The 56,741-nt window shown below is 70.6% G+C and carries 52 protein-coding genes (1 of these 52 cut by a window edge); 23 read left to right on the top strand and 29 right to left on the bottom strand.

Annotated features, from left to right (window positions below):
* Both FHR32_RS26840 and FHR32_RS26835 read left to right on the top strand, forming a co-directional pair.
* Positions 1-318: the 3' portion of a C40 family peptidase gene (locus FHR32_RS26840; RefSeq protein WP_246467441.1), read on the top strand. Its footprint begins 57 nt before the window's first position; the window shows 318 of its 375 coding nt (coding positions 58-375); the start codon falls outside the window, past its left edge; its stop codon occupies positions 316-318.
* A gap of 7 nt (positions 319-325) precedes the next feature.
* Positions 326-1,162: an LLM class flavin-dependent oxidoreductase gene (locus FHR32_RS26835; RefSeq protein WP_184757317.1), complete on the top strand. Its 837-nt coding sequence runs from the start codon at positions 326-328 to the stop codon at positions 1,160-1,162.
* Positions 1,163-1,192: 30 nt separating this feature from the next.
* Here FHR32_RS26835 and FHR32_RS26830 read toward each other — a convergent pair whose 3' ends face one another.
* The 3 genes from FHR32_RS26830 to FHR32_RS26820 form a co-directional block, all read right to left on the bottom strand.
* Positions 1,193-2,272: a hypothetical protein gene (locus FHR32_RS26830; RefSeq protein ID WP_184757316.1), complete on the bottom strand. Its 1,080-nt coding sequence runs from the start codon at positions 2,270-2,272 to the stop codon at positions 1,193-1,195.
* A 278-nt stretch (positions 2,273-2,550) separates the two neighbouring features.
* On the bottom strand, positions 2,551-5,571 hold the full coding sequence (locus FHR32_RS26825; RefSeq protein ID WP_184757846.1) for a bifunctional [glutamine synthetase] adenylyltransferase/[glutamine synthetase]-adenylyl-L-tyrosine phosphorylase: 3,021 nt from the start codon (positions 5,569-5,571) through the stop codon (positions 2,551-2,553).
* 228 nt (positions 5,572-5,799) lie between these two features.
* A complete protein-coding gene (locus FHR32_RS26820; protein ID WP_184757315.1) occupies positions 5,800-6,501 on the bottom strand; it encodes a type 1 glutamine amidotransferase in 702 nt (233 codons plus the stop codon).
* Between the two features lie 72 nt (positions 6,502-6,573).
* Between FHR32_RS26820 and FHR32_RS26815 the strand changes: the two genes are divergently transcribed.
* Positions 6,574-7,440 carry an alpha/beta hydrolase gene (locus tag FHR32_RS26815; RefSeq protein ID WP_184757314.1) on the top strand — a complete coding sequence of 289 codons (867 nt, stop codon included), beginning with the start codon at positions 6,574-6,576 and terminating at the stop codon, positions 7,438-7,440.
* A 1-nt stretch (position 7,441) separates the two neighbouring features.
* Here FHR32_RS26815 and FHR32_RS26810 read toward each other — a convergent pair whose 3' ends face one another.
* From FHR32_RS26810 to glnA2, 3 genes are all read right to left on the bottom strand, one after another.
* Positions 7,442-10,849, bottom strand: a complete 3,408-nt coding sequence (locus tag FHR32_RS26810) for a serine/threonine-protein kinase (protein WP_184757313.1) — start codon at positions 10,847-10,849, stop codon at positions 7,442-7,444.
* Between the two features lie 285 nt (positions 10,850-11,134).
* On the bottom strand, positions 11,135-11,860 hold the full coding sequence (locus tag FHR32_RS26805) for a hotdog fold domain-containing protein (RefSeq protein WP_184757312.1): 726 nt from the start codon (positions 11,858-11,860) through the stop codon (positions 11,135-11,137).
* A 183-nt stretch (positions 11,861-12,043) separates the two neighbouring features.
* Positions 12,044-13,405, bottom strand: coding sequence for a gamma-glutamylpolyamine synthetase GlnA2 (glnA2, locus tag FHR32_RS26800; RefSeq protein ID WP_184757311.1), 1,362 nt, complete (start codon positions 13,403-13,405; stop codon positions 12,044-12,046).
* A 227-nt stretch (positions 13,406-13,632) separates the two neighbouring features.
* Between glnA2 and FHR32_RS26795 the strand changes: the two genes are divergently transcribed.
* The 6 genes from FHR32_RS26795 to FHR32_RS26770 all read left to right on the top strand — a co-directional run bounded on the left by FHR32_RS26795 (position 13,633) and on the right by FHR32_RS26770 (position 19,577).
* Positions 13,633-14,520, top strand: coding sequence for a terpene synthase family protein (locus FHR32_RS26795; protein WP_184757310.1), 888 nt, complete (start codon positions 13,633-13,635; stop codon positions 14,518-14,520).
* A gap of 34 nt (positions 14,521-14,554) precedes the next feature.
* On the top strand, positions 14,555-15,094 hold the full coding sequence (locus FHR32_RS26790; RefSeq protein WP_184757309.1) for an EF-hand domain-containing protein: 540 nt from the start codon (positions 14,555-14,557) through the stop codon (positions 15,092-15,094).
* Positions 15,095-15,168: 74 nt separating this feature from the next.
* On the top strand, positions 15,169-16,149 hold the full coding sequence (locus FHR32_RS26785; RefSeq protein ID WP_312882713.1) for a terpene synthase family protein: 981 nt from the start codon (positions 15,169-15,171) through the stop codon (positions 16,147-16,149).
* A gap of 401 nt (positions 16,150-16,550) precedes the next feature.
* Positions 16,551-16,916, top strand: a complete 366-nt coding sequence (locus tag FHR32_RS26780) for an AfsR/SARP family transcriptional regulator (protein ID WP_246467923.1) — start codon at positions 16,551-16,553, stop codon at positions 16,914-16,916.
* Positions 16,917-17,103: 187 nt separating this feature from the next.
* The gene (locus tag FHR32_RS26775; RefSeq protein WP_184757307.1) at positions 17,104-17,706 is read left to right on the top strand and encodes a TetR/AcrR family transcriptional regulator; all 603 of its coding nucleotides are present in this window, start codon (positions 17,104-17,106) and stop codon (positions 17,704-17,706) included.
* Between the two features lie 86 nt (positions 17,707-17,792).
* Positions 17,793-19,577: an NAD+ synthase gene (locus tag FHR32_RS26770; protein WP_184757306.1), complete on the top strand. Its 1,785-nt coding sequence runs from the start codon at positions 17,793-17,795 to the stop codon at positions 19,575-19,577.
* Between the two features lie 55 nt (positions 19,578-19,632).
* Here FHR32_RS26770 and FHR32_RS26765 read toward each other — a convergent pair whose 3' ends face one another.
* Positions 19,633-20,865: a helix-turn-helix domain-containing protein gene (locus FHR32_RS26765; protein WP_184757305.1), complete on the bottom strand. Its 1,233-nt coding sequence runs from the start codon at positions 20,863-20,865 to the stop codon at positions 19,633-19,635.
* 239 nt (positions 20,866-21,104) lie between these two features.
* On the opposite strand from FHR32_RS26765, the gene FHR32_RS26760 reads away from it, so the two are divergent.
* Both FHR32_RS26760 and FHR32_RS26755 read left to right on the top strand, forming a co-directional pair.
* Entirely contained in the window at positions 21,105-21,509 is a 405-nt protein-coding gene (locus FHR32_RS26760) for a DUF4267 domain-containing protein (protein WP_184757304.1), read from the top strand.
* A 95-nt stretch (positions 21,510-21,604) separates the two neighbouring features.
* Positions 21,605-22,099: a cupin domain-containing protein gene (locus tag FHR32_RS26755; RefSeq protein WP_184757303.1), complete on the top strand. Its 495-nt coding sequence runs from the start codon at positions 21,605-21,607 to the stop codon at positions 22,097-22,099.
* 152 nt (positions 22,100-22,251) lie between these two features.
* On the opposite strand, the gene FHR32_RS26750 is transcribed toward FHR32_RS26755, so the two are convergent.
* The 3 genes from FHR32_RS26750 to FHR32_RS26740 all read right to left on the bottom strand — a co-directional run bounded on the left by FHR32_RS26750 (position 22,252) and on the right by FHR32_RS26740 (position 25,739).
* Entirely contained in the window at positions 22,252-22,869 is a 618-nt protein-coding gene (locus FHR32_RS26750) for a TetR/AcrR family transcriptional regulator (RefSeq protein ID WP_184757302.1), read from the bottom strand.
* A 7-nt stretch (positions 22,870-22,876) separates the two neighbouring features.
* Entirely contained in the window at positions 22,877-24,439 is a 1,563-nt protein-coding gene (locus tag FHR32_RS26745; RefSeq protein WP_184757301.1) for an MFS transporter, read from the bottom strand.
* Positions 24,440-24,545: 106 nt separating this feature from the next.
* On the bottom strand, positions 24,546-25,739 hold the full coding sequence (locus tag FHR32_RS26740) for an MFS transporter (RefSeq protein ID WP_184757300.1): 1,194 nt from the start codon (positions 25,737-25,739) through the stop codon (positions 24,546-24,548).
* 162 nt (positions 25,740-25,901) lie between these two features.
* Between FHR32_RS26740 and panB the strand changes: the two genes are divergently transcribed.
* The gene (panB, locus tag FHR32_RS26735; protein WP_184757299.1) at positions 25,902-26,747 is read left to right on the top strand and encodes a 3-methyl-2-oxobutanoate hydroxymethyltransferase; all 846 of its coding nucleotides are present in this window, start codon (positions 25,902-25,904) and stop codon (positions 26,745-26,747) included.
* Between the two features lie 93 nt (positions 26,748-26,840).
* Here the strand turns inward: panB and FHR32_RS26730 are convergent, their stop codons facing one another.
* The 7 genes from FHR32_RS26730 to FHR32_RS26700 all read right to left on the bottom strand — a co-directional run bounded on the left by FHR32_RS26730 (position 26,841) and on the right by FHR32_RS26700 (position 35,367).
* Positions 26,841-27,038 (bottom strand): hypothetical protein, encoded by a 198-nt coding sequence (locus FHR32_RS26730; RefSeq protein WP_184757298.1) that lies wholly within the window; start codon positions 27,036-27,038, stop codon positions 26,841-26,843.
* A gap of 236 nt (positions 27,039-27,274) precedes the next feature.
* Entirely contained in the window at positions 27,275-27,835 is a 561-nt protein-coding gene (locus FHR32_RS26725; RefSeq protein ID WP_184757297.1) for a hypothetical protein, read from the bottom strand.
* 2 nt (positions 27,836-27,837) lie between these two features.
* Positions 27,838-29,637, bottom strand: coding sequence for a DEAD/DEAH box helicase (locus FHR32_RS26720; RefSeq protein ID WP_246467439.1), 1,800 nt, complete (start codon positions 29,635-29,637; stop codon positions 27,838-27,840).
* Positions 29,638-29,641: 4 nt separating this feature from the next.
* A complete protein-coding gene (locus FHR32_RS26715) occupies positions 29,642-31,273 on the bottom strand; it encodes an MFS transporter (protein WP_184757296.1) in 1,632 nt (543 codons plus the stop codon).
* 907 nt (positions 31,274-32,180) lie between these two features.
* Positions 32,181-33,062, bottom strand: coding sequence for an ISKra4 family transposase (locus FHR32_RS26710; protein WP_446696839.1), 882 nt, complete (start codon positions 33,060-33,062; stop codon positions 32,181-32,183).
* Positions 33,063-33,226: 164 nt separating this feature from the next.
* Positions 33,227-33,820, bottom strand: a complete 594-nt coding sequence (locus FHR32_RS26705) for a hypothetical protein (protein ID WP_184757295.1) — start codon at positions 33,818-33,820, stop codon at positions 33,227-33,229.
* A gap of 104 nt (positions 33,821-33,924) precedes the next feature.
* Positions 33,925-35,367, bottom strand: a complete 1,443-nt coding sequence (locus tag FHR32_RS26700; protein WP_184757294.1) for a DHA2 family efflux MFS transporter permease subunit — start codon at positions 35,365-35,367, stop codon at positions 33,925-33,927.
* Between the two features lie 79 nt (positions 35,368-35,446).
* Here FHR32_RS26700 and FHR32_RS26695 point away from each other — a divergent pair, with 79 nt between their 5' ends.
* A complete protein-coding gene (locus FHR32_RS26695) occupies positions 35,447-36,112 on the top strand; it encodes a TetR/AcrR family transcriptional regulator (RefSeq protein WP_246467438.1) in 666 nt (221 codons plus the stop codon).
* 34 nt (positions 36,113-36,146) lie between these two features.
* Here the strand turns inward: FHR32_RS26695 and FHR32_RS26690 are convergent, their stop codons facing one another.
* The 3 genes from FHR32_RS26690 to FHR32_RS26680 all read right to left on the bottom strand — a co-directional run bounded on the left by FHR32_RS26690 (position 36,147) and on the right by FHR32_RS26680 (position 38,591).
* The gene (locus FHR32_RS26690) at positions 36,147-37,058 is read right to left on the bottom strand and encodes a threonine/serine dehydratase (protein ID WP_184757293.1); all 912 of its coding nucleotides are present in this window, start codon (positions 37,056-37,058) and stop codon (positions 36,147-36,149) included.
* Positions 37,059-37,071: 13 nt separating this feature from the next.
* Positions 37,072-37,233, bottom strand: a complete 162-nt coding sequence (locus FHR32_RS26685; protein ID WP_221466223.1) for a hypothetical protein — start codon at positions 37,231-37,233, stop codon at positions 37,072-37,074.
* A gap of 173 nt (positions 37,234-37,406) precedes the next feature.
* Entirely contained in the window at positions 37,407-38,591 is a 1,185-nt protein-coding gene (locus FHR32_RS26680) for a trans-sulfuration enzyme family protein (RefSeq protein WP_184757292.1), read from the bottom strand.
* A 229-nt stretch (positions 38,592-38,820) separates the two neighbouring features.
* On the opposite strand from FHR32_RS26680, the gene FHR32_RS26675 reads away from it, so the two are divergent.
* The 4 genes from FHR32_RS26675 to FHR32_RS26660 are packed head-to-tail and all read left to right on the top strand — an operon-like array spanning position 38,821 to position 42,227.
* Positions 38,821-39,732 carry an ABC transporter ATP-binding protein gene (locus FHR32_RS26675; protein WP_184757291.1) on the top strand — a complete coding sequence of 304 codons (912 nt, stop codon included), beginning with the start codon at positions 38,821-38,823 and terminating at the stop codon, positions 39,730-39,732.
* A 2-nt stretch (positions 39,733-39,734) separates the two neighbouring features.
* Positions 39,735-40,508, top strand: a complete 774-nt coding sequence (locus FHR32_RS26670; RefSeq protein WP_246467707.1) for an ABC transporter permease — start codon at positions 39,735-39,737, stop codon at positions 40,506-40,508.
* Between the two features lie 10 nt (positions 40,509-40,518).
* A complete protein-coding gene (locus tag FHR32_RS46145; RefSeq protein ID WP_184757289.1) occupies positions 40,519-41,625 on the top strand; it encodes a sensor histidine kinase in 1,107 nt (368 codons plus the stop codon).
* Complete coding sequence (locus FHR32_RS26660) at positions 41,622-42,227, top strand: response regulator transcription factor (RefSeq protein ID WP_184757288.1); 606 nt, start codon at positions 41,622-41,624, stop codon at positions 42,225-42,227. Before FHR32_RS46145 ends, FHR32_RS26660 begins: the two co-directional genes overlap by 4 nt.
* Positions 42,228-42,262: 35 nt before the next feature.
* Here the strand turns inward: FHR32_RS26660 and FHR32_RS26655 are convergent, their stop codons facing one another.
* Complete coding sequence (locus FHR32_RS26655; protein ID WP_184757287.1) at positions 42,263-43,009, bottom strand: NIPSNAP family protein; 747 nt, start codon at positions 43,007-43,009, stop codon at positions 42,263-42,265.
* 151 nt (positions 43,010-43,160) lie between these two features.
* Here FHR32_RS26655 and FHR32_RS26650 point away from each other — a divergent pair, with 151 nt between their 5' ends.
* Complete coding sequence (locus tag FHR32_RS26650) at positions 43,161-43,874, top strand: TetR/AcrR family transcriptional regulator (protein ID WP_184757286.1); 714 nt, start codon at positions 43,161-43,163, stop codon at positions 43,872-43,874.
* On the opposite strand, the gene npdG is transcribed toward FHR32_RS26650, so the two are convergent.
* Positions 43,871-44,536 (bottom strand): NADPH-dependent F420 reductase, encoded by a 666-nt coding sequence (gene npdG / locus FHR32_RS26645; protein ID WP_184757285.1) that lies wholly within the window; start codon positions 44,534-44,536, stop codon positions 43,871-43,873. The genes FHR32_RS26650 and npdG overlap by 4 nt on opposite strands.
* Positions 44,537-44,661: 125 nt before the next feature.
* Between npdG and FHR32_RS26640 the strand changes: the two genes are divergently transcribed.
* Positions 44,662-45,240: a hypothetical protein gene (locus FHR32_RS26640; protein ID WP_184757284.1), complete on the top strand. Its 579-nt coding sequence runs from the start codon at positions 44,662-44,664 to the stop codon at positions 45,238-45,240.
* Here the strand turns inward: FHR32_RS26640 and FHR32_RS26635 are convergent.
* On the bottom strand, positions 45,230-46,177 hold the full coding sequence (locus FHR32_RS26635; protein WP_184757283.1) for a LysR family transcriptional regulator: 948 nt from the start codon (positions 46,175-46,177) through the stop codon (positions 45,230-45,232). The genes FHR32_RS26640 and FHR32_RS26635 overlap by 11 nt on opposite strands.
* Positions 46,178-46,280: 103 nt before the next feature.
* On the opposite strand from FHR32_RS26635, the gene FHR32_RS44775 reads away from it, so the two are divergent.
* Positions 46,281-46,610: a CBU_0592 family membrane protein gene (locus FHR32_RS44775; RefSeq protein WP_312882712.1), complete on the top strand. Its 330-nt coding sequence runs from the start codon at positions 46,281-46,283 to the stop codon at positions 46,608-46,610.
* Positions 46,611-46,803: 193 nt separating this feature from the next.
* Here FHR32_RS44775 and FHR32_RS26625 read toward each other — a convergent pair whose 3' ends face one another.
* Positions 46,804-46,986 (bottom strand): hypothetical protein, encoded by a 183-nt coding sequence (locus FHR32_RS26625; RefSeq protein WP_184757282.1) that lies wholly within the window; start codon positions 46,984-46,986, stop codon positions 46,804-46,806.
* 45 nt (positions 46,987-47,031) lie between these two features.
* Here FHR32_RS26625 and map point away from each other — a divergent pair, with 45 nt between their 5' ends.
* The gene (gene map, locus FHR32_RS26620) at positions 47,032-47,880 is read left to right on the top strand and encodes a type I methionyl aminopeptidase (protein ID WP_221466222.1); all 849 of its coding nucleotides are present in this window, start codon (positions 47,032-47,034) and stop codon (positions 47,878-47,880) included.
* Between the two features lie 125 nt (positions 47,881-48,005).
* Here the strand turns inward: map and FHR32_RS26615 are convergent, their stop codons facing one another.
* The 4 genes from FHR32_RS26615 to FHR32_RS26600 form a co-directional block, all read right to left on the bottom strand.
* On the bottom strand, positions 48,006-48,410 hold the full coding sequence (locus FHR32_RS26615) for a sensor histidine kinase (RefSeq protein ID WP_184757280.1): 405 nt from the start codon (positions 48,408-48,410) through the stop codon (positions 48,006-48,008).
* Positions 48,411-48,621: 211 nt separating this feature from the next.
* A complete protein-coding gene (locus tag FHR32_RS26610; protein WP_376773408.1) occupies positions 48,622-50,649 on the bottom strand; it encodes a bifunctional copper resistance protein CopD/cytochrome c oxidase assembly protein in 2,028 nt (675 codons plus the stop codon).
* Between the two features lie 2 nt (positions 50,650-50,651).
* Positions 50,652-51,230 (bottom strand): copper resistance CopC family protein, encoded by a 579-nt coding sequence (locus tag FHR32_RS26605; RefSeq protein WP_184757279.1) that lies wholly within the window; start codon positions 51,228-51,230, stop codon positions 50,652-50,654.
* Positions 51,231-51,284: 54 nt separating this feature from the next.
* Positions 51,285-52,577: a helix-turn-helix domain-containing protein gene (locus tag FHR32_RS26600; RefSeq protein ID WP_184757842.1), complete on the bottom strand. Its 1,293-nt coding sequence runs from the start codon at positions 52,575-52,577 to the stop codon at positions 51,285-51,287.
* 1,106 nt (positions 52,578-53,683) lie between these two features.
* Between FHR32_RS26600 and FHR32_RS26595 the strand changes: the two genes are divergently transcribed.
* On the top strand, positions 53,684-54,499 hold the full coding sequence (locus FHR32_RS26595) for an HARBI1 family protein (protein WP_184757841.1): 816 nt from the start codon (positions 53,684-53,686) through the stop codon (positions 54,497-54,499).
* A 167-nt stretch (positions 54,500-54,666) separates the two neighbouring features.
* Positions 54,667-55,305, top strand: a complete 639-nt coding sequence (locus FHR32_RS26590) for an AfsR/SARP family transcriptional regulator (RefSeq protein WP_184757278.1) — start codon at positions 54,667-54,669, stop codon at positions 55,303-55,305.
* Here FHR32_RS26590 and FHR32_RS26585 read toward each other — a convergent pair.
* Entirely contained in the window at positions 55,212-56,717 is a 1,506-nt protein-coding gene (locus FHR32_RS26585) for a PucR family transcriptional regulator (RefSeq protein WP_184757277.1), read from the bottom strand. The genes FHR32_RS26590 and FHR32_RS26585 overlap by 94 nt on opposite strands.
* Between the last annotated feature and the right edge of the window lie 24 nt (positions 56,718-56,741).

The following is a 56,741-nucleotide window of genomic DNA, read 5'->3' as shown; positions in this document are numbered from 1 at the left end:
CCCGCCACCAGGACCCTCGGCCTCGACTGCTCCGGACTGGCCAGGTGGGTCTACCGCCTGGCCTACGGCCGCGACGTCCTGGGGCCGGGCAACACCGATCAGCACGTCAGGCGGCTCACTCGGATATCCGCCGCGGAGGCACGGCCGGGCGACCTGGTGTTCTACGGCAAGGTCGGCGGACGCAAGGTGAAGACCCACCATGTGGGCATCTACGTCGGCCAGGGCAGAATGATCAATGCACTGAGAACCGGCACCGAGATCCGGATCGACCGCCTGACGGCCGTCAAGGGTTTCGCCGGCTACTTCCGCTACCTGTAGGAGAGACATGCGCCTGGGCGTGATGTTCGACCGCGACCTCCCCCCGGAGTCGCTCATCCCCTTCTGCCGCGAGCTGGACGCGGCCGAGGTGGACGACGTCTGGGTGGTGGAGGACCTGGGCTGGACCGGCTCGATCTCGTCGGCGGCCACCGCGCTCGCCGTCACCGAACGGCTCCGCGTGGGGATCGGGATCACTCCGGCCCCGCTGCGCAACCCGGCCCTGCTGGCCATGGAGCTCGGCAATCTGGCCCGTGTGCATCCGCACCGCCTGGCGGCCGGCATCGGCCACGGCGTCCAGGACTGGATGCGCCAGGTGGGCGCGCTGGCCCCCTCGCCGCTGGCGTTGCTGGAGGAGACCATCGTGGCCGTGCGCGCGCTGCTGCGCGGCGAGACGGTCACCCTCCAGGGCCGGGCCGTACGGATCGACGGGGTGAGCCTGGTGCATCCGCCCGCGGCCGCGCCGCCGGTTCTGGCGGGGGTCGTACGGCCCCGCTCGCTGGAGCTGTCCGGTCGGGTGGCGCAGGGCACGATCCTGCCCGAGGGGGTCGGTCCCGCCCAGATCGAGGACGCGCGGAAGCTGACCGGCGGAGACGGGCACGAGCTGGTGGTCTTCACCAACTTCTACATCGGCGACGACGCCACGGTGGGCGCGCGCCTGGCGGCGGGTTCGGCGGAGTTCCTGCACATCGACCCGGACGAGGTCGTGATGGCGGTGGGCTCCCCCGAGGCCGCCGCCGACCAGGTCAGGGCGCTGTGGGAGGCGGGAGCCGACACGGTGGTGCTCCGCCCGTTCGGGCCGGCCCCCCTCCCCCAGGTCGAGCTGGTGCTGGCGGAGCTGCGTTAGCGCACAGGCGGGCGGGACCGGCCCGGGAGGTCAGGCGCGGTTGCTCCGGATGCCGGTCAGCCGGCGCAGGATGTCCCACCAGAAGGAGGCCCCGAACAGCAGGGCGACCACGCTGACCAGGTAGCCGGGCCAGTGGCCCGGGGAGGTCAGGCGCTCCCACCAGGCGGCGCCGTTCCAGTTGAAGGACGGGTCCGCCGAGCCGTCAGGGGGGATCGTCACGCTCACAATGGCATGGTCGAAGATCTTGACCAGGGCCGGGGAGCTGAAGGACTCGGTCACGCAGGCGTAGGGCTCGGCGGCGCCGTCCACCGCGCACTTGTCCCGCAGCGCGCTCAGACCGTCCTCGCTGCCGCCTGCGATGGCCGCGACCCCGGCACGGTAGGCGTTGTCACGCAGCAGGGTCTTGCCGTACTCCAGCGCGTCCATGCTGAACAGCAGCGTGAGCACCAGGCCGAGGGCGAAGATCACCCATTTGACGTAGCGGCGGTACAGCGTGGACAGCCGCTGCATCTCGCCGTCGAACCAGCCCTCCACTCCCTTCCGGAATTTCCCCAGGTCCCGCTGTGCGCCTTCCCAGACCCCGCGCAGATGCCCGGCCAGCGGGCTGCCGATGGCCTCCAGCTTGGCGAGCAGGCCGTCGACTCCGCCCTCCTCGGCGGAGACCAGCTCCAGCATCGCTCCGGAGAACCGTTCGGGCGGGATGTTCGCGATGCTGGTCCGGGTGCCCTTGGGATGGTCGATCTCCTGGAGCCGTCCGTACAGCCGCCCGGTCATGTCGACCGGCGGGGCGGGCGCCTCGGTGGCGAGCACGGCGGTGGGGTCGACCGGCACGGGTTCGACCACCGGCAGGGCGGGGTCCGGGTCGTGCCGGGGACGGGGGTCGTCTCTGGAGAAGGGCAGCTTGGCGAAGACGTCGGAGATCTTCGCCGGAATCCACGACTGCCCCTCCTGCGGACCGCCGTCCATGGTGTCGCGGATGTAGGCCCACAGAAACTTGCTGCGGATCCCGAACAGCCGGACGAAGGCCTCGTTGATCCCGCTCACCAGGAGCGACAGGAGCAGGAAGGCCAGAACCAGCCCGATGGCCAGATCAATGTAAACGGATATCAAAGCGGATCACCCGCAACGTTGATACACGCCTGCCCCGGCAAGCGCAATACCTTCCGATAGCCCGACCCGCACACACCGGCGGGGTCGACCGCGGCCGTCGCCGACATGGGCTGGACCGTCATGAGTCCGGCGGCCATCGCCCCGGCCGCGGCGAGAGCCTTCACAGACGTGCGCATAGAGATCCTTTCCTCGAACGTCACCCGTTTTCGACGGGCTAGAAAAGATCTTTAGGGGTGGAACCGAACGGGGGTGATCTTGACGTTAACCGCGGGGAAGCATCAGTCCTCGTAGAAGACGCGCTCCATGACCCGGCGGGCACGGCGGGTGATACGGCGGTAGTCCTCCACGAGGTCCTCGCTGCTGTCGGGCGGGTATCCCAGCGCGCGGGAGATGAGCGCGCGATCGCGCAGGTCCGCCGGGATCGAGTCGGCGGCGCGGCCCCGGACCAGGACGATGGCGTCGCGGATGCGCGAGGCGAACCGCCACGCCTGGGCCAGCTCGGCCTCGTCGTCGGCCGGCAGCAGGCCCTCGGCGACGGCCGCGCGGAGCGTCTCCAGGGTGCGGGTGGTCCGCAGCGACGGCAGGCGCCCGGCGTGGCGGAGCTGGATGAGCTGGGCCACCCACTCCACGTCGGACAGCCCCCCGGGGCCGAGCTTGGTGTGCAGGGCCGGGTCGGCCCCCCGGGGCAGCCGCTCGGCCTCCATGCGTGCCTTCAGCTTCCTGATCTGCAGCACGGCCGTGTCGGAGATGCCGCCGGGTGGATATCGCAGCGGGTCGGCCAGCGCGAGGAGGTCGGCGCCGAGCGAGGGGTCCCCGGCCGAGAACCGGGCGCGCAACAGCGCCTGGGACTCCCACGACGCCGACCAGCGCTCGTAGTAGGCGGCGTAGGAGGCCAGAGTGCGGACCAGCGGGCCCTGACGGCCCTCCGGACGCAGGTCGGGGTCGATGAGCAGCGGCGGGTCGGGGGCGGGCAGGGCCAGCAGGCGGCGCAGCTCGTTGGCCACCGCGAAGGCCGCGTCGGTCGACTTCCGCTCCGAGACCCCCTCCAGCGGCGCGTGCACGAACATGACGTCGGCGTCGCTGCCGTAGGAGGATTCGAGCCCGCCGAGGCGGCCCATCGCGATCACCGCGAACCGGGTGCCCAGTGGGGCGCTCCGCTCCATCTCGACCTTGCCGATCGCGGCGTCCAGCGCGGCCTGGATCGTGGTGTCGTTGAGCGCGGACAGCGCCAGGCCCACCTGCTCGATGTCGATGTGCCCGTTGAGGTCGGCGACCGCCGTACGGAGCAGTTCCCTGCGCCGCAGCCCGCGCACCGCGACCACCGCGTTCTCCGCGTGGGCCGGGTAGCGGCCCACCGTCGCCCGCGCCTCCGCCAGCAGCGCCTCGGGCGGCCGGGGGTCCAGCTCCGCGTCCGAGGCGAGCATCGCGACCGCGTCGGGGGCGTGCAGCAGCAGCCCCGTCACGTAACGGCTCGTGCCGAGCAGCCGGGCGAGCCGTGCGGCCACCGCGGTCTCATCGCGCAGCAGCCGCAGATACCACGGGGTGGCGCCGAGCCTGTCGGATATCTGGCGGAAGCCGAGCAGACCGGCGTCGGGGTCGGGGGCGTCGGCGAACCAGCCGAGCATGACGGGCAGCAGCGTCCGCTGGATCGCCGCACGGCGCGAGACGCCACTGGTCAGCGCGCTGATGTGGCGGAGCGCCCCGGCCGGGTCGGTGTAGCCGAGCGCCTCGAGGCGGGCCTGCGCGGCGGTGGCCGACAGCCGGGCCTCGGACTCCGGCAGGCGGGCCACCGCCTGCAGCAGCGGCCGGTAGAAAAGCTTCTCGTGCAGGCGCCTGACCTCCATCGCGTGCCGCCTCCATCGGGTGGTGAACTCGCCCACCGGGTCACTGGTCATGCCCAGACCCCGGCCGAGCCGTCGCAGGTCGGTCACATCCTCCGGCACCACGTGTGTACGGCGGAGCCGGTGCAGCTGGATCAGGTGCTCGACCTGGCGCAGGAACGTGTACGCCTCGGCGAGGGCCTTGGCGTCCTCCCTGGCGACGTAGCCGCCCCGTGACAGGGCGGCGAGTGCGGAGAGCGTGGCGCGGCGGCGCAGCAGGGGGTCCAGGCGGCCGTGGACGAGCTGGAGAAGCTGGACCGCGAACTCGATGTCGCGCAGGCCGCCCGGTCCGAGCTTGAGCTGGCGTTCGGCCTCGTCGGCGCGGACGTGCTCCTCGACCCGGCGGCGCATGGCCTGCACGTCCTCGACGAACCTGTCACGGGTGGCGGCCTGCCAGACCATCTCGTTCATCGCGGAGACGTACTGCTCGCCGAGCTCGGAGTCACCCGCCACCGGCCGGGCCTTCAGCAGCGCCTGGAACTCCCAGGTCTTGGCCCAGCGCCGGTAGTAGGCCTGGTGGCTGGCGAGGGTGCGGACCAGCGGGCCGGCCTTGCCCTCGGGACGCAGTGCCGCGTCGACCTCCCACAGCGAGCCCTCGGGGGTGCTGGCCGAGCAGGCGCGCATCATGCCCTGGGCCAGGCGGGTGGCGAGCTGGAGGGCCTTGGTCTCGTCGACGGTTCCCGCGGCGTCCTCGCGCGGCTCGGCCACGAAGACGACGTCGACGTCGCTGATGTAGTTGAGTTCGCGTGCCCCGCACTTGCCCATGCCGATGACGGCCAGCCGTACCGAGCCGGACTCGGGGTGCTCGGCCCGCGCGATGGCGAGCCCCGCCTCCAACGCGGCACCCGCCAGTTCCGACAGCTCCGCGGTGACCTCGGTGGGCGAGGCCGCACCGGTGATGTCGCGCGCGGCCAGTTGGAGCAGACGGCCCCGGTAGGCGACCCGGAGCGCGACCAGGGTGGCGGTGCTCGCGTCCGTGGCCCGCGGCTCGGGGTCCTCGGGATCGGCGCCGACCGCGAGCAGCAGGTCCGCGCGGAGCTGCTGCGAGGTCGGGCGCGTCGCGACCTGCGCGCCGCCGAGGAGACGCCAGTGCTCGGGATGCCTGACCACGTGCTCCCCGAGGGCGGCGCTGACACCGAAGACTCCGAGGAGGCGGCCCCGCAGGCCGGGATCGGCTCGGAGCGCTCCAAGAACACTCGGGTCCTGTTCGGTCAGCCGGTTCAGCGAGGTGAGCGCCAGGTCGGGATCCGCCGCGACGACCAGGGAGTCCAGCAGGTCGAAGTCGCCGACCGCCTCGGGACCCAGCTCGTCGAGCAGCCTCTCGGCCCTGGCCCCGTCAGCGAAACCGATCATGGCCAGTCGCCCGGCGGTCGTCTGCATCCGGGATGCGGCGTTCACCGACCCTCCCTCGTCCTCCATCGCAAGCACGGGTGGCCTTTCCCAATCCCTACCCCGACATCCCTACCCCGACGGACCGGAGGAGCGCGCCCGCCTCCGGGCCGACCGGCGACGCGGGCGTCGCGGCTCCTCCGTCTGCGCCCGCTCTCCTGGGGCCGGTCCGCACTCCAGGCGACCGAGGGCGCCGCCGCACACCCTAATCCTGAAAGTGTGCAGCGTCGCCAGTGGATTCGCAACGTAATCGCGTCGTCACGCGGATTGGACGGCCACGGCGAAACGCTCGGCGAGTGGCCGCCAGGTGTCGATGAGCCGCTGCTCGGCCTCCTTCACCTGTGTCCCGAGCTCCTCGACCGAGTAGCCCTGGGCGGTCAGGTGGTCGGCCGAGCCGCTGGTCCACTCCGTGAAGATCTCCGGGGTGGCCTCGGGGTGGAACTGCACGGCCCACGCCCTCTCGCCCAGCCTGTATGCCTGGTTGGGATAGAGGTCCCCGGTGGCCAGCCGGACCGCGCCCTCGGGAAGCCGGGTCATCGCGTCCCCGTGGTACTGGACGGCGGGGGCGGGACCGAGTCCGGTGAACAGCGGGTCGGCGTCGGCGTCCGGCAGCGGGACGATCGCCGTCGCGCCCACCTCCAGTCCGTGCTCGCCCCGTTCGACGGCGCCTCCGCAGGCGAGCGTCATGAGCTGGGCGCCCAGGCAGATCCCCAGGGTCGGCACACCGCCCTCGACCGAGCTCCGGATGAGGTCACGGGTGGCGGGCAGCCAGGGATACTGCGCGTCCTCCCACGCCGCCGCCTCGCCGCCGAGCACGATCAGCCCGTCCTCGGCGCGCTCCGGCACCGCCTCTCCCAGATAGGGACGGACGATCTCGCACTCGATCCCGGCGGCGTCCAGCCAGCCGGCGAAGAACCCGAGGCCGGCGGCGGCTTCATGCTCAACAACGGTAACTCTCATGCGGTAATTATGAGCTGTGGGAGTAGATGCTCCCCGTTCGTGCCAGCTCCTGCCGAGCCTGAGGAGAACCCCTTGAACCCTGTTTTCGGCGATGTCGACGTCCCCGGCGGCCGGCTGCGTGTCGCCCGGTTCGGCACCGGGCCGCGTCTGGTGGTGGCCGTACACGGCATCACCGCCTCGCTCATGGCCTGGAGCGGGGTCGCACGGCGACTGCCCGCCGAGTGGTCTCTGGTCGCGATGGACCTGCGGGGCCGCGGCCACAGCGCCGGGCTTCCCGGCCCGTACGGCCTGCGGCGGCACGCCGAGGACGTCGGCCTGGTCGCCCGGTCCCTGGGCGCGGAGTCCGACATCGTGCTGACCGGTCACTCGATGGGCGCCTACGTCGCCGCCCTGGCCGCGGCCGACCACGACTACGCCAGGGTCGTGCTGATCGACGGTGGCCTGCCGCTGCCGCTGCCGCCCGGCCTGGACCCCGATGTGGTCCTGTCGGCCACGCTCGGCCCGGCCATCGCCCGGCTCAGCCAGACCTTCCCGAGCACCGACGCCTATGTCGACTTCTTCAAGGCGCACCCCGCCTTCGCCGGCAACTGGAACGACCTGGTGGAGGAGTACGTCCGCTACGACGCGACCGGTCCGGAGGGCGCGGTGCGCTCGCGGGCGCACGAGGACGCGGTCCGCGAGGACGGCCGATGGCTGCTGACCGAGAGCGAGGCCATCGGGACCGCGCTGCACGCGGTGAAGTCGCCGCTGTCGCTGCTGCGGGCCCCGCGTGGGCTGCTCGACCAGCCGGTCGGCATGATCCCCGCAGAGCTGGCCGCCACCTGGACCGAGCGGTTGCCCGCGCTGGAGGACGAACTGGTCGACGACTGCAACCACTACACCATCCTGCTGGAGGACCGCTGCGCCTCGCTGGTCGCCGACCGCCTGTCCTCCACGTGAGTCAGCAGGTGGCCCGGTAGGGCACCTCCGGAGAGACATACCTGCGCCAGTCGTCCGGGGAGAGGCCGCCGTCCGCGCGCCGGCAGACCACCGCCGGCAGCGCGCCGGAGTCCAGCGGCCGTTCCAGGATCGCCCCGTCCCCGCCGACGACGCGCAGGGACCGGCCGTCGGAGGTGAAGGCCACGTCCATCACCTCGGAGACGCCGAGGTCGGCCATACCGAAGGCCTGCCCGGAACCGGTGTCCCACAGGCGCACGGACTCACCCGTGGTGGCAAGCAGCCTCCCGTCGGGGGAGAAGGTGACCTTTCCCACCTCGAACGTGTGGGCGTCGGTGGCCGGTCCCACCGGCACCCCGCGCGCCGCGTCCCACAGCCGGATCCGCCCGTTGCCGTCTCCCGTCGCCAGGAGGCCGCCCCTGGGGGCGAAGGCGAGCGCGACGGCCGACTCCATCCCGGGAACGTCCCGCGCCGCGCCGTCACCGAGGCTCAGCAGCCCGTTGCGCGTGCCCCCGTACGACAGGCGGTCGCCGCCCGGCCCGAACGCGACGACCTCGGCCTGGACGCCCAGCGGCCGGCCGGGGCGCCCGGAGGCGACGTCCCAGATGCGCACCACGCTCCGATCGCGCTCCACCCCGGCGACCGCGAGGCCACGGCCGTCCGGGGTGAAGGCGAGGTCGTAGATCCCTCCGGCGTCCCATCTCAGCTCCCCCGCCCGCCTCATCGTGGTGAGGTCCCACAGGACGACGGCCGGAACGTCGTAGGGGCCGATGGCGAGGGTCCGCCCGTCGGGGCTGAAGGCCAGGGCGTCCTCCTGGAGGCCTTCCACTCTCGGACCGGGCACCTCGATGCGCCGCAACCGCCGGCCCGCCACGTCCCACAGCTCGACGGCCCGGTCCCCCTCGACCCGGCGTTGCAGGGCGACGAGGGTGCCACCGGGACTGAAGGCGGCCCTGAGCAGCGGACCACCGCCCAGGGAGCGCGTCCCGGCGAAAGGTCCGACGTCCAGGGAGAGCGCCCGGCCCGTGGAATCGATGAACCGCAGCGTCCGTCCGTCGGCGGTGAACCTCAGACTCTCCGCGTCGGGTACGGCCGACCCACGCCGGAGCACGGAGCGGGCGCCGGCCACCCGCATGACCTCCAGCCCGTACGGGCCGAGCACGGCGGCGAGCCGGCCGTCCGGGCTGAGCACCACGTTCCCGTCGACCGTGTCCTCCGCGCTCGCCGCAATCCGCCGGCCGGTCCGCGGGTTCCAGAACGACGTCTTCCCACCGCCGCTGAACGCGAGCACCTTCCCGTCCCGGCTCATCGCCACGTCCGTGACGGGGTGGCCGGCCGCAGGGACCGGTATCCGCTCGCCGGTGCGGAGATCCCAGAGGCGGACCGTGCCGCCGCCCTGCACGGTCGTCGCGGCGTAACGATCGTCCCCTCCGATCTCGACCTGGTAGTCACCGGCGGCGGCGGGCACCCTGAGCATGACCCGGCCGGTCGTCACGTCGCGGACGACGTGTTCCGACCCCGACGAGGTGACCAGCACCTTCCCCTCCGGGCCGAGCTGGGCCGAGTCCCCCGGGGCCCCGAACGTGCCCGGCAGCCGTGCCCCTGTGGCCAGGTCCCACAGGAACACGCCCTTCGGTGTCCGCACGGCGGCGTGGCGCGACGCGGCAGAGACGGCCTGGGCGGCGAGACCGGGTGCCTTGATCGTCCGTAACCGTCTCCCCGTGGCGGCCTCCCACACCCAGATGGCGTCCGTGCCCGCACCGACCAGGGTCTCGCCGCCGGTGCCCAGGGCGTACTTCGCGCCCGGCTCGGGGGGATCCAGCGCGCCCACGTCCTGCTGCACCAGCGAGCTGAACAGTGCCGCGCGTGTCTCACGGACGTCGGAGAGTCGCTGCGCGGCCAGGCTGAGCCGCATGGCGGCGACCGGGTCGCTCTGCCGGATGTCGTCGGCGTAGGCCGCCAGGCGGCGTGCCTCCGTCTGGTCGAGCAGCCGGGCCAGTTCCACACGCCGGCTCTCCGCGACCACCGTCGCGATCATGGCCACGGCGAGGAGCACCGCGAGGCCGCCGGTCACCGCGCGGCGGATACGGGCCCGCCGCCGGGTCAGGGCGGAGGCGGCGGCGAGGAACCCTGCCTCCGTGTCGTTGAGCTTCAGATGATGGCGCCCGGTGGCGGCCCACTGCATGGCCTGTTCCAGGGGTGGCCCGTGAAACAGGTCGGTGTCTCTGCGGCCGCGCCGTTCCCAGCGCCGGGCGGCTTCGCGCAGCTCGGCGTGGACGAGCAGCCCCGGTTGCTCGGCCTCGACCCACTCCCGTAGCCGGGGCCATGCCAGCAACAGCCCCGGCCGAGTGATCCGCACGTCCTTCGGGAACACGCCGAGCAGGCCCGCCTGAGACAGCGCGGCGAGCACACTCTCGGCCCCGGAGCCGAACTCGGTACGGTCGGCGGTGCGGACGCCGTTCCCGTCCGTGCCGACCAGGCGCAGCAGGACCTCGGGAACCCGCTGCTGGTCCTGCGGGCTCAGCCGGGCGAACGCCTCCTCGGCGACCCGCCCCAGTCCCTGGGTGCCCGCACGCCCGGCCGGGCGCAGGGCGGCGGCGACCCGGACGCCCTCATCGAGGGTGTCCTGACCGAGCAACCCGAGCAGCAGAGACCTGGCCGCGGGCCTTTCGTCCGGCTCCTTGGCGAGCGCGGCGAACACCAGCCCGCGCAGCGGCTCGGGCAGCACGGAGACGTCGGGCTCGCTGGCGAGCACCCGGTACATGACGGCGCCGAGCGATCCCGCGTGGAAGGGGTCCCGCCCGGTGGCGGCGTAGAGCACGACCGCCCCCCAGGCGAAGACGTCCGCGGCCTGACCCGCCCGGCGTCCGTCGAGTGCCTCGGGTGCCATGTACGTCGGCGTGCCCACGATGCCGCCGGTCGCGCTCAGCGTCATCTCCTCGGTCCGGGCGATGCCGAAGTCGATCACTCTGGGGCCGTCCGGGCCGAGCAGCACGTTGTCCGGCTTGAGGTCGCGGTGCACCACTCCCGCGCCGTGCACTGCGGCCAGCGCGGTGGCCACGGCGACGGCGAGCCGGTGCACCGCGTCCTGGTCCAGCGGGCCGGAGTCCTGTACGGCCCGGCGCAGGCTCGGACCGTCGATGAACTCGCTGACGATGTGGGGACGGTCGGTCTCCAGATCGGCGCCGAGGATCCGGGCGGTGCAGAAGGACGCCACCCGGGTTGCCGCCGTCACCTCCTTCGCGAGCCGGGCCCTGGCCTCTCCGCTGCCCGCGGTGCCGGGATGCAGGACCTTGATCGCGACCCGCCGCCCCTGTCCGTCGTAGGCGTCGTACACCACCCCCTGGCCGCCCACCCCGAGACGTCCCGCGAGCAGACAGTCCCCGATCCGCTGTGGATCATCGGATGTCAACGGCTGTGATTCCATGTGGGATCAGACGCTCAGGAGATCACTTCGGTTCGGCCAGGGCGGGGAGAACATCCTGGCCGCCGCCGGCACCGCGGTCACGGTCAGGTGGGACGGCAGGCGAGTCCGGGAACGTTCCGGACCCAGTCCTGGGGGGACAGCCCTCCACCGGCACGGGAGCACACCGTGACGGCGGCACGGCCCGGACGACAGGGCTTACGCCCTCCGAGGACCAGGTCACCACGGCATCGTAGACGCCGAAATCGGGTCGGTGGCCGGACCGCTGCGGGTTCAGGCGGGAGCGATCCAGACGGCCTTGGCGGCGGCCACCAGGGTGCCGTCCACCTCGTAGACGGCGCTCTCGCCGAAGAGCTTGCGGCCCTCGCGGCCGGTGGCGCGGCCGACCACGGAGTAGGTGCCGCCGGGGTAGACCCGGCGGTGGACCTGCGCGGTCAGGCGGCCGAGCAGGGCGAACTCGCCGGGTGCGAAGTGGGCCCAGCCGGTGACGCAGTCGAGCGCGGCCCAGATGATCGATTCGGGGACGGCCCCGTCCTCGTCGGTGACGGTCATCGGCACCCGCCAGCCGGCGGCGACGAGGTCGGTGCCGGGCACCGGGCCGGGGAAGATCCGCAGGCCGTCGCCGGGGTCGCGCATGCCGCAGACGAAGCAGCCGGGGAAGGCGTGGCCGGTGAGCCCGGCGAAGCCGCCCTCGGCCAGGGCCGCCTTGTTGAAGGGCACGAAAGCCGGGGCGTCGAGCTCCTCGGCGACCGAGATGGCCTCGACGAGGAGGGTGCCGCCGTGGGTGAGGGTCGCGGTGTTGGCCAGGTGGCGCAGGGCCAGCTCGGTCTCCAGTGGCGTGGGGGCGTGCAGCGTGACCTCGACGGCCGAGTCGTGCCGGGCGCCGTGCAACGCCTCGGTGACCGTGCCCGCGATCCAACCGCCGTTCGCGGTGCCTTCGGGCCCGCGAAAACGCGCCGGAACGGACACCACGGTCTGCAGCTCGGCAGCCGTCGTCATGCCGCACCTCCTTATCGCCTTATATGGCTATTGATCGTCAAAAATCACTCTAAAGGGGCCGACCGATTTTACCGGAACCGTTGCGTACGCAGCGAACCAGGGGGTCGGTGATGCCGGGGTGGCACGTCAGCGCTCGGCATGCCGTACGGCCCGGCGGGCCCGCTCCGGGGGGAGCGGGACCTCCTACAGCACAGGAAGATACCGGCCTAGCTCGAATTCGGTGACCTGGCGGCGGTATTCGTTCCACTCGCTCCGCTTGTTGCGCAGGAAGTAGTCGAAGACGTGCTCCCCGAGGGTCTCGGCGACCAGCTCGCTGCGCTCCATGACCGCGATGGCCTCGTCCAGCGACTGGGGCAGCGGCTGGATGCCCAGCGCGCGGCGCTCGACGGAGGTCAGCGCCCAGACGTCGTCCTCGGCGCCGGGGGGCATCTCGTAGCCCTCCTCGATGCCCTTCAGGCCCGCGGCCAGGATCACCGCGAAGGCGAGGTAGGGGTTGCAGGCCGAGTCGAGCGAGCGGAACTCGATGCGGGTGGAGCCGCTCTTGTGCGGCTTGTACATCGGCACCCGGACCAGGGCCGAGCGGTTGTTGTGGCCCCAGGAGACGTAGCTGGGGGCCTCGCCGCCGGCCCCGGCGATCGCCTCGGCCCCGCCCCAGAGGCGCTTGTAGGAGTTCACCCACTGGTTACAGACCGCGGTGATCTCGGCGGCGTGCCTGAGCAGGCCGCCGATGAAGGAGCGGCCGACCTTGGAGAGCTGGTAGTCCGCGCCGGGCTCGTAGAAGGCGTTGCGGTCACCCTCGAACAGCGACATGTGGGTGTGCATGCCGGAGCCGGGGTGCTCGGTGAAGGGCTTGGGCATGAAGCTCGCCCAGATGCCCTGCTCCAGCGCGACCTCCTTCATGACCAGGCGGAAGGTCATGATGTTGTCGGCGGTGGTGAGCGCGTCGGCGTAGCGCAGGTCGATCTCCTGCTGACCGGGACCGCCCTCGTGGTGGCTGTATTCGACCGAGATCCCCATCGACTCCAGCATCATGATCGCGTTGCGCCGGAAGTCGTGACCCGAACTGTGCGGGGTGTGGTCGAAGTAGCCGCCGTCGTCGATCGGCTCGGGGCGCGCACCGCGCTCGGGCCGGTTCTTCAGCAGGAAGAACTCGACCTCGGGGTGGGTGTAGAAGCTGAACCCCATGTCGGAGGCCCTGGCCAGGGTGCGCTTGAGCACCCAGCGCGGGTCGGCGTGCGAGGGCGAGCCGTCCGGCATGAGGATGTCGCAGAACATCCTGGCCGCGCCCGGCGTCTCGCTGCGCCAGGGCAGGATCTGGAACGTCGACGGGTCCGGCTTGGCCAGCATGTCCGACTCGTAGACCCGGGCGAAGCCCTCGATCGCCGAACCGTCGAAGCCGATGCCCTCGGCGAAGGCCCCTTCGAGCTCGGCGGGGGCGATCGCCACCGACTTGAGGAACCCGAGCACGTCGGTGAACCAGAGCCGGATGAACCGGATGTCGCGCTCCTCAAGGGTGCGGAGAACGAACTCCTGCTGGCGGTCCAAGGCCTTCTCCTTCACTTCCGACACCGACGCGGTGCGACACGCCTGGTCTTCTCCCAGTCTGCCCGCTCCGTGTTTCGCACACGTTACGAGGAAGCGCGGTGAGATGCCGCATCGGCCCCCTCTAACCCGCCCATGACCTGCCCCCGTCGCGCCTCCGCATTCCTCGCGCCGTCCCCTCTTACAGTGTGCGCCGGAGTGGCTGACGTGCTGTCCGGGGGGAAGAGACGATGCGCACCGAACGTGACAGATCACCAAGCGGGACAGGTCCGCCGATCTCGCTCAGCGAGCGGCTGGCGGCGATGAGGGCCCCGTGCCCGGTTCACCCGTCGATGTACCAGATCGAGGCCGCGGTCATCGACTGGTCACGCGAGGTCGGCCTGGGCACCGCCCCCGGGGCGGGCGCCCATCTGCTGGCCGGGCGGGCGTTCGCCCGGTACGGCACAGCCACGGCCACGCTGTTCGCGCGCTGGCTGACCTGGACGTCCCACCTCCGCGAGGAGCCCTCGGCGTCCGCCGGGGTGATCGCCGTGGCCGCGGGCGGCGAGCCCGGGCCGCCGCTGGAACGGGCCTTCGCCGACCTGTGGCGGACCTGCGCGCCCGGGATGGGCGGCGGATGGCGTGAGCGCTTCCTGGCCGGGCTGGCCGCCCAGCACGCGGCGCTGCTCGACCCCCGGACACCGCCGGTCGAGGACTACCCGGCCCTGGGCAGGGCCGGGTTCGGCTCCTACCTGTTCGACCTGGTGGAGCCCTGTACGGGGGTCGAGGTGCCCGCACCGGTCCGGGAGAGCGCCCAGTGGCGGGCGGTCCTCGATGCGAGCGGCGACGTGGCCGCCTGGTGCCACGACCTGGTCACCGGGAGTGGCTACGTGACGTCGGCCTCGGCCTCGCCGAGCCTGCGCGGCGAGGCGGCCGAGCGGTGGGTGATCGACCGCCTGGTGGCCCGGATGGAGGAGTTGTGGGCCGCCGCCCGCGCGATCCCCCCGGTCCTGGAACGGCACGGCCTCGGCCTCGCCGCCTCCCGCGAGGTGATCCAGGTGGCCTGTGCTTTCTTGACCATTCCCAGGGCTTACTTGGAGTGGCTTCTGGAATCATCCCGCTATCGTCACTTGCGGTAACCGTCTGAGTCCGCGACGTAACACGGGGGTCACGATGAGCACAGAGCTTCTCCATCACAAACTGGACCGCGCTTTCGCGCATATGGACGTGAACGGCAACGGGAAGATCGAACGCGACGACCTGCTCGGGCTCGGAGCCCGGATCCTGATCGGCTTCGGCGAGTCACCGACCTCGCCCACCGGCAGCAGGCTCACCGGCGGGTTCGAGTCGCTCTGGCAGACCCTGTCTGCGGGGGTCGACGCCGAGGGCGCGATCTCCCCGAAGGAGTTCCGCTCCGCCATGATCTCGGCGTTCGTCGAGGGCGACCGGTTCGACGCGGTGTTGCGGCCGGTGGCGGAGGCGATCGCGGCGCTGTGCGACGACGACGGGGACGGTGCTGTCAGGCCCGCCGGGTTCCGGGTCATGCTGACCGCCTTCGGCACGGCGCACGACGACGTGGACGCCGCCTTCGACCGGCTCGACCGGGACTACGACGGGATCATCCCGGTCGGCGAGCTGGTCGAGGCCGTCCGGCAGTACTACACGAGCGCCGACCCGCACGCGGCCGGTAACTGGCTGTTCGGTCCGCTGTAGTGATGCTCGCCGATACGACCATCAGAACAGCGGACGAGACGAGAACCCGGCCACCGCGGAAGAGGACGGACGCGGTGGCCGCGGCGCTGCTGCTGCCTCTCGTCGACCGGATCCCCGCGATGGCCGCACCGTGCCGCATGCACCCCTCCGTCGACCGGATCGAGGTCTCCCTCGCCGGATGGGCCCGCGAGGTCGGCCTGGAGCTGCCCGAGGGGGCGAGGTTCGAGCGGATGGCCGGGCGCGCCCTCGCGGGATTCGGCATGGACGCGGCGCTGCTGTTCGCCAAGTGGCTGACCTGGCTGTTCCACTTCGACGACGAGTGGGACGAGAAGCCCGCCGGGTGCGCGGCCGAGATCGTGGAGGCCGCCTTCACCCGCCTCGGGCGGCTGGCGTGCGCCGTACCGTCCCGGAGGGAGGCCGTCCCGCCGGTCCGGGCGACGGCCGGCACGCCGGTCGAGGTGGCCTTCCAGGATCTCTGGCGTCTCACCGCCGAGCGGATGAGCACGCACTGGCGGGAGCGGTTCGCCCGGGGACTGCGCGAGCAGGGGGCGGCCTGCCGTAGCGAGGCGGACAACAGGCGCGCCGGCCGGGTGCCCTCGGCCGAGGAGTATCCGGCGCTCCGGCGGGGAACGGCCGGGCCCTACCTGTTCGACCTCGTGGAACCGTGCCTGGGGGTGGAGGTGCCGCCGGCGCTGCGGGAGAGCACGACCTGGCGGACGCTGGTGGACGCCTGCAACGACGTGACCGCGTGGTGCAACGACGTGGCGTCGTATCCGAAGGAGCGCGCGAACGGGGACGTGCACAACTACGTGACGGTCGCCGCGGCCGCGTTCGGGCTCTCGGACGCCGGCGCCGTCGCGTGGGTGAACGACCGGATCGCCGAACGCGCCGACGATCTGCGGACCGCCGCCATGCGGCTGCCGGAGATGTTCGACCGGTTCGGGCTTCCGGCGGCGCAGGCCAGAGACCTCAGCAAGGTGGCGTGCGCGTTTCTCGCGGCTCCCAGGGCGCAGCTGGAATGGCTCCTGGAGTCCAGCAGGTACGGCATGGCGTGACCGCGTCGCCACCGGCCTGTCAGGACGCACAGATCAGGGAGTCGCCCACCGGGGTGCGGCGGTAGACGACCTCGCGGCCGAAGCGGCGGCGGGCCTGCTCGCGCTCGGTCCGGCGCTGCGACGCCGTACGGCGTCGGTCCCGCGTTGAACGCTTGTTGATCGGTCTGCGGTCCGCGCCCGTTACGGTCCTTCTGAGCAGGGCGGAGAAGGCCGAGGGCCTGGGCAGGGTGTTTCCGATCCGTCGCTCGCTGTGGATGTGAAAATCTGACGGCTGTTGATCTCTTACAGCTTGCGAACGATGGCGGGAATTGCCGTATGACGTACGACCAGGTGGCTCTACGCTTGCCCCTGAAATACTGACATTTCGTGCCTTAGGACCGTTCCAGGCGTGTCACGGCGGCGTGGCGCTCGACCTCGGCGGTCAACGCCAGATGGCGGTGCCGGCCCGGCTTCTCGTAGCGGGTGGTCGCGCCGTCCCGGCAAGCATGCTCATCGACGAGCTCTGGCCGGGCGAACCTCCCGCCCAGGCGCTGTCGACCATCCAGGGATACGTGTCGCGGCTGCGGCGCGCCCCGGCGCGGGCCAGGACGGTGCTCCGCGACGAGCTCGGCCTCGACCTCGGTGCCACCCTGCAGCGGCCGGAGTCCGACATGCTGTCGCAGGCCGCCCACCTGGACCCGCCCACGGGCTGTCGGCGGGGTCGCGTTCCGGCGTGGGCCTGCTGTCCATGCGCGAGCGCGCCGCCGAACTCGGCGGGACGTGCGTGATCGGTGAGGCCCCCGGCGGCGGCACACTGGTGGAGGCCGTCCTGCCGATCCCGGCCGGCCGGGCCTGAGACCGGCCCCGGCCGATCGGTGCACCCTGTCCCTCGCCCGTGTCGGCTTGCGCCGTGAAACCTAGATGCTCTAGGTCTATGACCGGGAAAGCCAAGGTCCGTTCTGATGGAGGTGTCGCATGGCTCGTGCGGGTTTGACGGCTGACCGCGTGACGGAGGCGGCCGCGGACCTGGCGGACGCCGTCGGGTTCGAGAACGTCACGATCTCCGCGCTGGCGCGGAGCTTCGGAGTCGCGGACGCGAGCCTCTACTCCCACGTCAAGAACGTCCAGGATCTCCGGAACCGGGTCGCGTTGCGGGCGGCGGGCGAACTCGCCGACCGCGTCACCTCGGCGATAGCGGGCCGGTCCGGCAAGGACGCCCTGGCCGCATTCGCCGGCGCCTATCGGGAGTTCGCTCTGGCCCACCCCGGCCGATACGCGGCGACCCAGGTCCGGCTCGACCCCGCCGTCGTCGCCGAGTCCGCGGCGACCCTGCGGGGCAACGAGACCACCTCCTCGCTGCTGCGCGCGTACGGCCTGGCCGAACCGGACCTGACCGACGCGGTGCGCCTGCTGCGCAGCACCTTTCACGGGTTCACCAGCATCGAGGCCGCCGGGGGGTTCGCGCACCCGCGCGACCTCCAGGCGTCTTGGGACAAGATCATCGTCGCTCTCGACGGCACGCTGAGGCACTGGCCGGCGTCGAATGTCCGGGCAGACCGCGATCCGGCCGGATCCTGACCGCACGCGATATCGAGGTGCTGACCCGCCGGATCGGCGATCACCCGTGAGAGTGCCTGTTCATCGACGGGAATAGGGTGGAGCACGTGGCTCAACTCCGTATCGCTCTGGCCCAGACCGATCCCGTAGTCGGCGACCTGGCGGCAAACACCGACAAGCTCATCCAGTGGACCCGGCGCGCCGCCGACCGCGGCGCGCATCTGGTGGTGTTCACCGAGATGTTCCTGACCGGGTATCCGGTCGAGGATCTGGTGCTGCGCAGCTCATTCGTGGAAGCCTCCATCACCGCGGTCGGGGCCCTCGCCCGGCGGCTGGCCGACGAGGGACTCGGTGAGATCCCGGTGATCGTCGGCTACGTGGACCGGGCGGACCTGGCGCCGCGCGTGGGGCAGCCCAAGGGCTCCCCGCTCGACGCGGCCGCGCTGCTCCACCGGGGCCAGGTGGTCACCAAGACCGCCAAGCACCACCTGCAGAACTACGGCGTCTTCGACGAATACCGCTACTTCGTGCGCGGGGACCGGCTGCCCGTCTTCCGGCTGCACGGGGTCGACGTGGCGATCGCGGTCTGCGAGGACCTGTGGCAGGAGGGCGGGCCGGTCGCGGTGGTGGCCGAGGCGGGAGCCGGGCTGCTGGTGGTGCCGAACGCCTCGCCGTACGAGAAGGAGAAGGACGACGTGCGGCTCGCACTCGTCTCCCGCCGGGCACGGGAGGCGGGCTGCGCCCTCGCCTACGTCAACCAGGTGGGCGGCCAGGACGAGCTGGTATTCGACGGCGACTCGATCATCGTCTCGGCCTCCGGCGAGCTGGTCGCGCGGGCCGCGCAGTTCGCCGAGGAGCTGCTGATCACCGACCTGGAGCTGCCCGAGGCCAGGTTCGGCGGGCTGGGCACCTTCCAGGTGGACGCCGGGGACGGGACCGTCATCACGGTGGAGCGGATCGAGCTGTCGGCCTTCCCCGTCGAGCCGTACGCTCCGGAGCCCCCGTCGATCGCCCCGCACCTCGACGACAGCGCCGAGATCTACTCGGCACTGGTCCTCGCGGTCCGCGACTACGTGGCCAAGAACGGCTTCGATTCGGTCATCCTGGGCCTGTCCGGCGGGATCGACTCGGCCCTGACCGCGGCGATCGCCTCCGACGCGATCGGCCCCGACCGGGTGCACGTGGTCATGATGCCCTCGCCCTACTCCTCGGAGCACTCTCTGGAGGACGCCTGGGAGCTGGTCCGCCGGCAGGGGATCAACGCCCGGGTCGTGCCGATCGCCGACATCGTGGACGGCTTCGAGAAGGAGATCGAGCTGTCCGGCCTGGCCGCGGAGAACCTCCAGGCCCGGGTGCGCGGCATGATCCTGATGGGACTGTCCAACCAGCACGGCCACCTGGTGCTCACCACCGGCAACAAGAGCGAGCTGGCCACCGGCTACTCCACCCTCTACGGCGACTCCGCGGGCGGTTTCGCCCCCATCAAGGACGTGCTGAAGACCGAGGTGTGGAGGCTGTCGCGCTGGCGCAACGCCCAGGCGGGCATCTCGGGCGCGTTCCTGCACGGCTTCACGGTGCCGCCGATCCCGGAGAACTCCATCGAGAAGGAGCCCAGCGCCGAGCTCCGCCCCGACCAGCGCGACACCGACTCCCTGCCGGAGTATGACGTGCTGGACCGCCTGCTGGACGACTACGTCGAAAAGGACATGGGCTCCGCCGAGCTGATCGCCGCCGGCCACGACCCCGCCCTGGTCGCCCGCGTCATCCGCCTGGTCGACCTCGCCGAGTACAAGCGCCGCCAGTATCCCCCGGGCCCGAAGATCACCCTCAAGAACTTCGGCCGCGACCGCCGCCTGCCCATCACCAACCGCTGGCGCGAGACGCCCGCCTGAGGATGCAGACCAAGTAAGCCGGAAAGGGACAACGGATCACTCCCTATGGGGTGCGTCAGCTCTTGGTGCCCGAAGGCTTGTCGCGCGCCTGCACGAGCGACTCGGCGGCGAGTCGCCAGATCGTCGCGGCGAGGTCGATGTTGGAGCTCTCCTGGGCCTGCTGGGCGAGCCTCCGGAGTCCGGCCATGCCCTCCTCGTCCTTGCCCTCGAGGAGGAGGAGCCGGTTTCGGAGGATGTCCAGCTCGGCGCGCTCCCGGTAGTGCATGCGCAGGTCAGTCCCGCCGAGCTGGTCGAGCAGGGCGCGGGCGTCCGTGACTCGGCCCTCCTGGACGGCAATGTGCGCCTGTAGCGACATCAGTTGCTGTTTCAGAGCGGGCGTTCCGGCGAACGGAAGGCAGGCCTCGGCCGCCTTGACGCATCGCAGGGCAGGGTCCGGCTCGGGCGGGATCTTCTGGAGGTGAAGCCTGGCCGCGGCCACCCGCAGCCGCAGCCACAGGGTGAGGTTCTCCCGGCCGTCGAACCGCTCCAGGGCCTGGTCGAGCAGCTCCTGCGCGCTGGCGAGCTCGCCCTGACGGACCCGGACGGCGGCCGCTGTCCACATGGCCTCGGCCCACAGCGCGTCGGACTGACCCTCGACAAGGCCGGCCAGCTCGTCGGCGTGCCTTCGAGCGTCGGGCAGCCGGCCCGCCTCCGCCTCCGTGGACACCAGGGCCAGTAGGGCCGTCGCCATGTCGCGGGAGGACAGTTCGCTGTCCAGGGCCAGCTGGTGGGCGGCTGCGGCGGCCTCGACGGCCGACGCGATCTCTCCTGACGCCCGCATGCATCGCGCGAGCTGAGCCAACGCCCTGACGCGCAGCTCCGGCAGCCCGATCTCATCGCCGAGCTCCACCAGTTCGTCGAGGTAAACGCGCTCATCAGCGTGCTCGTTGTGACGTCGCTTCCACTCGGCGACCCGCCACACGGCCTGCCAGCGCGTAAAGGGGTCCTGACCACGAGCGGTCTTCAGCGCCTCCGCCAGCAACCCACCCGTCTCGTCCGAGTCGAGGCCCGTGGCGATGGTCAGACTCTGCGCCAGCGACGAGGCCGTGGGCTCCTCGAACTCCGCCGGACTGATCCCGAGCCGGTTGGCCAGGTGCGCCACCGCGCGCTCAGTGGGCTGCCGGGCTCCCGACTCCAGGCGCGAGAGGTACCCGGTCGACATGTCGTCGCCGGCGAGAGCACCCTGCGTGAGGCCTCGCTCGGTTCTCAGTTGCCTGAGCCGACGACCAAAGGACGGCTGCTCGAGCACGTTTTGCCTCCAAACATGTCGACGGGCGACAGGGATGGCCGATCCGTCTTGGCAAATGCGCCTACCCTTCCGCGCCGGATTCTATCCAGCATGTGCGCCATCTGGCAAACCGTTACCAGCTGATGCGCACCACGATCAGAGGAGCCCAGTTTTCTTGGCAAGGATTTTTGGCAAACTATTGCCAAGACGTCTTTGGTGATCGTAAGTTTCTGGCAACAATCCGCTCTCAGGGAGACGTCATGAAATTTCTTGCTACTGCCCTCGCCGTGATCGGCGGACTCTTCATCGCCTACATCGGCGTCAGCTATCTGGTGGACGCGCAGGGTGCCGCCAGCGGCTTCGGGGTACTCCACGTGCCGGCCGGTGACGCGGGCGGCTACTTCGCCGTCAAGGGCGTGCGTGACATCGGGCAGGCGCTCGTCATCCTCGTGCTCCTGCTGACCGGGCAGCACCGGACACTCGGCTGGGTGATGCTCGCGATGTCGTTCGTGCCGTTCGGCGACATGACCATCGTGCTGGCACAGGGTGGCAAGGTGGCCTCGGCCCTGGGCATCCATGGAGCCACCGCACTCGTGGTGGTACTCACCGGAGCGCTTCTCCTCCGCGCCAATCCTCGCGTTCGCAGCCTCCCCGAGGTCGTGTAGCAACCTCGGCGGCCCGAAACGAGTCCCCAGGCCGCCGTCGTCGTGCTCATCAACGCCGCCCTCCTGTTCGCCATCTGACGAAGGAAGTCACCAACATGTCGCTGACCGTGCCGGACTTCGACGAGTCCGTGATCGTCCGCTCCGCGGAAGCCGAAGTGATCGGCCAAGCCCCCACCACCGTCCGGCTGCTGGCCGACAGCAGCTCCACCGGCGGCGCGCTGTCCACTCAGCGAGTCAGCCTGACCAACGGCGCCAACGGCGCCGCCCCCCACCGCCACACCCACTCCGCCGAGCTGTTCTACCTGCTGGACGGCACCGCCCAGCTGCTGTCCGGCGACCAGATCGTCACCGCCGAGCGCGGCGACCTGGTCATCGTCCCGCCCGGCCTCGCCCACGCCTTCGCCGCCGCACCAGGCGAGAACGCCGACATCCTCATCGTCATCACCCCCGGGGTGGAGCGATTCGAGTACTTCCGCCACCTGGAACGCATCGCCTACGGCAAGGTGCCGCCGGAAAGCCTGCTGGACGTCCAAGAGCTCTACGACACCTACTTTCTCGCCAGCACGACCTGGCACGACGCCAGGTCCTGAGGCCGGTCGACGGTCCCCGCGCAGTCCCCCGATCGTCTCGGTGGCCTGCCGGAGGCCGTACTGAAGCGTCCCGTGCTCCGGCAGCCTCCCGGCAGGCGCCGGGCCGGCCTCAGCCGGGTGACGGGACCGGCCAGGAGGGCACCGGGCCGGCGTCAGCCGGGGGCGAGGCCGGACAGGAGCTCGTCGACGATCCGCTCGGCGATGTCGTCCGGAAGCTCGGTGTCCTCGCCGAACCCCAGACTCCGGGCGTACCACATCATGGTGCCGACCATCGTGGCCATCGCGATGGGCACGTCGAGGTCCGGACGGAGCTCGCCCGTGGCGATGCCCCGGCGTAGCAGGGCGGCCATCGCCGCCCTGCGCGGCTCGATCGAGGCCTGGCGGACCCGCTCCACGAGGCGCGGGTGTCGCTCGGCGTCGTTCATCACGATGCTCAGGACGCACCGGCTGCGCGCGTCGCACGCGTCATGGCGGACGACCTCGAGGTAGGCGATCAGATCCTCGCGGACCGACCTGCCCCCCATCTGCGGGAGAGGCGACTTGAGCGTGGCCATCGCGTCGACGAACAGGTCCTCCTTGTTGGACCAGCGCCGATAGATCGTGGTCTTGCCCACCCCGGCCCGGGACGCGATCGCCTCGATCGACAGCTCTCCGAGGCTCATGCCCTCGCCTATCAGGTCGAGGGTGGCGTCAATGATCGCCTTCTCCGCCCGGGCGCTGCGGGGGCGGCCCGCCGGGCGGGCCGCCTGCGTCTCATCCGTCGTCGTCATCGCGTGTCTACACTACTGCCGGTTCCTTGTCGTGATCCGCACGTTCGGCGGGAGCGGCCGGAACCTGCTTGCCGGGCAGCCACCTGAGCGCCACCAGGGCTCCGAGCAGAGCGATCACCGCCGAGACCAGGGCGGTGATGTGCATGCCGTCGACGAAGGCCTGCTTGGCGGGCGCGATCAGTGCCGCACCACGCTCACCGAGACCGCCGGCCACGTTGAGCGTGCCGGTCAGGGACTCACCCGCGATGTGCCTGAGCTGGTCGGGCAGGCCGGTCAGCGCGGGGGCGATCTCGTCACGGTAGGTCGCCGAGAGCAGCGAGCCCAGCAGGGCGACGCCGAGGGCGCCGGCGATCTGGCGGACGGTGTTGCTCATGGCCGAGCCGACGCCTGCCTTCTCCCGGGGCAGCGACTCCATGATCGCGGTGGTCGCCGGCGGCATGATGTTGGCCATCGCCGCGCCCTGGACGAAGAAGACGATCTCGATCACCAGGACGGAGGTGTTCTGGTCCATCAGCGCGTAGCTGCCCAGCGCGGCGGCGACGATGACCATGCTCACGGTGGCGGCCAGCTTGCCGCCGAAGCGCCTGGTCATCTGCTGGCTGAGCGGGGCGAAGATGATCTGGGCGGCGGCGAAGGGGATCATCAGCGCGCCCGCCTGCAACGGGCTGAAGCCCAGCACGATCTGCAGGTAGAAGACCAGGAAGAACATCGCCCCCATCATCGCGAAGAACACGATGCCGATCATGCCGACCGCGGTGGCGAAGCGGGCGTCGCGGAAGTAGGTGACGTCGAAGGCCGGATGGTCGATGCGGCGCTCGTACCAGACGAAGCCGATCAGCACGGCCACGCCCAGGAGGGCCGGAGTCAGCACCTCGGCGCTGGCGACGGTGGCCAGCTCCCCACCCCGGATGATGCCGTAGGTGATGGCGACGAGACCCACGATGGACAGGAGCACGCCGACCGGGTCGAGCCTGGACGGCTTGGGGTCACGCGACTCGGGCACGACCATCGTGATGAGCACCATGCTGATCAGCACGATCGGCAGGTTGATCAGGAAGACCGAGCCCCACCAGAAGTGCTCGATGAGCAGGCCGCCGGTGATCGGGCCGATCGCCACGGCGATGCCGACGCCCCCGGCCCAGACACCGATCGCCTTGCCGCGCTCCTGCGGCGGGAAGACGTTGGAGATGATCGCCAGCGTGGCCGGCATGATCGCGGCGCCGCCGACCCCCATGAACGCGCGGGCCACGATGAGCTGCCCGGGATCCTGGGAATAGGCGCTGGCCAGCGAGGCGAGGCCGAAGAGCACCATGCCGATGAGGAGCATGCGCTTGCGGCCGGTCCGGTCACCGATGACCCCGAAGGTGAACAGCAGCCCGGCGAAGACGAGCGTGTAGGAGTTGATCGCCCATTCCATCTGGCTCTGGGTGGCGCCCAGGCCCTCGACCGGATCGGCGATCGTCTTCAGCGCGACGTTGAGGATGGTGTTGTCGAGCACGACGGCAAGGAGGCTGAATACCAGCACTCCCAGGATCTGCCACCGCCTCGGATGGCCAAGCTGCTGTTCCATGGGTCCCCGTTTTCGATACGGCAAAGTTTCGCAAAGAAACCGTAGCGCTCCATTTTTCGATACGCAACTGTTTCGTTTCGTATTTACGTGCCGTTCACATGGGACGTCAGGCGACGGCCGCCGCCGGCTGCTCCGCCGGTGCGGGGATCCGCCGCCAGAACGGCAGTGCGACCAGCACCATCACCACGCTGACCAGCCCCGCGACGGCGAAGGCCCAGCGGGGACCGACACCGTCGATGACCGCTCCGGCGATCGGCGCGGAGGAGGCGCCGCCGATGAGCAGCGCCGTACCGTGCAGACCCATCGCCTCTCCCCGGGCCCCCGCCGGGACCCAGCGGCTGAGGGCCTCGACCGTGGAGGACAGCCCGGGGGCGCACAGCACCCCCGACGGGATGAGCGCCACGATCACCCACCGCCAGTCGCCGCCCACCAGTCCCACCGGGATGGTGAGCAGGCCCATCGCACCGATCAGGACCAGCGGCGAGAAGCCCCTCGGCAGTCCGCCGTACACGAAGCCGCCGATCAGCGAGTAGACGCACCAGACCCCGATGGCCAGACCGGTCCACTCGGTGTCACCGGCGTGCTCCATCGTCGCCACCAGTGAGAGTTCGGTCGCGGTCAGCACGAAGGTGGCCGCGGCGGCGGTGCCGAGCAGGGTGAGAAGTCCCGGGGTGAGCCACTGCCGCCTCAGGATCTTCTCCGCCGGCGCCTCCAGCTCCTCGGCCGAGCGGGTCGGCGGGTTCAGCAGGATCAGCGCCACCCCGGAACAGGTCAGACCGGCCGCGACGATGCACATCGTCCACGCGCTGCCCAGCAGGGTGATCCCGAGCACACCGAGGGCGGGCCCGGCCATGTAGGACAGCTCGACCATTATCGAGTCGAGGGAGAAACCGATCCTGCGCTGCTCCACCGGGACCAGGGCGGTCAGGCACTGCCTGATCACGCTGAACACCGGCAGGGCCAGCAGCCCGGCGACCACCGCGGCGACCAGCAGCACGGGGTACGGCAGCGCCCAGGCCGAAGACCAGAAGGCGAGCTGTGCGACGGTGGTCACCAGCAGCACCGGACGGAGACCGTGCCTGTCGACGAGCCGCCCGGCCAGCGGCGATCCGACCGCCATCCCCACCGTGGTGGCCGTGCCGACCGCCCCTGCCGCCAGCCAGCCCAGACCGAGGCTGCGGATGTGCAGCGTCAGCGTGATGCCCATCGCCGTGGACGGGATCCGGGCCAGCAGGCCCACCAGCAGCAACGTCCGCACACCCGGAAGGGTGAGCAGGCGACGGTAAGGTTCTATAGCCATTGTGATTGCTTACCTCCGCATGCATTGTGGCGTATGGCACCGACAGTTCCGCCACTGGATTACCGGTGGGGCCGGGGGTGTTTAACCCGTCGCACGCGTGCAATCATCGGAAACGTCCGGGGACGCCACTGGGGCGCCTCGAGACTCTTCTGGAGGGTTCTCATGTCCTCTTCCGTCACCAGCCGGCCGACTGCTCTCTACGGCGGCCAGGCAGGACGAAGGATCACCGTCCGCGACATCGCCGCCGCCAAGGAGCGGGGGGAGAAGTGGCCGATGGTCACCGCGTACGACGCGATGACCGCCAGGGTCTTCGACGAGGCAGGCATCCCCGTGCTGCTCGTCGGCGACTCGGCCGCCATGGTCGTGTACGGCTACGACTCGACGCTGCCGGTCTCGGTGGACGACCTCATGCCGCTGACGGCCGCCGTGGTCCGCGGCTCGTCGCGTGCGCTGGTGGTCGCCGACCTGCCGTTCGGCTCCTACCAGTCCTCACCGCAGCAGGCGCTGGAGACGGCCGCCCGCTTCATGAAGGAGGCCGGCGCCCACGCGGTCAAGCTGGAGGGCGGCCGGCGCGTGCTCCCCCAGGTCGAGGCGCTGGTCTCGGCCGGCATCCCCGTCATGGCCCACCTCGGCCTGACCCCCCAGTCGGTCAACGCCTTCGGCGGCTACCGGGTGCAGGGACGCGGCCAGTCCGGGGACGAGCTGATGTCGGACGCCAAGGACCTGGAGTACGCCGGGGCCTTCTCCGTGGTCCTGGAGTGCGTCCCCACCGACCTCGCGGAACGGGTCACCACGTCCCTGTCGATCCCCACCATCGGCATCGGCGCGGGCCCGGCCACCGACGCGCAGGTCCTGGTCTGGCAGGACCTGATGGGCCTGACCGCCCACCCCGCCAAGTTCGTCAAGAAGTACTCCGACCTGGCCGGGGAGATGGACCGAGCCGTCCGTGCCTTCGCCGACGAGGTGACCGCCGGAGCCTTCCCGGCCCCCGAGCACAGCTACCGCTGACCCACCCCTGAGTACGGCTGCCGCTGACGCGTCACCGACCGCCGCCCCGGCGCCTCTGGGAGTCCAGGCCGCGCCGGAGCGGTGGCGCAGGGGCTACAGGCCGGTGCGGACCCGGACCCGTCCGATCTGCTCGATGACCCGCCTGTTCTCGCTCACGAGGCTCAGATCCGCCCGGATGAAGCGGGCGCCGGGGACGGTCTCGGCCTTCTCGGTGTCGCGGCCGACGATGACGACGGTGTCGCCTCGTCCGAGGCAGGTGCGGGCATGACACGCTTCCTTCCCCGTTGACACACGGCCAGCTCAGGTCACGTGTACATGGAGACCATTTCTGCCACCTGCAACAGGCCGGTCTACGGCGAGATCATGTCCCTTTCTCGAAGGACTTCCGATCGACGCCACGGCGCGGGCGGAGCGGGCGAGCGGGGCCGTCACGGCCGGAGGATGCGGGGGCATCCGCGGGCTCAGCGGGTGGTGAGGGTGCGTGCCCTCCGGGTGGGCACGCACCGCTCCTTCTCAGGCCGGCCGGGTCACTCGGCCACCGTGAAGTAGACGGCCGGATCAAGGGAGTTGAGTGCGATCCAGCGCTGCGCCGTCGCTTCGGCGGGCGCTTGGCCGCCGCCCGCCGAAGCGAGGAAGAAGCCCTGCACGTCGAGAGCGATGCGGGGATCGTCGTCGATGCGCCGCGCCATGTCGTAGTAGACGGCCAGCTCATGGACGCACCGCGGGGTGGCGGCCGGGCAGGAGCAGTCGACGCTGTCGAGGACCGGCGCGGGCGGATGGCCCGCGTCAGCGATCGCGCGGTACAGATCGTCGGTGAGCAGGGGCTGGATGCCGCTCAGCTGACGGGAGATCTCGGCCGTCGCCCCCGCGGACATCGGCGCGACCTCGATCGTGACCACCGAGGTGCCGCGACCTCGGTGCACGACGGCGCGCACGGTCCGGCCGTCGAACGTGATCTGCACCTTCCCGTCGCGTGCCATGCGCCGCGCGCTCGGCAGCTGGGGATCGGGACGGGTCTGGCGCAACGACTCGGCGAACCGGACCCAGTCCTTGCCCCACTTCGTGTAACCGTAGTCGTGGTCGGCCATGGTCAGTTGACTCGCTTCCGGCGCAGGATCTCGATGAGAGGGTCGTCGTCCAGGCGGGTCAGCTCGGCGACGCTGGAAATGTCGGCGGTGTCCGACAGCGCGGACTTGCGGTTGTGCATGGCCGCGATGTGCTCCTCGACGGTGGTCCCGGTGGTCAGGGTGGTGACGGTGACCGTGCGGGTCTGACCGATCCGGTGGACCCGGTCGGATGCCTGGGCCTCCACGGCCGGGTTCCACCATCGGTCGAAGTGGATGACGTCGGCGGCGCGCGTGAGCGTGAGCCCGGTGCCCCCGGCCTTCAGGCTGAGGACGAGCACCTTCGGACCGTCGTCGGACTGGAACCGGCGGACGATGTCGGCCCGTTGCTCCTGGTTCAGGCCGCCGTGGAAGAAAGGCGTACTCACCCCGAACTGTTCGGCGAAGTGCCGGACCAGCAGCTCACCGGTCTGCCGGTACTGGGTGAAGACGAGGGTCGGAGAGTCGTTCTCCAGGTTGTTGGCTACGATGTCGGTGCACAGGTCGAGCTTTCCCGACCTGCCCGACAGCTCACCGAGGTCGTCCGTGATCAGGCCCGGATGGTTGCAGACCTGCTTGAGCGAGGTCAGGACCGCGAGCACCTTGGTCTGCCGTTGGGCGCCACTGCCGAAGCCGTCGTCGATGACCTGCTCCAGCAGCCGGTCGTACAGCCTCTCCTGCTCCTCGGTGAGGTCGCAGATGAGATCGGCGTGGATCTTCGGCGGGAGCGACCCCGCGACTTGGGACTTCTTCCGCATCAGCACGACCGGCTCGATGGCCCCGCGCAGCCGGGCGGAAGCGGCCGGGGAGCCGTCCGCGATCGGCCGCACGAAACGATGGCGGAACTGCGCCCGGTTCCCGAACAGGTGCGGTGCGACCAGATTGAGCAGGGCCCACAGCTCGTCGAGGTGATTCTCGACGGGCGTCCCGGTCAGGGCGATCCGCGCGTCGGCCGCGATGGTGCGCGCGGCCTTCGACACCTGCGTACGGGGGTTCTTCAGGACCTGCGCCTCGTCGAAGACCGCGGTGCTCCACTGGATCCCCGCCAGGGCCGGGCTGTGCGTGCGCAGCGTGGGGTAGCCGGTGAGCACCACCGTGCCGTTGTCCACCGCGGGCAGCGGCCCGCCGCGCCAGATCGTGGCCCGCAGGTCAGGTGCGAACCGCGCGATCTCGTGCGCCCAGTTCCCCACCAACGACGTGGGACAGACCACCAGTTGCGGCCCCTTCTCGGCCCGTCCGGCGACACAGCCGATGGTCTGCAGGGTCTTGCCGAGTCCCATCTCGTCGGCCAGCACCGCGCCGCCGTGCGTCTCGATGGTCTCGCGCAGCCAGCTCACCCCGCGCACCTGATACGGGCGCAGCTTGGCGGTGAGCGCCGTGCGCATCTCGGCCCCCACCGAGGTGGTGCGGCGGAAGACGCCGCTCGCGTGTTCCGCCGTCGTGACGGCGACACCCGTGGCGTCGGGGACCGCGTGCGCGGCGATCGGCAGAGCCGACTCGCCGCCCGCGATCCACGACCGCCAGACGTCCACCGACCGGCCCGGCGAGTCGAGGGGCACGGCCACGAGCCGGTCCGGCTCGATCAGCACGCAGTCGACGTCGGACACCTTGAGCCTGCCGAGGTCCGGCGTCGGGACGACCAGGGGGACGGTCTCGACGTCACCGACCGGCGGGGCTGCCCCCACGGCGCCGTCGGCCCAGGTCCACAGGGCGAACATGTGCCGGTCGGGCAGGTACGTGGCCTGACTGTCCGACCGCGCCTCGGGGAGTTTCTGCCTGGTTCCCATGGCGTCAGCGGGTGCCCACGTCGTCGCCCTCGCGGGCGGTCAGGTCCTCGGCCCCAGCCCGGGGGGCCGTCTCGTCCGCGGTCGGGCTGCCGTCCCGCGCGGTCTCCGGCTCGCCCCCGGCAGCCGCGGGCTTGCGGACCGAGCGCAGGGCGACCAGCAGCACGGCCGCGCCGACGAACGCGATGAACATGATCCAGACCGCGCCGACATGCATGGCGTGGACGTACGCGTCGTCGGCGGCGTGCCCGAGCGCGGGCAGGTGGGACGTGGTGGCGACGTGCCGCGCCTGTTCGGCGGAGACCCGCGCCTGCTCCCGTACCGGTCCGGGGACACCGTCCAGCGACGGCTCGATCGCGCGTCGGTACACGATCGACATGATCGTGCCGCCGACGGCGATACCGATCACACTGCCGGTCTGGCGCACGGTGTTGGTGACGGCCGACCCGGCACCGGCCCGCTCCAGCGGCAGCGTGCTGATCAGCGCCGCGGTCACCGGGCCGAGCACCATGCCGATGGACAGGCCCTGGACCAGCAGCACGACCTCGATCCAGACGAGGGGCGTGTCCAGTCCGAAGAGCCCGTACGCGCCCATGGTCAGCGCCGCGACGATCAGCGCCGGCACGGCGACGAGCCGCAGCGACCAGCGGTGCACCAGGCGGGCGCCGACGGGCGCGCCGAAGATCGCGCCGAGCGCGGTCGGGAGGCTGGCCAGGCCCGCCTCGATCGGCGAGTAGCCGCGCGCGCCCTGCAGGTAGAACGCGTTGTAGAAGGTGACCGCGGACACGGCGAACAGGAGCAGGCCGAGCGCCACGTTGCCGCCGCCGAACGCGCGCTGGGCGAGGAGCCGGGGATCAAAGCTCGGCATCTTGCTGCGCAGTTCGACGCGGACGAACACGGCCAGCAGGATCAGCCCGCCGACGATCGGCGCCCAGACGTCCGTACGGCCCCAGGCCGCCGCCTGACCCGCGCGGATCAGTCCGTAGGCGAGCGCCGCGAGGCCGGTGATGGACAGCAGCATCCCGGCCGGGTCCAGCGGTCGCACTACGGGGCTGCGGAAGTTCGGGACCAGCAGGGCGATGCCGATCAGTGCGAGGACCACGACCGGGACGTTGACCAGGAAGACCGAGCCCCACCAGAAGTGGTCGAGCAGCACACCGGCGAGCACCGGGCCCACGGCCATGCCGACACCGGCGGAGGTCGAGGAGATGGCGATCGCGGTCGACCGCGCCGGGCCGGTGAACGTCCATATGAGGATGGCCAGGTTGGACGGCATGATCAGCGCGCTGCCGACGCCCATCGCCGCCCGCGCGGCGATGAGCTGCCCCGCGTCCCCCGCGTACGCTGCCCACCCCGAGGACGCGGCGAAGACCACCAGGCCCGTCGCGAGCACGGCCCGGTGGCCGAAGCGGTCGCCCAGCGCACCTGCGGTGAACATCAAGGTGGCGAAGGCCAGCGTGTACGAGCCGGTGGCCCACTGCAGCTCGGCCGGGCTGGCGTTCAGCCCACGGACCGGGTCCGCGAGGGTCTCCAGGGTGGTACTCAGGACGGTGTTGTCCAGCCAGATCAGCAGTGAACACACCATGAGAACGGCAAGAATCAACTGCTGCCTGGACTTCGGCAACGTGGATGTAGTCATGAATACCTTCGGATGCGGTCTGGAAAAGCTGACGAGCGGACCGTAGGCAATCATCGGGCGTGTGTCAATTCCCGGGCGGCCGGTAACGGTCGGCGATTTTCCGGCGCCCCCGAGGGCATGCCGCCAAGTGTTCTGTCAATTCTTGAAGATGTGAGCGGGCCGGCGATTTAGTGCGCTCCCGTGGGCATGCCGCCAAGCGCTCTGTCAATTTCTGATCCTGTTGTTTGACTTCGCGTGAATTCCGTGCCCCACCCCGTGTTCTGCCTCTGCTCCGCGCCCTGTCCCGCCCCGTGTACCGCGTCGTGCGCTGCACCGGAAGCAGGAAGGGGGTGGGCGCCAGCGCCGGTGCGGCCGCTCCCGGGGCCCGTCCTGGGGCCGCCGGGAGCGGCCGAGTACCCAGACGGCTACCCCGTGCGGGCGGTCCTTTCGGCCTGCCGGTTCAGCAGGCCGAACGTTCTTCCCCGCGTATTTTTGGAATAGGAGGATTGGAATTCACCCGGGTCATTGGAACGGAAGTCGCCGGGGTATGCATGGAGAGGCAGGGGACAGAGCTGACCGCATTCTCGCTAGGGTGTTGCTCGTCCGCAGGGAGAGGAGAGGCGCGCCCTGGATCAGGTTTGCTCTGGCGGTTCTTCTATTCGCGCCCACCAATTGATGTTCTGACCGGTGGTCCCGAAGGCTTCGTTCAGTCGGTTGCTGAGATCGCGAAAGGTGCCGCGCTCGGGTTGCTGTTCAGGCGTCCAGGTGGCGTCGCATTCCTCGCAGAGGAGGAAGCTGATCTCGCCGCCCCGTACTCGGTAGGGCTTGACCCATCCCTGACCGCATCGAGGACACCACCGTCGCCTGTGCATGCGGCCATGCTTTCCAACTGGAAAGCGTTCATCACAACGGCACGCCCAGTGAGAGGTCAGGCTGTGAGGTCGTATTCGGCCTGGTAGGTGCGTTTGTGTTCTTGGTGGCTGTGGTAGCGCAGGTAGGGTTCTAGGTCCCCGTTCGTCTGGACGGCGCGGAGGGTGAGGACGGCTTCGGCGCCGGGCAGGCCCCATCGGGACCCGGCTATGTCGAGCCTGTCGGCGACGAGATGACGGCATGCACCCTCGATCACGCCGGTGGCGATGGGCCAGCCCGCCTCGAGTGCCTGGTCGTAGTGCAGGTAGGCGGCTTTGGCGGTGAGGTATTCGAGGCAGGTGTCGATTCCGTGGCGTCTTGTGCCAGTCAGGTCGGCGGCTTGGCTGGTGATCGTGGTGATAGTGCGGGCGACCTGTCCGCCAAGGAGGGCCAGGGCATGGACGGCGACCCAGGACTCGGCGGCGGGGTCGTCTTTGCGGTGCAGGCACCACGCAGCTCCCCACAAATACTCAAGGACATGGACGAGGTCCACGATGATGTTGATGGCGATACTCCGGCGGGCGGCTTCGGCTTGGATCAGGTCGAGCTGGTGGCGGGCGCCGTCGACCAGTACCACCCAGGTTCTTCGGTGTCCGGGATCGCGGGCTTCGGCCTGATCGAACGCCGCGGCGATGACATGCTGGGCGCCCTCGGCGACTGAGCCGGTCAACCATTTCCCCATCGCCCGAGGCCCGGGCCTGGGTGTGCGGTCGGCGCTGCGGCTGCCGCCGGGCGGGGCGATGATGTCGTGCGGTCGGCGCGGAGCGGGCTCGGTGTCGTAGACACAGGCCAGAGTCGCCATGCGCTTGCGTCCGTTCTTCTCGCCCGAGGCGAGCCGGGTGCGGAACCGGCCCGTCCGGACCGACCACCGCCACCGGCCGCCGGCAGGCCCGCTCCTCACGGACCGCACGCAGGTCGAGATGGTCCTGCAGCATCTGCCGCAGCAGTACCCTGCCGCGCTCGTCGATCAGTTCCTCGAGCTGCGCGTGAGTCAATCCCGCCGCTTCGTCCGCCGCCAGATCAGCGACGAGGGCGTTGAAGAAACTCGTGGAGCCTGCAAAGGAGTCAGCACTCGCAGCCGTGTCGTAACCTGCCATGCGCGGGCTCTCCTTCCGGAGGATTCGTAGGACTTCGCACTCCCGAATCTAAAGAAGAAGAGCCCGCCCCGCCTACCGGTTCACGCCGTTCGACCAGCGCGAATATCCCCGGAGAGTCCTGCGTCAGCCACCCACGAGCCACCAGCCGCCGCAGCTTCCCCCGCAGCCCCTCCACCTTCGCGGCACTGTCCCCGAGCCCCAACGCCAGCGCGATCTGCTTGGCCCGCACCCCATGGCCCGCGTCCGTGATCACCTCCATCACGTCCCGATACGCTCGCGGCAACATCGAGACCTCCATCCCCGGTTCCCACTCGCGCACCGTGGTCACCCCGATCGGTGAGCCGTCCGGCCTCACCCGTGCGGGCTCGAGCTCCGCTCCCACCAGCCGAGCCGTCTCGCCCAGGATCTCCTCCGCCACCTCCCGAGCGATCACCACCCGAGACAGCTGCTCCTCCTCGGCCTCCAGCCGATGCTCCAGCCCAGCGATCTCTTCCCGGGTCTGCTCCACAGCACGGCGAGCCGCGGCCTCCCGCCGCGCCAGCTCCTCCAGAAACGAGCCCATCACGGCCACCTCTCGCACTCCCTACCGAAACGGTAGAAGACACGAGACAACCCCGCCAGCCCCCAACCCGTAAACCACCAGCTCAGAGGCTCCCTGCAGGCGAGCTACACCCAACGGGTTTTCCTCCCGGACATGGCGGGCTCTTCCGGTACGGCCGGCGGCTGAGGCCGGCCGGGCAGGAGCGGGATGGCGGCCAGGATGACCACGGTCATGGCGACGGCGAACCAGTAGATGCCGTGGAAGCCGGCCATGGCGTCGGCGGCGGTCTGCAGGATGAGGGTGACGACGGCGATGCCGATCGCGGCGCCGAGTTGGTTGAGCATGTAGAGCACAGAGCTGCCCTGCGCCACCAGCGGGGCGGGAAGCGTCCGGTACAGCGACCCCATCGTGGGCGCGCCGACGAAGCCCAGTCCCAGTCCCATGGTGAGGGAGGCCAGCACGGGCCACAGCTCAGGGGTCTCCGCGCCGATGCGGGTGAAGGCCAGCCCGCTGAGGAGGGCCACGGTCGCGCCACCGCTGGTCAGGCCGCGGGAGCCGAGCCGGTCCGACAGCCGTCCGGCCAGTGGCATGGCGATGGCGCCACCGAGGCCCACCGGTACCATCAGCAGTCCGGCGGCGAGCACGTCGTGCCCATGCATCTGCTGGTAGTACAGCGGCAGCGCGAACAGGGCGGAGAAGGTCGCCAGGCCGACGAGGGCCATGATGGTGACGCTCGCCGTGAACCCCCGGTTGGCGAACAGCCGCAGGTCGATCAGGGGCGGTGTGCGCCGGATGTGGGACGCGTGGACCGTGTAGCCGATCAGCAGCGCGGCGCCGGCGGCAAGCGGGATGAGTACCTGCCAGGTGGTGAACGCGGCATGCTCGGCCGCCTGTGACAGGGCCAGGACGAGAGCGGCGAAGCCCGGGCCGATCAGGGCCAGGCCGATGACGTCGAGCCGGACGTGATGCTGCTGCTCCGGTGGCGGGTCGGCGGGCACCACCCGCAGGGCGAGCAGGAGTGCGACGACGCCGACGAGCATGCTGAGCAGGAACATCCACCGCCATGGCAGGGCATGGAGGACGGCGCCGCCCACGATGGGCCCGAGGACCGGGCCGAGGGAGAGGACCAGGCCCATCAGGCCCATCACGCGTCCGGCGCGACGAGGGCCGGCGGCGCGGGCCAGCAGGATCAGGACGAGCGGGTCGAGGATGCCGGCGCCGACGCCCTGGACGACGCGGAAGACGATCAGGCTGCCGACGTCCCAGGCCAGTCCACAGGCGAACGAGCCGGCCAGGAACAGGGCGAGGCCGGACAGCCAGAGCCGTTTGCCGCCGAACCGGTCGACGGCCCAGGTGGTGAAGGGGATGGCGGCGGTGACGGCCAGCAGGAAGCCGGTGGAGGTCCAGCCGATCGTGCTCAACGAGGTGCTGAAGGCTCTGGCCAGGGTGTCGGTGGCGACAGCCACCATCGTGCTGTTGAGGATGCCCAGCAGTCCTCCGAGCAGGATCACGGCGATCAACCGCAACAGGGGCGAATCCAGGCGATCATCTGGAGCTGTTGAACTCATGAGTTCAATTTAGTTATCCATTTGGTTCTCGTGCAACCTCATCGTCCATCGATTTGAACCAAACAGTACAATCGAGCGTATGACCGGAGCTCGGACCATGACCGCCTCGCGCGGGCGCATCGACAAGCGGCAGGCGATCCTGGGTGCCGCGTTCACCGTGTTCGCCCGCGAGGGGTACTCCCAGGCGTGCGTGCAGGAGATCGCCGACGAGGCGGGCGTGGCCAAACCCACGGTGTACAACCACCTGACCGACAAGGCCACCATGTTCCGGCACGCGATGGCGGCCGCGGCACAGACCGCGCTGGACGAGAGACTGGCCGCGCTCGAGCCCCTTGTCGAGCCCGGCGAGGACCTGCGCGCGACATTGGAGGACGTGGGCCACCGCCTGCTCCGCTGCCACTGCGACGACCGCTCGTGCGCGCTGCGGCGACTGCTCTACGCGGAGATCACGAGATTCCCCGATGTGCTCGACCTCGTCAAGGAGTACGGAGCCCATCGCCTCAACGAGGCCCTGGCCGACCGGCTGGCCCGGCTCACGCTCGCCGGTCACCTGCGGGCCACCGACCCGGCCCGGGCGGCCGAACAGTTCGTGGCCCTGCTCACCGGCCCGATGGAGGCACGCTCCCAGATGGGCACCCGCCAGGTCGACGACGCCGAACTGCGGGCCGTGGCCCGTGCCGCCGTCCACACGTTCCTGCAGGCCTTCGGCGTGCGGCGCGCCGAAGGCGGTGAGAAGGCTCCATGACGGGTCTCTGTGACCCCTCAGAGCGCGGAACCGGTCAGACCAGTGTCGCCGGGTCGGTGTTGGCGCCGCAGACGACCACGGCCACCCGCTCCCCCGGTGCCGGGGTGTAGACGCCCGAGCGCAGGGCGGCGAAGGCCGCGGCTCCCGCGTGCTCGGCGGCGATCCGGTAGGACCGCCACATCTCCTGCCGGGCCTCGACGATGGCGTCGTCGGAGACCAGGACGCTCTGGACCCCCGCGGCCGCGGTGATGTCGTAGGCGATCGCGCCGATCTGGCTGGCGCCCAGGGCGTCGGCTCCCACCCCGCTGACCTCGACCCGCACCGGGCCTCCGGCCTCCAGTGCCCGGTTCAGGGTCGGGATCCGCTCGGGCTCGACGGCGACCACGTGTGCCCGGCCGTCGACGGCGGCGGTGATCCCGGCGACGAGCCCGCCGCCGCCGACCGCCACCAGGATCGTGTCCACTCCCCCGGTCTGCTCCAGCACCTCCAGCCCGACGGTGCCCTGCCCGGCGATCACCTCGGCCTGGTCGTAGGCGTGGATCACCAGGGCGCCGGTCTTGGCCGCCCGCTTGGCCGACGCCTCGTACGCCTCGGCGTAGATGGAACCGGTCTGGGTCACGTGCGCGCCCAGGGCTCGCAGTCCCGCGACCTTGACGGGGCTGGAGACCTCCGGCACGAAGATCTCCGCCCTGACCCCGAGGGTGCGCGCCACGTACGCCACCGCCAGGCCGTGGTTGCCGCCACTCGCCGCGATCACCCCCGCCTCGACGAGCTCCCCCGCGGCCAGCGCGCGGTTGAAGCCGCCCCGGGCCTTGAACGACCCGGAGTGCTGCAGCCCCTCCAGCTTCAGCACCAGCCCGGACGACACCTCCAGCACCGGAGTACGGCGGGCGTACCCGGTGATCCGTCCGGCGGCCTCGCGCACGTCCCCGACCGACACGCTCACGTCCGCTCCCCTTTCAGAAGGTGACCGTCCGGCCTTCCCGGCGGCCCTGCGCCGTAGTGTAGGAGACTCCGTGGACCTTGAGCCCGGCGGCGTCGAGCACGGTGATCGCTCCCCCGCCGTTGCCGAGCGCGAACGGAGCCGCGACGGCGAGCGTGAGCGTGGCGCCGGCGGCCATAGGCGGTGCCCGCCTGGTCGGTGAGGTGGATCTGGTAGTGCGGGGTGCCGGCGCCGCCCTCGCGCCGGCTGCCCACGGCCCGTCCGGCGAGAACCCCGTAGCTCTTCAGCGGCATTGCTCCGCCTTCCGAAAAGAACGACTTTCCGGACTACACAGTCGCATTCCGCGAAAAATCAGGAAAGCGCCTGGGCGAAATCTGCCCATAGATCCTCAATATGCTCGATGCCGACCGCGACCCGTACCGTCCCCTCACCGATCCCGTGCCGGGCGAGCTCCTCGGCTGTCAGCGAGCGGTGGGAGGTGGTCGCCGGATGCAGGATGAGCGTCTCCACACCGCCGAGCGACGGGGCCAGCAGCGCCAGCCGTACCGAGCTCATGAACCGCTCCCCCGCCTCACGCCCGCCGACCAGGTCGAAGGAGAAGACCCCGCCGAAGTCCGGCAGCAGCTTGGTGGCCAGCTCGTGCGAGGGGTGCGAGGGCAGGCCCGGCCAGTGCACGGCCGACACCGCCGGGTGATTGTCCAGGCGGATCGCCAGCTCGCGGGTGTTGAAGCAGTGACGCTCCATCCGCAGCGGCAGGGTCTGGATGCCCCGCAGGGTGAGCCAGGCGGCGAACGGGTCGGCCGTGGCCCCCAGCTCGACCGCGAAGTGCCACACCTTCCGGTAGAGCTCATCGGAGGCGAAGACCGCGATGCCGCCGAGCACGTCGGTGTGCCCGCTCAGATACTTGGTCGTGGAGTGGACGACGACGTCGGCGCCGTGCTCCAGCGGGCGGCACAGGATCGGCGAGGCGAACGTGTTGTCCACCACCGAGACCAGCCCCGCCTCGCGGGCCGCCGCGCACATCCCCGGCAGGTCGGCGACCTGGGTGACCGGGTTGGCGATGGTCTCCAGGTAGACCAGCCTGGTCTGGGGCCGTACGGCCGCGCGCAGCGCCGCCGGGTCGTCCTCGGGCACGTAGGAGACCGCGATCTGGAACCGCCCGGCCAGATCGTTGATCATCGTTGCGGTGCCGCCGTAGAGCGGCTTCTGCGCGATCAGGTGGTCGCCGGGCTTGAGCAGGCCGAGCAGCACCGAGTTGATGGCTCCCATGCCCGAGCCGGTGGCGACGGCGCCCACGCCGCCCTCCAATCCGGCGACGGCCTCTTCCAGCGAGCGGACGGTGGGGTTCGACAGCCGCCCGTAGACGAAGGCACCGTCGGGACGGCCCATCCCGTCGGCGAAGACGGCCGGGTCGTCGAAGACGAAGCCCGAGGTCTGGTACAGCGGCACCGCGATGGGACGGCTGCCGTCGAGCTGCGGCTGGGGAAGGTGGACGGTGCGGGTCTCCGGACGGAGTTCACTGGGCTCGCTGGGCATGAGAACCGAGTCTAGCCACCGCCTCCGCGCGGGCGGAGGGCGGAGGGCGGAGCGGTCATCGCCGGGTCACGGAAAAGTCCAGGTGAGGCGGTATCCCTCCGGCCGGTTTCACGGCGACCGCACGGAAGGTCCGCGTCGCGTGACCCCCGGGGGCCCGCGGCGGGCCGTCCGGTCGCACTCGTGAATTTCTCACTGTCGCCGGACGCGGCCGCTCTCCAGGATCGAGGACATGACAGCGATTCAGGTGGCGGGGCTCGCGAAGAGCTACGGAGACTTCGCGGCCGTCAAGGGAGTATCGTTCGGCGTCCCCCAGGGTGAGATCTTCGCCCTGCTCGGGCGGAACGGCGCCGGGAAGACCACGACGGTGGAGGTGCTGGCGGGCTTCCAGGCCCCGGATGAGGGAACGGTGCGCGTGCTCGGCCTCGATCCGGTCAGGGACCGGGCCGAGGTGCGGGCCCGCACCGGGATCATGCTCCAGGAGGCGGGGTTCTTCCCCGACCTGACCGTGGCGCAGACCGTGGACGCCTGGCGGGACTTCGTCGCCGCCCCCCGGCCCCGCGCCGAGGCCCTGGAGCTGGTCGGGCTGGAAGCCAGGGCGGCCACGAAGGTGCGCCAGCTGTCCGGCGGGGAGAGGCGCCGCCTGGATCTGGCCCTGGCGACCCTGAGCCGGCCCGACGTGCTCTTCCTGGACGAGCCCACCACCGGGATGGACCCCGAAGCGCGCCAGAACACCTGGGAGGTCATCCGGGGCCTCGCCGGGCAGGGCACCACGGTCCTGCTCACCACGCACTACCTGGAGGAGGCCCAGCGGCTGGCCTCCAGCATGGCGATCATGGACCGTGGGCTGATCATCGCAAGCGGCGGCATGGCCGAGACCCTGGCCGCCCAGACCGGCCGGGTCGCCTTCGAGCTGCCCGCCTCCGTCACCCCGGAGGAGCTGCCGGTGCCCGTCGCGACGGTGGAGGGCCGCACCGCCGTCTGCCGCGTCGCCGATCCCGACCTCGCCGCGCAGACCCTGCTGAGCTGGGCGGGCGAGCGCGGCCTGCGCCTGCGCGGCCTGGAGGTCCGTACGGCGACGCTCGAAGACCTGTTCCTGGACCTCGCCGCCGGCGAGAAGAGCGAGAAGAAGGAGGTGGCGTGAGCATGTCGGCACGCGATCTGGCGGTGGTGACCCGCTTCAACGGCCGCCTGTTCTGGCGGGACCGCACCGCGCTGACCACGTCCGTGGCGCTGTTTTTGGGCCTGGGCATCGGGCTGCCGCTCATGATGGACAGGCTCGGCGCCGGCGGCAACCCGCGGATGGTGCTGGACCAGCACCTGGGGATCCTCGCGACGGTGCTGGTCATCGCGACCTTCACCCAGATCGCGACCACCCTCACCGCTCGCCGCGACCAGCTCGTCCTGAAGCGGCTGCGCACGACCGGGCTGAGCGACCGCGCCATCCTCGGCGGGGAGATGGGCAATCTCGTCCTGCAGAGCACGCTGCTGGCCCTGGTGACCTCGGTGGCGCTGTACGTGCTGACGAGCCTGGCCGTCCCCCGGAACCCGGCGCTGTTCCTGGTGGCCGTGGTCGCGGGAGCCGCCGTCCTGTGCCTGCTCGGCGCGGCGTTCACCGCGATCGTCCCGCGCACCGAGCTGGCGGCCGTCATGGCCATGCCGTTCTTCCTGCTGGCCGGTTTCGGCGGGGGAGCCATGGGCCCGATCTTGGAGATACTCCCCGGCTGGGTCGGCACGGTGCTCGGCCTCCTGCCCACCGGCCCCGTCGTCGAGATGGCCCGGACGGCCTACGCGGCGGACGGCACCCTCGCCGGTGACCTGCGGGCGGCGGCCGTACCGGCGCTGCAACTGGCCGTCTGGGCGGCGATCGGGCTCTTCGCGCTCACGCGCTGGTTTCGCTGGGAGACCAGGAAGTCATAAGTTCACTGACATGCGGACAAACCCCCAGCGTCTGACCGTGGGCATCGTCTACACCATCTCGATCGGTTTCACCGCCAGCATGCTCACCGTCGCCAGGACCCCGATGGAGACCGCGATACTGGCCGCCGCCTCGATCGCCTTCCTGGTCCCGCACCACCTGCAGATACGGGCGGCGCTGCGCGGCGGGGAGCAGCGCGGCGTCCCGGTCGCCCTGATCGTCCAGGCGGTGGCCACCTACGCGCCGATCCCCTACCTGGCGTCGCTGTGGATCGTCCTCGGTTACAACTGGGCGACGACCATGCCGACGATCCTGTCGGGGGCGGTGCTCGTCAGGCTGCGACCGAGGTTCGCGGTCCCCATCGCGGCCGCGATCGGCGCGTTCTCCTTCTGGCTGGGTATCAGCCTGCCCCCTCCGTACGGGAGCCTGACGGTGGCCGCCTACAACCTGATCACGGTCGTGGTGACGGGCGGGGTGACCTACGCGGCGGTCCGGCTGGTCGTCGTCAGCAGGGAGCTGGAGCAGGCCAGGACGGAGCTCGCGGAGGCCGCGGTGCTGCGGGAGCGGCTGCGGATCTCCCGCGACCTGCACGACGGGCTGGGCAGCAGCCTGACCGCCGTCGCCCTCAAGGGCGACCTCGCCCGCAGGCTGGTCGAGCGCGACCCCGAGGCGGCGCGGGCGGAGCTGGCCGAGCTGGTCCACGTGGCCAGGGACGCCGCCCAGGATGTGCGGCAGGTCGCGCGTGGCTACCGGGAGATGTCGCTGGCCGAAGAGGTGCACCGGGCGGTCGCGCTGCTGGAGGCCTCGGGGGTGAGCTGCCAGACCAATCTCGCCGACCTCCGGGTCTCCCGGCCGGTCGACGAGGCACTGGCCTGGGCGGTGCGCGAGGGGACCACCAACGTGGTACGGCACAGCCACGCGACGACCTGCTCGATCAGCACCTCCGTCGGGGTGGGCACCGTACGGCTGGAGCTGGTCAACGACCGGGCCCGTAAGGGCTCGGCGGACGGCAACGGCCTGACCGGCCTGCGGGAGCGCGTCGGCGGGCTGGGCGGCTCGGTCAGTGCGGAGCGGACCGGGAGCGGCGGGTTCCGGCTCGTCACGGAGGTGCCGGCGTGATCCGCGTGCTGCTCGCCGAGGACATGCACATGATCAGGGCGGCGCTCGGCGCGCTGCTGCGGCTGGAGTCCGACATCGAGCTGGTCGCCGAGGTCGTCCGCGGCGACGAGATCGTCCCCGCGGCCCTGCGGACCCGGCCGGACGTGGCGGTGCTGGACATCGACCTGCCCGGTGTCGACGGCATCACCGCCTCGGTGGAGCTGCGGGAGCGGCTGCCGGACTGCCGGGTGCTGATCCTCACCGCGATGGGCCAGCCGGGCCAGGTGCGCCGGGCTCTGGCGGAGGGCATCCAGGCGTTCCTGGTCAAGGACGCTCCCGGCGACCACCTGGCGGACGCGATCCGGCGCACCGCCCGGGGACTGCGGGTGCTGGATCCCGAGCTGGTCGCCACGGCCATCGAGTACGGGGCGAGCCCGCTGACGCCCCGCGAGGCCACCGTGCTGCGGGAGGCCGCGAAGGGCGCCCCGGCGGAGGAGATCGCCGGACGGCTGCACCTGTCCACCGGGACGGTGCGCAACTATCTCACCAGCGCCATCACCAAGACCGGCGCCCGCAACAAGATCGACGCCGTCCGGATCGCCGAGGACGTGGGCTGGATCTAGGCGTACCGGGTCGTCCGGGCCATGATGGATCGAGCTCAGCGCAGGCGCGATGTCGCGGTGGGGACCAGCCGGAGCCGCTGCGGCTCGGCGTTCAGACGTTTGATCAGCTCGGGCGCCACCTGGCCCGTCCACTCGCCGGACCCGGCCAGCAGGTCGGTGTGCTCGCGATGCGCCTCGGGGCCGGCGAAGGAGGAGAACCAGACGAAGGCGTTCTCACCGGTCCGCACCGGCAGCTTGGGGTAGGCGTTCTCGGCCGGCTCGGTCACGAGGCATCCGAGGGGCTCGGCCCCCGTGCTCGCCATGAGTGGCGTCATCCGGGACGCGAAGAACGTCGTGAAGTCCTCGTCCACGGGCCCGTCGAGGTAGTAGATCGTCACCACCACCAGTGAGCGAGCGGGGCCGTGCGCCGTCGCGCGGAAGCCGGACCGGGCGTTGACCGGGCGCAGGAGCAGGACGTCGTCGGAGTCGACCATCGTGGCGTTGGCCTCGTCCCGGTGGGCCTTCCATACGAGGCTCTCCTCGTAGAAGGCCCTGAGGGCGGCGGCCCGGGACTCCATTCCGCTGAAGCCCCGCATCCAGACGAAGCGATCGGGGTCGTCCAGATCGCGGAACTCCCCGAGGACGTGCATCCCCACGGCCTCCAGACCTTCGCGGAAGTGCCGGTCGAACAGGTCGATCAGCACCTCCCGTCCACCGGGCTGAAGGGTGTACTGCCGCAGCTCGACCACGGAACAGCAGTCCACGGCGGGCGATCCGGTTCCGGCCACCGGGGGGTGATCCATGACGCCTCCTACGAAGGGATGACCTGATATGAGAGGTGACTGTACGGACCGGTTGGTACATTTTCAACCTCACGGATCACTTGCCATCGGCCGATCTCCGGCCGTGAGGCATCAGTCGATCGCAAAACGTACGGATCGGTACACTCTTCGAATGACCCTCACCAAGCCACCCACCGAGCGGGGCCGCAGGACCTGGGAGAAGATCGTCGTGGCGGCGGCCGAGCTGTTTCGGAGTGGCGGTGTCCGGGCCACGAGCATCGAGGACGTCCTGGTCAGGTCAGGCTGCGGCAAGAGCCAGCTTTATCACCACTTCTCCGGGAAGGCTGACCTCGTCACCGCCGTCCTGGAGTATCAGCTGGACCGCTTCCTCGCGGGTCAGAAGCCTTTCCTGGACGAGCTGGACAGCTGGCCCGGGATCCGCCGCTGGCTGGACGAGCTCCCCTCGGAGTTCAGCGATGCCCCCGACGTGATCGCGGCCTGTCCCATCGGCGCGCTCGCCGCCGAGCTGGCCGGGACCGACGAGCAGGTACGGCAGGCACTCGCGGAGGCCTTCGACCGGTGGACCGGCCACCTGGCCGCCGGCCTCACGGCGATGCGGGATCGCGGCGAGCTCACCGCGGAAGCCGATCCGGTACGGCTGGCCAGAATGACGATCGCCACCCTGCAGGGCGGTCTGCTCCTGGCCAGGACCTACCGCGACGCCGACCTCGTCCACAGCACCCTGGAGGCCGCCTACGCGGGACTACGCTCCCACGCCCGCGGCCAGGGGCCGTCTTCAGCGGAGGAGCCGTCATCGACCGCGGCTCTTCGGGGTGACGGCCTCGGCGATCGTGCGGACGTGGGTGAACCGGGAGCGGAACGCTAGACGTCGGTGACGCGGAACCCGGCGTGGGCCTTGTAACGGCGGTTGATCGAGATGAGGTTCGCGGTCAGCGCCTCGACCTGGTGGGCGTTGCGCAGGCGGCCGCCGTATATGCCGCGGGCACCCGGGATCCGGCCCGCGAGCGCCTGAACCGTTTCGGTGGCCTCGCGATCGTCGCCCAGGACCAGCACGTCCAAGGCGATCTCGGCGACCTCGGGGTCCAGCAGCAGGACGGCCGAGACGTGGTGGAAGGCGGCGACCACCCGGCTGTCCGGAAGGACCGCGGCGGCCTGCTGGGCGGCGCTGCCCTCCTCGACGGCCAGCGCGTAGGCGCCCTGCTTGTCGAAGCCCAGCGGGTTGACGCAGTCAACGACGATCTTGCCGGCCAGCTCGGCCCGCAGGGACTCCAGGGTGGACCTGTGCCCCTCCCAGGGGATGGCGACGATCACCACGTCGGCCTCGGCGGCCACGGCCGCGTTCTCGGCGCCACGCGCGGACGGCCCGATGCTCTCCGCCGCCTCCCGGGCGCGCCCGGCGTTGCGTGAACCGATCAGGACGGTGTGTCCTGCCAGGGCGAACCGCCTGGCCAGGCCCTTGCCCTGATCTCCGGTGCCGCCCAGGATCCCGATCGAGATCCCGCTCACATCCAGGCTGTCAGTGCTCACTCGTCGCTCCTTGTCGTTCCCGGCCTGTCAGCGCCAGGCTCATCCGGCCGCAGGCCATGGATCAGATCATGCCAGGACGCGTGTTCCCAGGACCATTCAGGGGCGGCTGGGGCACCATGGAGCGCATGGACGCTCGGTCGGTGGCACTCCTGCGCGAGGTTCTCGACTCCACCGGCTGGGTGGAACGCACCCGCGAGCTCGGTCTCGCGCTGCGCGCGACCCGGTCCGCGGGAGGTCTGCTGATGGTGGGCTCCCCCGCGGACGAGCCCTGGCACCTGACCGCGCACCTCGGCGACGAGGCCAGACTGGCCGGGCTGCCCCAGCTCGCCCCGACGCTGGTCCGCTGGGCGCCCGCCGCGGACGCGCCCGCGCACCTGCGGGTCGGGATGGAGCGGCTCGAACGGGCCCGCCGGGGCGAGACGCTGTTCGTGGTGACCGAACAGCAGGTCCCCGATTCCCTGCTGGAACGGGTGGACGACGCCCGGCGCACCGGGGCCACGATCCTGGCGCTGGACGGCGGCGATCGCCGGCTGGAGGGCCTGGCCCACGACGCGCTGACGATCACCGGCCAGGCCCCGATCACCTTCGACGGGGCCCAGCACCTGGTCAGCATGGCGGCGGGCGAGACGGACCGGCGCCTGGGCCTGCGCGACCGGCTGGCCAGGCTGCTGGAGCGGGTCAGCGGCCCCCGGGTCACCGACTGACCCCTTCCCGGTGCTCCCCGAGCCGCGCCGCGAGGCCCTCGGCGGCCTCCCTGAGCGCGGCGATGACCACGGCCTGAACCGGGCCTGGCTCTCCCGAGCGGGTGCGGCTGACGCGGGTGACGGCGTCCAGACGCCGGGCGCCCACCCCGGTGATGCCGGTGACCACGACCTCGCCGGCCGGGACCTCCAGCAGGGCCAGCGACGGCACGATCGCCACCCCGTGCCCCGCCGCGACCAGAGCGAGGGCGGGCGGGAACTCCTCGATCACGTGGGCCCGGTGCGGGGTGAAGCCGTGCAGGGTGGCCAGCCGGTCCAGCGCGTGCCCACAGGCCTGGTCGGCCGGTCCCGCCACCCAGGGCACCCCGCCCAGCTCCGCGGCCTCACGCGGGATCCGGGTCCAGCTCGGCGGCGCCACGATGCGATATTCGTCCACGTGAAGGGGGTGGAGGACGGTCGAGGACCGCGCGGGGACGGGTTTGTCGGCATCCTGCTCGGTGATGGCCAGATCGATGCCACCGAGACGGAGCTCCTGCAGTGCGGGCGGGCCGTACAGCTCCCGGATGTGGGGCCTGATCTGTGGGTGGCGTTCGGCCAGCGTGCCCAGCGCGGGAACCAGCAGGTGCCGGATGGCCGTGGGGAACGCCGCGATCGTCACCGGCCCGGCCAGCAGCTCGGCGAACCGGGTCAGCTCCCGTTTCGCCTCGGCCAGCTCCTCCTCGATCCGCTCGGCGTATCCGGCGAGGACCCGGCCGACCGGGGTGAGCGCCACCCTGCGCTGCGACCGGTCGACGAGGGCGAGGCCGACCTCCCGCTCCAGGAGGGCGAGCTGCTGAGAGACCGCCGAGGCGGTCAGGTGCAGCGCCTCGGCCGCGCGCATGACGCCACCGCGCCGTGCCACCTCGTGCAGTATCCGCAGCCGCCGAGGATCGATATCCATAAAGCTAAGCTTACGTTGACATTAAGAAGACTTTACTTGCTCTTTAGAAAAGAGAGCCAGGATCATTGGGACATGCCCACCTCCGCACCCGGCGTGTGATCCGGTGCTCCTCCTTCTCAACGCGCTCGGCTGGATCGGCGCCGGCGTCATGCTGTACGGCTACGCCATGGTCTCAACCTCCCGGATGGCCGGGGACGGCATGCCGTACCAGGTCCTCAATCTCGTCGGGTCGATCGCCCTGATGATCAACTCGGCCTACCACGGAGAGCGTCCCGCGCACACGCTCCTGCTCGGTGCGGGCATCCCGATCGTGGAGCACATGACCGGCCCGGCGGCGCTCCCCGACACGGGATTCCGCTTCCACGCCGCCCCGCCGATGGTCGTGGGCATGGGTACCTTCCCTGTCCGCGCCTACGCGGTCGTGGACGGATAGGACCTCTCAGGCCTTCCGCCCCCTCCCGGGACAGGGCGTGGTCGTGCCGCCCCGGCCTGGCATGCCTGCGAGAGCCTGCTCGGCGACGGGTCCCCCCGGGCCTGAGGCGCTCTCCGGGATCGGCGGTCACGACACCCGGCCCTTCCCCGGCATGAGACATCAGTCACCCGGCCGGACCTCCGGGGAGAGCCTTCTAGTCGTCCCCGTCCCAGGACTTGTCCTCCTCCTTCCACGCCTCGTTACGGTCGGCCGCGGTCTTCAGCGCGTTGGCCGCGGCCTGCCGGGTCTCGTAGGGCCCCATCCGGTCCTTGTTGGGGCAGCCCTCGTCGGGCTCGACCGCCATGTGCGTGAGACAGAACCACCATCGATCACTCATGACGGCAATACTGCCCACTGAGAACCGCAACTAGACTGAGTGACCATGACGACACTGCTCCAGCCCGGGCGGATCTCGCCCCTCCGCAAGGTCCCCGCCGGCATCGAGCGGCCGGAGTATGTCGGGAAGAAATCGCCGAAGACCGGTGAGCCCGACGTCAAGACGCCCGAGATCATCGAGCGGATGCGGGTCGCGGGCAAGCTGGCCGGCCAGGCGCTCGAAGAGGTCGGCAGGCACGTGGCCCCCGGCGTCACCACCGACGAGCTCGACCGGATCGGCCACGAGTTCCTCTGCGACCACGGGGCCTACCCCAGCACGCTCGGCTACCGGGGCTATCCCAAGTCGCTGTGCACCTCGATCAACGAGGTGATCTGCCATGGCATCCCGGACGACACGGTGCTGCGCGACGGCGACATCGTCAACGTCGACATCACCGCCTTCATCGGCGGCGTGCACGGCGACACCGACGCCACCTTCCTGGTCGGCGACGTGGACGAGGAGTCCCGCCTGCTGGTCGAGCGCACCCTCGAGGCCACCAACCGGGCCATCAAAGCCGTCGCCCCCGGCCGTCAGCTCAATGTGGTCGGCCGCATCATCGAGGCCTACGCCAAACGGTTCGGCTACGGCGTGGTCCGTGACTTCACCGGCCACGGCATCGGCACCACGTTCCACTCCGGCCTGATCGTCCCGCACTACGACGACCCGGCGCTGGCCGTCACGCTGGAGCCCGGCATGACGTTCACCATCGAGCCCATGCTGACCTTGGGCACCATCGACTACGACATCTGGCCCGACCACTGGACCGCGGTGACCAAGGACCGCAAGCGGACCGCCCAGTTCGAGCACACCATCCTGGTCACCGACACCGGCCACGAGGTCCTGACGCTCCCCTAGCGACCCACCGCCGAACGGGCGTCACCCGCCGGACGCCCTTCTGGCAAGGTCACAGGAGGGGTCACCGGGCGGCCTGCGGTCCGGTCATCGCGCCGTCCATGAGTTCCAGCCGTTCCCGGCTCCGCCTAGAACCTGCCGCCCCGCCGGGACGCCGCCCCTGTGACGGTGGTGCCCTCCCCCTCGACACCGTTGACGGTGAGCGTGCCCCGGAGGTCGGCGAAGTGGTCCTGCATGGCGATGACACCCCTGCCGGTGGCCGGGCCGGAGAAGCCGACGCCGTCGTCACTGACCGTCATGCGCAGCCCGTTGTCGCTCAGCGTCACCGCGATGGAGACGACATTGGCGTGGCTGTGCCGCTCGACGTTGGCGAGCGCCTCGCCCAGCGTGGCCAGCACGGCCCGGGCAACCCTGGGAGGGGCGTCACCGCCGGGCAACGCCCAGATCTCGACCACGATTCCGGTGCGCTCCGCCCACCGGGAGAGTTGCTCCTCAAGATCCTGGGCGAGACTACCGCTCCGCCTCCCACGCATGCGCACTTCCTCGGACACTGCTCGACCTTTCCCATGCACATGGGAGCCGTCGGCCCCCCGGACTCAGCGTGTGGCTGGTGCGGATGACCAGGTGTGGCGCGCAACGATCAGATGCCGCACCCACTTACGGTGATGTCCAAACCCCCCACCAGCCAGCCTACCGGAGGGGTCGAAAAGGGGGGATAAAGATGATAATCCCGCACCTGCTCGGCTACTCGGCGCGGTCCCGCTTGTTGAGCTTGGCCAGATAGTCGTTGTAGGCGTCGAGCTGCACGTCACCGGTGCCGCCGGTGAGGGCAGCGGCGGCGTCGGCGCGGCGGTCCGCCCGGCGAGCCTTGCGATCGTCGTCCTGCCACCACTGAAAGGCCAGCGCGAGCAGCACGATCAGCGTCGGGACCTCGCCGAACCCCCAGGCGATGGCGCCGCCGGTCTGCTGGTCGGCGACCGAGGAGACGCCCCAGGTACGGCCGAGCTGGTCGTACCACTCGCTGGCCAGCACCGTGCCCATGCTCATCAGCGCGATGCCGAAGAACGCGTGGAAGGGCATCGTGACGAACAGGACCATCAACCGGGCCACGTGGGGCAGCTTGTGGGGCGCCGGGTCCACACCGATGATCACCCAGAAGAACAGGGAGCCGCTGAGCAGGAAGTGCACCGTCATGGCGATGTGGCCGAGATGCTCCTCCATCGCGGCGGCGAACAACGGGGTGAAGTACAGCGCGTAGGTGGAGACGATGAAGATCGCGGTGGCGATCGCCGGATGGGATACGAAAGCGACGAACCGGCTGTGCAGGATCGTGGTCAGCCACTCACGGGGCCCCCTGTCCCCCCGGCGGGCGGCGGGCTTGAGCGCGCGCAGCGCGAGCGTCACGGGGGCGCCGAGCACCAGGAAGATCGGCACCAGCATGGAGAGCGTCATGTGCTCGGCCATGTGCACGCTGAACAGCACCTTGGCGTAGCGGGCGACGCCGCTCTGGGTGGCGATGGTCAGGATCAGCACACCGGTGAACCATGCCGCGGTGCGCCCCTTGGACCAGGAGTCGCCGCGCCGTGCGAGCCGTACGACTCCGGCCAGGTAGAGCCCGCCGAGCACGGCGATCAGCGTGCCGGAGAACAGGTCGAACCACCACAGGGTGGCCAGACCCCCCGGCGAGATCTCCGGCGGCATGGAGTAGCCGAGCAGTTCGAAGGCCCGGTCGGCGGGGAGGACCGCCTCGGGCGGGGCGGTGCGGGAGAGGGCGACGGCCAGACCGACGGTCGCCAGCATGACGATGATCTCGCAGGAGGCGAACCGGACGAAGGCACCCGGCCCGCCGGCGGCGAGCCGCGGCAGGGTCCGCTTCCTGTGCCACCAGCCGATGGCGCCGAGCCCCGCGAACGCGGCGGTCTTGGCCAGCAGCAGCACACCGTAGGCGGAGGTGAAGAGCTCCGACACCGAGGTCAGCCGGGCGACGACGCTGAACAGCCCTGAGAGGCCGACGGCGACGAAGCACCACAGTGCCATCGCGGAGAACCGGGTGGCGGCGGACTCCAGCTGCGGCTGCCGGCGCAGCGCGTGGAAACACAGGACGGCGAGCCCGCCCACCCAGAGCGCGAGGACCATCAGGTGGATGGCGACGCCGGTGGTGGCCAGGTCGTGGTTGGGCGAGGAGGAGGAGTGCCCGGTCAGCGCGGGAGGCAGCAGGGTCGCCAGGGCGAGCACGAGCAGGCCGCCGGCCGCGCCGACGGTGATCGCTCCCCGGGCGAACAGCGCGATCGCCACCCCGAACAGCACGACCAGAGTCAGCGCGATGCCCTGGGACACCTGGCTGGCGAAGCTGGTGAGCTCGTCACCGCCGAGCACGTCGGCGACGGGCAGGCCGAGCACCTCCGACAGGCTGAACACCATCGTCGCGGCCGCCGCCACGGCCCAGGCGAGGGCGGCCCACGAAGCGGCCCTGACGTAGGCGAGGGCGGGCTTGCCGAGCAGGCCCTTGTCGCTGGGGAGGAAGACCGCGGCGGCCAGCAGCGCGCCCACGGTGAACACGCCCGCCACGTCCATCGCCAGCTTGGACAGCGGCAGTCCCCAGCGGGTGAACGTGCCCTCGTCGGGCAGACCGGGGATGATGCGCGGGAACGCGGCGCCTCCGGCGATCATGGCGACCACCAGGGCGGCCACGGCCGCGACCGCGGCCGCGAGCGCGATCTTCAACGTCCGGCCGTTCCCCGTCCGCGCCTCCTGGGCGACCGGCTCCTGGATGCTCACGGCTGCTTCTTTTTCCTCATGCTGAAGAACAGGCCGATGCCGACACCGAGCAGGCCGCCGACGACGAGCCACGCCCAGCCGGGCACGCCGCCACCGGAGGTCTCGGACTGGTCCTGTGCCTGGGCGACAGGGGCCGGGGCGGCCGTGGCCGTGAGCGTGGCGCTCTCGGCGGGCACCACGGAGGCGGACTCCGACGGGGACGGGGACTCCTGGCCGACGAGAGTGAAGGGGATCTCCCCCTCGATCGGGTGGCCGTCGGAGGACACCACCCGGTAGGCGATGACGTATTCGCCGGGCGGCAGGTCGTCCTTGAGCTTCTGGATGACCACCGGGCCGTCGACGACGGGCTTGCCGTCCTGGTGGGCGGCGTTGTCCTTGGTGTGCACGACGACGTTTGGGAACCGCACCGTGGCGCTGAACGTCAGCTTCACCTGCTTCAGGCCCTCGACCTTGGCGCCTTTGGCAGGGGTGCTGCTTTTGAGCGTGTCGTGGGCGAGGGCGGGTGAGGCGAAGGCCGTGCCGAGGACGAGGACGGCGAGAAGCGCGAGAACGACCGCGACTGGGGAAGTCTTCATGGCACCTCCAAGGCTACCGACGCCCTAACGCGGTCCTGACCTCCCCGTCCCGGTCTACAGCCCCACGCAGGCCAGCGCCCGTTGGTAGGCGTCCACGCTCCGGGCCGGCTCGTCGATCCGCTCCAGGACCTGGGCGGCGGACAGCCACATGTGAGCGGTCTGCCTGGTGGGCGGCGCCTGATCGAGGAGTTCGGTCACCGCCGTGAGCTCGCGGGAGGCCTCTTCGGACCGGTCGAGCACGGCCATCGCCTCACCGGCCAGCAGGTGAGCCTCGGTCTGCAGGTCCTTCGGCATGTCCTCGACCATGGTGAGAACGCTCTGGATGTGCTCCCTGGCCCTCTCGGGATGGTCGAGCAACAGCTCGGCGCGGGTCAACTGGTGTGCGCACCTCATCTTGAGCATCGCACTGGTGGAGCTCTCCTGCAGCTCCCCCTCCAGACGCGTCAGCATGTCACGGCATATCGCGGCCTCTGCCGGCCTCGCGATCAGCCGGATCTGCGTGTGGTCGACACGGAGTTTGGCCACGCCACGTGGTTCGCCGTTCTCCGAGTAGATGGCGAGAGCCCTGTCCGCGAGCGCAACGGCGTCGTCAGGCCGACCTGTTTCGACGGCGACGATCGCCTCGGCCCAGAGGGCGAGGACGGCGGCTCGTGGGGTGCCGACCAGCTCGGCGGCGGCGAGCAGTTCGACGCCGAACTGGTGCGCCCTGAGTAGATCTCCACGCTGGGCGTAGGCGGCCAGCAGAGCCGTGCCGAGCTCGATCAGCCCTTCGCTCCAGACAGGGCGGACGGCTCCCCCGAGGATGTCCTCCGCGATCTGCACGGCGCGGCTCAGCTCGCTGCGCTCGCGGTAGCAGCGCGTGAGCGCGACGGCGACGCTGACATGGCGTTCGGGAGCCATGGCCGCCGACGCATGCTGCCTCAGCCCGTTGAAGAGGGTGATGGCCTCGTCCAGATCGCCGCAGGCCTCAGTCGCCATCGCAAGGCCGTACTCCGCGTCCTGTCTCACCTGGGGCAGACCCACGAGACCGCTGTCGTCGAGCAGCTCGGCATACCGCGCACGCGCCTCGGCCACCTCGCCGTTGTCCAGGGCGAGCTGAGCGTAGCGCAGACCGATCTCGATCTCCTCCATCTGCTCAGCCGTCACACCGTTGACGAGATAGGTGAGGGAGCAGTCAAGCTTCTCGGCCAGGAGTTCCAGGACCGCGGGCGTCGGCGTGCGCTTACCACTCTCGATGAGGGAGACGTAACTATCAGACAATTCCGGATGAGCGAGCTGCGCTTGGGAAAACCCGCGCTGACGGCGGACAGCCTTGATACGCTGCCCGACCAAGTCTTGACCGATCACGTTACCCCTTGAAAAATATCGCTTGAGCAGCAGCACCCAGGACAGGAGTCTCCCCCATGCGTCAACGCCTCACTTTGTCCGCCCTCGCCGTGCTCATCGCGGCCACATTTGCCGTCACCGGTAATGCTACGACCCTCACTGCCGATCCGTCTGCCCCTGCGGCCACCATGACGGGCACCTGGGAATGGCCCGGCTAAGCGGGCGCCCTCTGTCTCCATGTGGTGGGAGGTCAATCTGAGGGGTCGCGGCTCTCTGCTCCGGTCGGAGCAGGATAGAGACCGGCCACTCGGCTCCTGAACACACAGACGCTCTGCGCGAGCCCCACGGCGTCGGCCTGGCGTGAAACGCGTAGAGCGTCTTAGGGGGCGTCGGCACACCTTCCAGATCCATGACAGGCGGAAGGGGTCGTGCCCCACCCCCTCGCCGATCGACACGGAATCGATATGGCTCCACAGAATCACATTTCACCATTCCCCACGAGATCAGGGCGCGGCACGGTTAGCGTTCTTACCAGTTAAATGCGGCAATTCGATCGATCCGATCACGCCAACAGTCTGGCCACCATTGGTGGCACGTCATGAAGGCAAGGCGCCCGACGCCCTCGGTCGATCACCCTCCGGACCACGCGGGCACGGGGTCGCCGGCTCGGTGAATTCATACGCACCTCGGCGGAGGGCTCGGTCACGTTCGCAGAGAACGCCGCCGTGCGTTCAGAATGAGCCAGTGCTCCGCCGTGTCCGCCTCGCGTTTTCGGAGGGGCGTGTCGACTCCTCCCTCACCAGGCTCAGAGCGTCTCAACTGGCCGGCGTCCAGCACCCGGAGTCTCCGTCCAGACAGACGGACGCAGGACCCCTCTCCGGCATAAGCGAGCAGCCGGACTCGGATACACCCCCACACCGCGGTGCTCGGCGACTTCTGACATGAACATTGAGACGTTGTCAGCAACGGTCGATGACCGTGTGTAGCCGATCACGGCGGGCGTGGGAGTGATCAAGTAGAGAAAAGCGTGAAGCCCCTGGTAGGGGTGGGTCTTGTCGAAGGATCCACCGCACCGCACACAAGGGCTTCACGTGACCTCCAGTATCACCTACACAGCCGAGTTGGACATGCCGCGCGAGGTTGTGCTGTTTCTGGCCGGGCTGTTGCGCGCCGAGCGGGTACGGCGCCGCACCCGCGCGGGCACTCGGGCGCTGGGCGAGTTCAAGCAGGCCGTTCTGATCATCCGCTGGCTGGTGGACGGCGCTCGGATCGCCCGGCCGGCCGCCGATAACGCCATCTCGCACGCGACCTGTGATCGGTACGTCGAAGAAGGGGTCACCGTATTGAAGGCCCAGGCGCCGACGCTACAGGAGGCGCTCACGGCGGCGAAGGCCGCCGGCTACACCCACCTGCATCTGGATGGCACGCTGATCGAAACCGACCGCTGCCGCGCCCTGGGCCCGAACGGCGCCGACCTGTGGTGGAGTGGAAAACACAAGCAGCACGGCGGCAACATTCAGGTCCTGTCCAGCCCCGGCGGCGACCCGCTGTGGACTTCTGAGGTACGGCCCGGCCGTGAACACGATCTCACCTGTGCCCGCCTGCACGGCCTCCTCGACCCGCTGGCCAAGGCCGCCGAGGACGGGCTGATCACGTTGGCCGACCTCGGCTACGTCGATGCGGGTATGGGGTTTCGCCTGCCGTACAAGAGGTCTCGGGGTGGCACACTCACCGACGATCAGATCCAGTACAACAAGGTCCACGGTGCGCTCCGAGCCCTCGCCGAACGAGCGAACGCCCAGCTCAAGATGCGGTTCAAGGCACTGCGGAACGTCAGCAAGTGCCCTTGGAAGATCGGCGGTATCGTCGCCGCGGCGCTCGTCCTCTTCCACCGGGAGCAAGCTCACAAGCAGCTGTCACCCAGCGTGAACGCCGGTTGCTGACAATGACTCATTGAATATGGCAGAATGAAAATACACTATAAATACATTACAAGCCCCGCGAAGACCGACTCCGGCGACTTGAGCCGAGAACTGAACATCATTAGCCTGAAAGGACTATCGGAAAGCACTTGAGGCGGCTTGGGTGCACTGGCATTGGGACTCACCACGTGACCTTTCTGGTGCTCGGCAAGCTGGGAATCCGCAACGTCGACGGCGTGACCGTCCCCATCCGTCGCCTTAAACATCGTCAGCTTCCGGCGGCGCTCCTCCTGGGAGCCGGCACTCCCGTCTCCAACCGTCATCTGCGGGGCAGGCGCGCTTCTTGGAACGGTGATCTGGACACCGCGCACCATCACTTCGAACAGGCGCTGGGCCTGTGGCGGGGTGAGCCTCTCCTGGACGAGAGGGGAACTCCGGCTCTCGACGACGCCGCGGCCCGCCTCTCCGAGGAGTATCTCGCCGTGCTGGAGGAACTCTCGGAGATCCAGTTCAGCCTGGGCAGATACAGGGAGGCCGTATCCGGCCTGCGCGCGGCGACCGACGCGAATCCATTACGCGAACGGCTCTGGGGACAGCTGATGCTGGGCCTATCTGGAGCGGGCTTTCGCGACCGCCGAGGCGACGGGAGACCAGACATTGGAGAAGCCGCTGGCGGAGGAGAGGGAAACCCTCCTGTCCGCGCACGGCAGACCTCTCACGGCACCGGACAGGGTCACGATCCCCTGAGGGCCAGGAACAGGTCGACCCGGTCGGTCATCGTGGACAGGTCCCGGCCGGTGAGCTCCTCCACCCGGCGGATGCGGTAGCGGACCGTGTTGACGTGCACGTGCAGGCGCTCGGCGCAGGCGTTCCATGAGCCCACGCAGTCGAGGAACGTGCCGAGCGTGCGCACGAGATCGGAGCCGTGCCGCCGGTCGTAGTCGAACAGCGGGTCCAGCATCCTGGCCGCGAAGGAGCGCCGTACATCGTCGGGGACGGTGGCCAGCAGCAGCGCGTGCGTGTAGATCTCGTCGCTGGTCACGACAGCCCCGCCCCGCGCCTCGGCCAGCCGTCGCGCGTGGCCCGCCTCCTCGGCGCCTCCCCGGATCGCGGACGGGCCGGTCAGCGCGGCGCTCAGCCCGACCGACACCCGGATGCCCGGCAGCCCCGCCGTCAGCGCCCGCGCACCGGTCCGCAACCTCGCGGCCAGCTCGCCCGCCGTACCGGACAGCGGCACCAGCGCCACCGCCCCGTCGGCGCCCGCCGCGGCCACCACCCGCGGGCGCAGCAGCTCCTCCAGGACCTGCCCGCCGAGCCGCGCCGGGTCCGGTCCCCGGGTCGCCCCCGGCCAGGCGACGGTCACGTTGACCACGGAGTATGGTTCGGCCGGGCCGATCCCGCAGGTCCGCAGCCCGGCGCTGAGCTCGGCCGGATCGCCACCCGCCGAGCAGGCCAGCGCGATCAGCTGTTCGGCGAGACGGCGCTCGACCCGCCGGCCCTCCTCCATCCGGGTCCGCTCCAGGGCGACGCAGGCCGCCAGCTCGAAGCCGAGGTCGACCTCGCCGAGCAGGTCGCCGCCGCAGACCAGGGCCCAGCCGGCGGCGCGGTGCTCGCGGCCCACGCCGAAGAGCGTGAAGGTCCCCGAAGGGGCGCGGACCGCGTGCGGCAGCCGGGGCGCGGTCAGATACTCGTGCGCCAGCCGTACGGCGTCGGCCTGGCCGAGGGTTCCGGCGATCACCGCGCCGGTGGCCGAGACGACCGCGCCGGTCATCCCGAGCTCGGTGTCCATCAGCGCGAACAGCTCCGGCAGGCCGGCGCCCTCGGCGACCGCCGCGACGATCCTGCGGTGGCGGCCGAGGGCGTCGCGCAGCTCGGCGTGCCGGGGGGTGACCATCTCCGCGACCGTCCGGAAGGAGACCTCGACGGGCACCGCCAGCAGCGGCAGGCCGTGCGCGCGGCAGGCCTGAACGAGGTCCTCGGGCACCGCGCCGAGCCAGGCGCTGCCGGCGCCGAGCGCGGCCACCCCCGCCTCGGCCAGGCGGCCGACGAACCGTTCGGAGTCCTCGGGGCCGTTGCGCCACATGAGCCCGGACAGCACCAGCTCCCCGCCCGACAGGTAGCGTCCGGGGTCGGGCAGGTCGGTGATCTGCACACCGGTGAAGCCGCGGTCCAGGTGCTCCTCACCGGCGAGCAGGGTGAGCCCGAGCTCCTCGATCCCGACCAGGTCACGTATCCGCATGATTGGATAAAACTACAAGACCCG

Source organism: Streptosporangium album (assembly GCF_014203795.1).
GTDB lineage: Bacteria > Actinomycetota > Actinomycetes > Streptosporangiales > Streptosporangiaceae > Streptosporangium > Streptosporangium album.
The sequence above is the reverse complement of the archived record's forward strand: the minus strand, read 5'-3'. Positions and strand labels throughout refer to the sequence as shown.

Excerpts from the sequence above, each read along its gene's own strand:
- FHR32_RS26835 (WP_184757317.1), top strand. The coding sequence starts at position 326 with ATGCGCCTGGGCGTGATGTTCGACCGCGACCTCCCCCCGGAGTCGCTC.
- FHR32_RS26825 (WP_184757846.1), bottom strand. The coding sequence starts at position 5,571 with ATGGAGGACGAGGGAGGGTCGGTGAACGCCGCATCCCGGATGCAGACG.
- FHR32_RS26820 (WP_184757315.1), bottom strand. The coding sequence starts at position 6,501 with ATGAGAGTTACCGTTGTTGAGCATGAAGCCGCCGCCGGCCTCGGGTTC.
- FHR32_RS26805 (WP_184757312.1), bottom strand. The coding sequence starts at position 11,860 with ATGACGACGGCTGCCGAGCTGCAGACCGTGGTGTCCGTTCCGGCGCGT.
- FHR32_RS26795 (WP_184757310.1), top strand. The coding sequence starts at position 13,633 with ATGCGCACCGAACGTGACAGATCACCAAGCGGGACAGGTCCGCCGATC.
- FHR32_RS26790 (WP_184757309.1), top strand. The coding sequence starts at position 14,555 with ATGAGCACAGAGCTTCTCCATCACAAACTGGACCGCGCTTTCGCGCAT.
- FHR32_RS26775 (WP_184757307.1), top strand. The coding sequence starts at position 17,104 with ATGGCTCGTGCGGGTTTGACGGCTGACCGCGTGACGGAGGCGGCCGCG.
- FHR32_RS26760 (WP_184757304.1), top strand. The coding sequence starts at position 21,105 with ATGAAATTTCTTGCTACTGCCCTCGCCGTGATCGGCGGACTCTTCATC.
- FHR32_RS26755 (WP_184757303.1), top strand. The coding sequence starts at position 21,605 with ATGTCGCTGACCGTGCCGGACTTCGACGAGTCCGTGATCGTCCGCTCC.
- FHR32_RS26750 (WP_184757302.1), bottom strand. The coding sequence starts at position 22,869 with ATGACGACGACGGATGAGACGCAGGCGGCCCGCCCGGCGGGCCGCCCC.
- FHR32_RS26745 (WP_184757301.1), bottom strand. The coding sequence starts at position 24,439 with ATGGAACAGCAGCTTGGCCATCCGAGGCGGTGGCAGATCCTGGGAGTG.
- FHR32_RS26740 (WP_184757300.1), bottom strand. The coding sequence starts at position 25,739 with ATGGCTATAGAACCTTACCGTCGCCTGCTCACCCTTCCGGGTGTGCGG.
- panB (WP_184757299.1), top strand. The coding sequence starts at position 25,902 with ATGTCCTCTTCCGTCACCAGCCGGCCGACTGCTCTCTACGGCGGCCAG.
- FHR32_RS26725 (WP_184757297.1), bottom strand. The coding sequence starts at position 27,835 with ATGGCCGACCACGACTACGGTTACACGAAGTGGGGCAAGGACTGGGTC.
- FHR32_RS26720 (WP_246467439.1), bottom strand. The coding sequence starts at position 29,637 with ATGGGAACCAGGCAGAAACTCCCCGAGGCGCGGTCGGACAGTCAGGCC.
- FHR32_RS26715 (WP_184757296.1), bottom strand. The coding sequence starts at position 31,273 with ATGACTACATCCACGTTGCCGAAGTCCAGGCAGCAGTTGATTCTTGCC.
- FHR32_RS26705 (WP_184757295.1), bottom strand. The coding sequence starts at position 33,820 with ATGGGCTCGTTTCTGGAGGAGCTGGCGCGGCGGGAGGCCGCGGCTCGC.
- FHR32_RS26700 (WP_184757294.1), bottom strand. The coding sequence starts at position 35,367 with ATGAGTTCAACAGCTCCAGATGATCGCCTGGATTCGCCCCTGTTGCGG.
- FHR32_RS26695 (WP_246467438.1), top strand. The coding sequence starts at position 35,447 with ATGACCGGAGCTCGGACCATGACCGCCTCGCGCGGGCGCATCGACAAG.
- FHR32_RS26685 (WP_221466223.1), bottom strand. The coding sequence starts at position 37,233 with ATGGCCGCCGGCGCCACGCTCACGCTCGCCGTCGCGGCTCCGTTCGCG.
- FHR32_RS26680 (WP_184757292.1), bottom strand. The coding sequence starts at position 38,591 with ATGCCCAGCGAGCCCAGTGAACTCCGTCCGGAGACCCGCACCGTCCAC.
- FHR32_RS26675 (WP_184757291.1), top strand. The coding sequence starts at position 38,821 with ATGACAGCGATTCAGGTGGCGGGGCTCGCGAAGAGCTACGGAGACTTC.
- FHR32_RS26670 (WP_246467707.1), top strand. The coding sequence starts at position 39,735 with ATGTCGGCACGCGATCTGGCGGTGGTGACCCGCTTCAACGGCCGCCTG.
- FHR32_RS46145 (WP_184757289.1), top strand. The coding sequence starts at position 40,519 with ATGCGGACAAACCCCCAGCGTCTGACCGTGGGCATCGTCTACACCATC.
- FHR32_RS26655 (WP_184757287.1), bottom strand. The coding sequence starts at position 43,009 with ATGGATCACCCCCCGGTGGCCGGAACCGGATCGCCCGCCGTGGACTGC.
- FHR32_RS26650 (WP_184757286.1), top strand. The coding sequence starts at position 43,161 with ATGACCCTCACCAAGCCACCCACCGAGCGGGGCCGCAGGACCTGGGAG.
- FHR32_RS26640 (WP_184757284.1), top strand. The coding sequence starts at position 44,662 with ATGGACGCTCGGTCGGTGGCACTCCTGCGCGAGGTTCTCGACTCCACC.
- FHR32_RS26635 (WP_184757283.1), bottom strand. The coding sequence starts at position 46,177 with ATGGATATCGATCCTCGGCGGCTGCGGATACTGCACGAGGTGGCACGG.
- FHR32_RS26625 (WP_184757282.1), bottom strand. The coding sequence starts at position 46,986 with ATGAGTGATCGATGGTGGTTCTGTCTCACGCACATGGCGGTCGAGCCC.
- map (WP_221466222.1), top strand. The coding sequence starts at position 47,032 with ATGACGACACTGCTCCAGCCCGGGCGGATCTCGCCCCTCCGCAAGGTC.
- FHR32_RS26615 (WP_184757280.1), bottom strand. The coding sequence starts at position 48,410 with ATGCGTGGGAGGCGGAGCGGTAGTCTCGCCCAGGATCTTGAGGAGCAA.
- FHR32_RS26605 (WP_184757279.1), bottom strand. The coding sequence starts at position 51,230 with ATGAAGACTTCCCCAGTCGCGGTCGTTCTCGCGCTTCTCGCCGTCCTC.
- FHR32_RS26595 (WP_184757841.1), top strand. The coding sequence starts at position 53,684 with ATGCCGCGCGAGGTTGTGCTGTTTCTGGCCGGGCTGTTGCGCGCCGAG.
- FHR32_RS26585 (WP_184757277.1), bottom strand. The coding sequence starts at position 56,717 with ATGCGGATACGTGACCTGGTCGGGATCGAGGAGCTCGGGCTCACCCTG.